This is a genomic window from Thermus brevis (assembly GCF_026427635.1).
GTDB lineage: Bacteria > Deinococcota > Deinococci > Deinococcales > Thermaceae > Thermus > Thermus antranikianii.
The window spans coordinates 2,278,602-2,332,070 of record NZ_CP102606.1 but is presented as its reverse complement, the minus strand read 5'-3'; the positions used below and the strand labels follow the sequence as shown (position 1 = coordinate 2,332,070).

Annotated in this window: 54 protein-coding genes, 6 tRNA genes and 1 pseudogene (1 of these 61 cut by a window edge); 38 read left to right on the top strand and 23 right to left on the bottom strand. The window is 64.6% G+C overall.

Annotated elements, in window-relative coordinates; genetic code table 11:
- The 3 genes in view from KQ693_RS12540 to fba are tightly spaced (at most 9 nt apart) and all read left to right on the top strand, a layout consistent with a single transcriptional unit that may run on beyond the window.
- Positions 1 to 612, top strand: the 3' portion of a protein-coding gene (locus tag KQ693_RS12540) for a phosphoribulokinase (RefSeq protein ID WP_267261507.1). Its footprint begins 336 nt before the window's first position; 612 of the gene's 948 nt are visible here — the last part of the coding sequence; its start codon lies beyond the left edge, outside the window; its stop codon occupies positions 610 to 612.
- Positions 613 to 621: 9 nt separating this feature from the next.
- Positions 622 to 1,290, top strand: coding sequence for a ribulose-phosphate 3-epimerase (rpe, locus tag KQ693_RS12535; protein WP_267261506.1), 669 nt, complete (start codon positions 622 to 624; stop codon positions 1,288 to 1,290).
- Positions 1,271 to 2,194: a class II fructose-1,6-bisphosphate aldolase gene (fba, locus tag KQ693_RS12530; protein ID WP_267261505.1), complete on the top strand. Its 924-nt coding sequence runs from the start codon at positions 1,271 to 1,273 to the stop codon at positions 2,192 to 2,194. Before rpe ends, fba begins: the two co-directional genes overlap by 20 nt.
- 78 nt (positions 2,195 to 2,272) lie before the next feature.
- Here fba and KQ693_RS12525 read toward each other — a convergent pair.
- Positions 2,273 to 2,349, bottom strand: a tRNA-Pro gene (locus KQ693_RS12525).
- Positions 2,350 to 2,405: 56 nt separating this feature from the next.
- On the opposite strand from KQ693_RS12525, the gene KQ693_RS12520 reads away from it, so the two are divergent.
- The 5 genes from KQ693_RS12520 to KQ693_RS12500 are packed head-to-tail and all read left to right on the top strand — an operon-like array spanning position 2,406 to position 7,869.
- Positions 2,406 to 2,723, top strand: a complete 318-nt coding sequence (locus tag KQ693_RS12520; protein WP_219759058.1) for a cupin domain-containing protein — start codon at positions 2,406 to 2,408, stop codon at positions 2,721 to 2,723.
- 42 nt (positions 2,724 to 2,765) lie between these two features.
- Complete coding sequence (locus KQ693_RS12515) at positions 2,766 to 4,937, top strand: ATP-binding protein (protein WP_267261504.1); 2,172 nt, start codon at positions 2,766 to 2,768, stop codon at positions 4,935 to 4,937.
- Positions 4,938 to 4,980: 43 nt separating this feature from the next.
- Positions 4,981 to 5,343, top strand: coding sequence for a response regulator transcription factor (locus KQ693_RS12510; RefSeq protein WP_038032472.1), 363 nt, complete (start codon positions 4,981 to 4,983; stop codon positions 5,341 to 5,343).
- Positions 5,327 to 6,466: a HEAT repeat domain-containing protein gene (locus KQ693_RS12505; protein WP_267261503.1), complete on the top strand. Its 1,140-nt coding sequence runs from the start codon at positions 5,327 to 5,329 to the stop codon at positions 6,464 to 6,466. The genes KQ693_RS12510 and KQ693_RS12505 overlap by 17 nt, the downstream gene beginning before the upstream one ends.
- Complete coding sequence (locus KQ693_RS12500) at positions 6,463 to 7,869, top strand: glycosyltransferase family 2 protein (RefSeq protein ID WP_267261502.1); 1,407 nt, start codon at positions 6,463 to 6,465, stop codon at positions 7,867 to 7,869. Before KQ693_RS12505 ends, KQ693_RS12500 begins: the two co-directional genes overlap by 4 nt.
- Here the strand turns inward: KQ693_RS12500 and KQ693_RS12495 are convergent.
- Positions 7,855 to 9,027, bottom strand: coding sequence for an MFS transporter (locus KQ693_RS12495; protein WP_219759055.1), 1,173 nt, complete (start codon positions 9,025 to 9,027; stop codon positions 7,855 to 7,857). The genes KQ693_RS12500 and KQ693_RS12495 overlap by 15 nt on opposite strands.
- A gap of 36 nt (positions 9,028 to 9,063) precedes the next feature.
- Between KQ693_RS12495 and KQ693_RS12490 the strand changes: the two genes are divergently transcribed.
- The 4 genes from KQ693_RS12490 to KQ693_RS12475 are packed head-to-tail and all read left to right on the top strand — an operon-like array spanning position 9,064 to position 12,833.
- Positions 9,064 to 9,918, top strand: coding sequence for an NAD(P)H-dependent flavin oxidoreductase (locus tag KQ693_RS12490; RefSeq protein WP_219759054.1), 855 nt, complete (start codon positions 9,064 to 9,066; stop codon positions 9,916 to 9,918).
- A 25-nt stretch (positions 9,919 to 9,943) separates the two neighbouring features.
- Complete coding sequence (locus KQ693_RS12485) at positions 9,944 to 11,665, top strand: FAD-dependent oxidoreductase (RefSeq protein ID WP_267261501.1); 1,722 nt, start codon at positions 9,944 to 9,946, stop codon at positions 11,663 to 11,665.
- A 9-nt stretch (positions 11,666 to 11,674) separates the two neighbouring features.
- A complete protein-coding gene (locus KQ693_RS12480; RefSeq protein WP_267261500.1) occupies positions 11,675 to 12,169 on the top strand; it encodes a hypothetical protein in 495 nt (164 codons plus the stop codon).
- Between the two features lie 25 nt (positions 12,170 to 12,194).
- Positions 12,195 to 12,833 carry a TetR/AcrR family transcriptional regulator gene (locus KQ693_RS12475; protein WP_267261499.1) on the top strand — a complete coding sequence of 213 codons (639 nt, stop codon included), beginning with the start codon at positions 12,195 to 12,197 and terminating at the stop codon, positions 12,831 to 12,833.
- Here the strand turns inward: KQ693_RS12475 and uvrA are convergent.
- Entirely contained in the window at positions 12,830 to 15,688 is a 2,859-nt protein-coding gene (gene uvrA, locus KQ693_RS12470) for an excinuclease ABC subunit UvrA (RefSeq protein WP_219759052.1), read from the bottom strand. The genes KQ693_RS12475 and uvrA overlap by 4 nt on opposite strands.
- A gap of 75 nt (positions 15,689 to 15,763) precedes the next feature.
- Between uvrA and KQ693_RS12465 the strand changes: the two genes are divergently transcribed.
- Entirely contained in the window at positions 15,764 to 16,795 is a 1,032-nt protein-coding gene (locus KQ693_RS12465) for an SIS domain-containing protein (RefSeq protein WP_267261498.1), read from the top strand.
- Here the strand turns inward: KQ693_RS12465 and KQ693_RS12460 are convergent.
- Positions 16,792 to 17,121: a tRNA-binding protein gene (locus KQ693_RS12460; RefSeq protein WP_267261497.1), complete on the bottom strand. Its 330-nt coding sequence runs from the start codon at positions 17,119 to 17,121 to the stop codon at positions 16,792 to 16,794. The genes KQ693_RS12465 and KQ693_RS12460 overlap by 4 nt on opposite strands.
- An 82-nt stretch (positions 17,122 to 17,203) precedes the next feature.
- Positions 17,204 to 17,280, bottom strand: a tRNA-Ile gene (locus KQ693_RS12455).
- A gap of 84 nt (positions 17,281 to 17,364) precedes the next feature.
- On the opposite strand from KQ693_RS12455, the gene KQ693_RS12450 reads away from it, so the two are divergent.
- Together KQ693_RS12450 and KQ693_RS12445 are read left to right on the top strand one after the other, a co-directional pair.
- Positions 17,365 to 17,556, top strand: a complete 192-nt coding sequence (locus tag KQ693_RS12450; protein ID WP_015717852.1) for a YgaP family membrane protein — start codon at positions 17,365 to 17,367, stop codon at positions 17,554 to 17,556.
- A 72-nt stretch (positions 17,557 to 17,628) separates the two neighbouring features.
- On the top strand, positions 17,629 to 18,153 hold the full coding sequence (locus tag KQ693_RS12445; RefSeq protein ID WP_267261496.1) for a ribonuclease FAU-1 family protein: 525 nt from the start codon (positions 17,629 to 17,631) through the stop codon (positions 18,151 to 18,153).
- On the opposite strand, the gene KQ693_RS12440 is transcribed toward KQ693_RS12445, so the two are convergent.
- The 4 genes from KQ693_RS12440 to KQ693_RS12425 all read right to left on the bottom strand — a co-directional run bounded on the left by KQ693_RS12440 (position 18,150) and on the right by KQ693_RS12425 (position 21,980).
- A complete protein-coding gene (locus tag KQ693_RS12440; protein WP_267261495.1) occupies positions 18,150 to 19,169 on the bottom strand; it encodes a hypothetical protein in 1,020 nt (339 codons plus the stop codon). The two genes, KQ693_RS12445 and KQ693_RS12440, sit on opposite strands and share 4 nt — an antisense overlap.
- A gap of 3 nt (positions 19,170 to 19,172) precedes the next feature.
- Complete coding sequence (locus tag KQ693_RS12435) at positions 19,173 to 19,721, bottom strand: LabA-like NYN domain-containing protein (protein ID WP_028494538.1); 549 nt, start codon at positions 19,719 to 19,721, stop codon at positions 19,173 to 19,175.
- Between the two features lie 68 nt (positions 19,722 to 19,789).
- Positions 19,790 to 20,797: an NAD(P)/FAD-dependent oxidoreductase gene (locus KQ693_RS12430; RefSeq protein ID WP_267261494.1), complete on the bottom strand. Its 1,008-nt coding sequence runs from the start codon at positions 20,795 to 20,797 to the stop codon at positions 19,790 to 19,792.
- Between the two features lie 151 nt (positions 20,798 to 20,948).
- Entirely contained in the window at positions 20,949 to 21,980 is a 1,032-nt protein-coding gene (locus tag KQ693_RS12425) for a zinc-binding dehydrogenase (RefSeq protein WP_267261493.1), read from the bottom strand.
- A 131-nt stretch (positions 21,981 to 22,111) separates the two neighbouring features.
- Between KQ693_RS12425 and KQ693_RS12420 the strand changes: the two genes are divergently transcribed.
- From KQ693_RS12420 to ttuA, 9 genes are all read left to right on the top strand, one after another.
- Complete coding sequence (locus tag KQ693_RS12420) at positions 22,112 to 23,863, top strand: ABC transporter substrate-binding protein (protein ID WP_267261492.1); 1,752 nt, start codon at positions 22,112 to 22,114, stop codon at positions 23,861 to 23,863.
- Between the two features lie 55 nt (positions 23,864 to 23,918).
- The gene (locus KQ693_RS12415) at positions 23,919 to 24,902 is read left to right on the top strand and encodes an ABC transporter permease (RefSeq protein WP_105317957.1); all 984 of its coding nucleotides are present in this window, start codon (positions 23,919 to 23,921) and stop codon (positions 24,900 to 24,902) included.
- A gap of 9 nt (positions 24,903 to 24,911) precedes the next feature.
- Entirely contained in the window at positions 24,912 to 26,270 is a 1,359-nt protein-coding gene (locus KQ693_RS12410) for an ABC transporter permease (RefSeq protein ID WP_267261491.1), read from the top strand.
- A 72-nt stretch (positions 26,271 to 26,342) separates the two neighbouring features.
- Positions 26,343 to 27,362, top strand: coding sequence for an ABC transporter ATP-binding protein (locus KQ693_RS12405; RefSeq protein ID WP_267261490.1), 1,020 nt, complete (start codon positions 26,343 to 26,345; stop codon positions 27,360 to 27,362).
- The gene (locus KQ693_RS12400) at positions 27,359 to 28,342 is read left to right on the top strand and encodes an ABC transporter ATP-binding protein (protein WP_267261489.1); all 984 of its coding nucleotides are present in this window, start codon (positions 27,359 to 27,361) and stop codon (positions 28,340 to 28,342) included. The genes KQ693_RS12405 and KQ693_RS12400 overlap by 4 nt, the downstream gene beginning before the upstream one ends.
- A gap of 48 nt (positions 28,343 to 28,390) precedes the next feature.
- A complete protein-coding gene (locus KQ693_RS12395) occupies positions 28,391 to 29,017 on the top strand; it encodes a CBS and ACT domain-containing protein (RefSeq protein ID WP_105317953.1) in 627 nt (208 codons plus the stop codon).
- Entirely contained in the window at positions 29,011 to 30,138 is a 1,128-nt protein-coding gene (locus KQ693_RS12390; RefSeq protein ID WP_267261488.1) for an acetoin utilization protein AcuC, read from the top strand. The genes KQ693_RS12395 and KQ693_RS12390 overlap by 7 nt, the downstream gene beginning before the upstream one ends.
- Before the next feature lie 4 nt (positions 30,139 to 30,142).
- Positions 30,143 to 30,364, top strand: coding sequence for a sulfur carrier protein ThiS (locus tag KQ693_RS12385; protein WP_267261487.1), 222 nt, complete (start codon positions 30,143 to 30,145; stop codon positions 30,362 to 30,364).
- Complete coding sequence (ttuA, locus tag KQ693_RS12380; protein WP_267261486.1) at positions 30,354 to 31,319, top strand: tRNA-5-methyluridine(54) 2-sulfurtransferase; 966 nt, start codon at positions 30,354 to 30,356, stop codon at positions 31,317 to 31,319. The genes KQ693_RS12385 and ttuA overlap by 11 nt, the downstream gene beginning before the upstream one ends.
- A gap of 32 nt (positions 31,320 to 31,351) precedes the next feature.
- On the opposite strand, the gene KQ693_RS12375 is transcribed toward ttuA, so the two are convergent.
- Positions 31,352 to 31,428, bottom strand: a tRNA-Val gene (locus tag KQ693_RS12375).
- A gap of 6 nt (positions 31,429 to 31,434) precedes the next feature.
- Positions 31,435 to 31,509: transfer RNA gene (locus KQ693_RS12370), tRNA-Cys, on the bottom strand.
- Between the two features lie 83 nt (positions 31,510 to 31,592).
- On the opposite strand from KQ693_RS12370, the gene KQ693_RS12365 reads away from it, so the two are divergent.
- Positions 31,593 to 33,026: an ATP cone domain-containing protein gene (locus KQ693_RS12365; protein WP_267261485.1), complete on the top strand. Its 1,434-nt coding sequence runs from the start codon at positions 31,593 to 31,595 to the stop codon at positions 33,024 to 33,026.
- Positions 33,019 to 33,357 carry a hypothetical protein gene (locus KQ693_RS12360; protein WP_267261484.1) on the top strand — a complete coding sequence of 113 codons (339 nt, stop codon included), beginning with the start codon at positions 33,019 to 33,021 and terminating at the stop codon, positions 33,355 to 33,357. Before KQ693_RS12365 ends, KQ693_RS12360 begins: the two co-directional genes overlap by 8 nt.
- On the opposite strand, the gene KQ693_RS12355 is transcribed toward KQ693_RS12360, so the two are convergent.
- From KQ693_RS12355 to KQ693_RS12340, 4 genes are all read right to left on the bottom strand, one after another.
- Entirely contained in the window at positions 33,330 to 33,626 is a 297-nt protein-coding gene (locus KQ693_RS12355; RefSeq protein WP_267261483.1) for a hypothetical protein, read from the bottom strand. The two genes, KQ693_RS12360 and KQ693_RS12355, sit on opposite strands and share 28 nt — an antisense overlap.
- Positions 33,626 to 33,940 carry a hypothetical protein gene (locus tag KQ693_RS12350; RefSeq protein WP_267261482.1) on the bottom strand — a complete coding sequence of 105 codons (315 nt, stop codon included), beginning with the start codon at positions 33,938 to 33,940 and terminating at the stop codon, positions 33,626 to 33,628. The genes KQ693_RS12355 and KQ693_RS12350 overlap by 1 nt, the downstream gene beginning before the upstream one ends.
- 12 nt (positions 33,941 to 33,952) lie before the next feature.
- Positions 33,953 to 35,008 (bottom strand): threonine synthase, encoded by a 1,056-nt coding sequence (gene thrC, locus KQ693_RS12345; protein ID WP_267261481.1) that lies wholly within the window; start codon positions 35,006 to 35,008, stop codon positions 33,953 to 33,955.
- Between the two features lie 90 nt (positions 35,009 to 35,098).
- A complete protein-coding gene (locus tag KQ693_RS12340; RefSeq protein WP_267261480.1) occupies positions 35,099 to 36,097 on the bottom strand; it encodes a homoserine dehydrogenase in 999 nt (332 codons plus the stop codon).
- Between the two features lie 49 nt (positions 36,098 to 36,146).
- Here KQ693_RS12340 and queG point away from each other — a divergent pair, with 49 nt between their 5' ends.
- A complete protein-coding gene (gene queG, locus KQ693_RS12335) occupies positions 36,147 to 37,295 on the top strand; it encodes a tRNA epoxyqueuosine(34) reductase QueG (protein ID WP_267261479.1) in 1,149 nt (382 codons plus the stop codon).
- Here the strand turns inward: queG and KQ693_RS12330 are convergent.
- The gene (locus tag KQ693_RS12330; RefSeq protein ID WP_267261478.1) at positions 37,203 to 37,907 is read right to left on the bottom strand and encodes a metallophosphoesterase family protein; all 705 of its coding nucleotides are present in this window, start codon (positions 37,905 to 37,907) and stop codon (positions 37,203 to 37,205) included. The genes queG and KQ693_RS12330 overlap by 93 nt on opposite strands.
- Positions 37,908 to 37,967: 60 nt before the next feature.
- On the opposite strand from KQ693_RS12330, the gene lnt reads away from it, so the two are divergent.
- Together lnt and KQ693_RS12320 are read left to right on the top strand one after the other, a co-directional pair.
- Positions 37,968 to 39,299 (top strand): apolipoprotein N-acyltransferase, encoded by a 1,332-nt coding sequence (gene lnt, locus KQ693_RS12325; RefSeq protein ID WP_267261477.1) that lies wholly within the window; start codon positions 37,968 to 37,970, stop codon positions 39,297 to 39,299.
- Positions 39,278 to 39,364, top strand: a tRNA-Leu gene (locus KQ693_RS12320). The genes lnt and KQ693_RS12320 overlap by 22 nt, the downstream gene beginning before the upstream one ends.
- 50 nt (positions 39,365 to 39,414) lie before the next feature.
- On the opposite strand, the gene KQ693_RS12315 is transcribed toward KQ693_RS12320, so the two are convergent.
- The 4 genes from KQ693_RS12315 to KQ693_RS12300 are packed head-to-tail and all read right to left on the bottom strand — an operon-like array spanning position 39,415 to position 43,070.
- Positions 39,415 to 39,996 carry a DJ-1/PfpI family protein gene (locus KQ693_RS12315; protein ID WP_267261476.1) on the bottom strand — a complete coding sequence of 194 codons (582 nt, stop codon included), beginning with the start codon at positions 39,994 to 39,996 and terminating at the stop codon, positions 39,415 to 39,417.
- 57 nt (positions 39,997 to 40,053) lie between these two features.
- Positions 40,054 to 40,842 carry a class I SAM-dependent methyltransferase gene (locus KQ693_RS12310; RefSeq protein WP_267261475.1) on the bottom strand — a complete coding sequence of 263 codons (789 nt, stop codon included), beginning with the start codon at positions 40,840 to 40,842 and terminating at the stop codon, positions 40,054 to 40,056.
- Positions 40,833 to 41,477: a class I SAM-dependent methyltransferase gene (locus tag KQ693_RS12305; protein ID WP_267261474.1), complete on the bottom strand. Its 645-nt coding sequence runs from the start codon at positions 41,475 to 41,477 to the stop codon at positions 40,833 to 40,835. The genes KQ693_RS12310 and KQ693_RS12305 overlap by 10 nt, the downstream gene beginning before the upstream one ends.
- Before the next feature lie 6 nt (positions 41,478 to 41,483).
- Positions 41,484 to 43,070, bottom strand: coding sequence for an alpha-amylase family glycosyl hydrolase (locus KQ693_RS12300; RefSeq protein ID WP_267261473.1), 1,587 nt, complete (start codon positions 43,068 to 43,070; stop codon positions 41,484 to 41,486).
- Positions 43,071 to 43,182: 112 nt separating this feature from the next.
- On the opposite strand from KQ693_RS12300, the gene KQ693_RS12295 reads away from it, so the two are divergent.
- From KQ693_RS12295 to KQ693_RS12275, 5 genes and pseudogenes are all read left to right on the top strand, one after another.
- Positions 43,183 to 44,532 (top strand): alpha,alpha-trehalose-phosphate synthase (UDP-forming), encoded by a 1,350-nt coding sequence (locus KQ693_RS12295; RefSeq protein ID WP_267261472.1) that lies wholly within the window; start codon positions 43,183 to 43,185, stop codon positions 44,530 to 44,532.
- Positions 44,529 to 45,218 carry a trehalose-phosphatase gene (gene otsB / locus KQ693_RS12290; RefSeq protein WP_267261471.1) on the top strand — a complete coding sequence of 230 codons (690 nt, stop codon included), beginning with the start codon at positions 44,529 to 44,531 and terminating at the stop codon, positions 45,216 to 45,218. The genes KQ693_RS12295 and otsB overlap by 4 nt, the downstream gene beginning before the upstream one ends.
- A gap of 19 nt (positions 45,219 to 45,237) precedes the next feature.
- On the top strand, positions 45,238 to 48,153 hold the full coding sequence (gene treS / locus KQ693_RS12285; RefSeq protein ID WP_267261470.1) for a maltose alpha-D-glucosyltransferase: 2,916 nt from the start codon (positions 45,238 to 45,240) through the stop codon (positions 48,151 to 48,153).
- 74 nt (positions 48,154 to 48,227) lie between these two features.
- Positions 48,228 to 49,399, top strand: a pseudogene (locus KQ693_RS12280) (DDE-type integrase/transposase/recombinase); the annotation flags it as partial.
- A 33-nt stretch (positions 49,400 to 49,432) separates the two neighbouring features.
- Positions 49,433 to 49,822 carry a glycosyltransferase gene (locus KQ693_RS12275; protein ID WP_323808524.1) on the top strand — a complete coding sequence of 130 codons (390 nt, stop codon included), beginning with the start codon at positions 49,433 to 49,435 and terminating at the stop codon, positions 49,820 to 49,822.
- 16 nt (positions 49,823 to 49,838) lie between these two features.
- On the opposite strand, the gene KQ693_RS12270 is transcribed toward KQ693_RS12275, so the two are convergent.
- Entirely contained in the window at positions 49,839 to 50,051 is a 213-nt protein-coding gene (locus KQ693_RS12270; RefSeq protein WP_267261469.1) for a CDGSH iron-sulfur domain-containing protein, read from the bottom strand.
- 31 nt (positions 50,052 to 50,082) lie between these two features.
- Between KQ693_RS12270 and KQ693_RS12265 the strand changes: the two genes are divergently transcribed.
- The 3 genes from KQ693_RS12265 (at position 50,083) to KQ693_RS12255 (ending at position 52,082) form a co-directional block, all read left to right on the top strand.
- Entirely contained in the window at positions 50,083 to 50,475 is a 393-nt protein-coding gene (locus KQ693_RS12265) for a putative iron-sulfur cluster-binding metallochaperone (RefSeq protein WP_038030994.1), read from the top strand.
- The gene (tilS, locus tag KQ693_RS12260) at positions 50,468 to 52,012 is read left to right on the top strand and encodes a tRNA lysidine(34) synthetase TilS (RefSeq protein WP_416376362.1); all 1,545 of its coding nucleotides are present in this window, start codon (positions 50,468 to 50,470) and stop codon (positions 52,010 to 52,012) included. Before KQ693_RS12265 ends, tilS begins: the two co-directional genes overlap by 8 nt.
- Positions 51,991 to 52,082: transfer RNA gene (locus KQ693_RS12255), tRNA-Ser, on the top strand. Before tilS ends, KQ693_RS12255 begins: the two co-directional genes overlap by 22 nt.
- Positions 52,083 to 52,103: 21 nt before the next feature.
- Here KQ693_RS12255 and KQ693_RS12250 read toward each other — a convergent pair.
- The gene (locus KQ693_RS12250) at positions 52,104 to 52,712 is read right to left on the bottom strand and encodes a YkgJ family cysteine cluster protein (RefSeq protein WP_267261468.1); all 609 of its coding nucleotides are present in this window, start codon (positions 52,710 to 52,712) and stop codon (positions 52,104 to 52,106) included.
- Positions 52,709 to 52,921 (bottom strand): hypothetical protein, encoded by a 213-nt coding sequence (locus tag KQ693_RS12245; protein ID WP_267261467.1) that lies wholly within the window; start codon positions 52,919 to 52,921, stop codon positions 52,709 to 52,711. The genes KQ693_RS12250 and KQ693_RS12245 overlap by 4 nt, the downstream gene beginning before the upstream one ends.
- 23 nt (positions 52,922 to 52,944) lie before the next feature.
- Between KQ693_RS12245 and KQ693_RS12240 the strand changes: the two genes are divergently transcribed.
- Positions 52,945 to 53,442 (top strand): DinB family protein, encoded by a 498-nt coding sequence (locus KQ693_RS12240; protein ID WP_267261466.1) that lies wholly within the window; start codon positions 52,945 to 52,947, stop codon positions 53,440 to 53,442.
- Positions 53,443 to 53,469 lie beyond the last annotated feature (27 nt).

Below are 53,469 nucleotides of genomic sequence, written 5' to 3'. Positions count from 1 at the left end.
GAAGGGCTCCTTACCCTTTTTTCCCCGGCCTTGAGGAGCCGCTACCACCTCACCGTCTACCTGGACCCCGAGGAGGAACTCAGGCGGGAGTGGAAGGTGAAGCGGGATGTGGCCAAGCGGGGCTACACCCCGGAGGAGGTCATCGCCGACATCGAAAGGCGGATGCCCGACTCCCGGGCCTTTATCTGGCCGCAGAAGGAGCATGCGGACATCATCGTGCGCTTCTACCGGCCAGCGGGCTACGATCCGGAAAACCCCAGCACCCTGAACGTGAGGATCACCCTCAAGCACACCCTGCCCCGCCTGGATCTTTCCGAGGTCCTCCACTCCGCCTACGAGGACGAGGCCCTGATCCGCCTGGAAACCCGGAAGGAGGCGGACATCCTGGACATCACCGGCAACGTGACCCCCGAGCAGGCCCAGGCCTTTGAGCGCATCATCTGGGATCATCTGGGCCACCATGCCGAGCACTTCGACCCCAGCCTGGTGGGTACCTTCTGGGATAAGGCGGGGCAGAGCTATCCCCTGGCCCTGACCCAGCTCATCATCGCCTACTATCTGGTTAAGATGCGGGAGCTGGCCATCGAGCGGGGGCACCTGCGGGTGGCCTAGGGGGAAAGGATGCTCAAATTTGCGCCCTCCATCCTCACGGCGGACCTGGCGAGGCTGAAGGACCAGATCGAGGAAGCCCAGGCGGCAGGGGTGGACTGGATCCACCTAGACGTGATGGATGGGGTGTTCGTCCCCAACCTCACCTTCGGGCCCCTTCTGGTGGAGGCGGTGCGGCGGGTGACCTCCCTGCCCCTGGACGTGCACCTGATGATCGTGCAGCCGGAGAGGTACCTGGAGGACTTTGCCCGCGCCGGGGCAGATGTGATCACCGTGCACTTCGAGGCCACCCCGCACGCCCACCGGGCGGTGCAGAAGGTGAAGGAGCTGGGCAAGAAGGCTGGGCTTGCCATCAACCCCGCCACGCCCCTCGAGGCCTTTGAGCCCCTGTTGCCCGAGCTGGACCTGGCCCTCCTCATGAGCGTGAACCCGGGGTTTGGAGGGCAGAAATACATCCCCACCTCCACGGGAAGGCTTCGCCGGCTCAAGGAGATGCGGGATAGGCTGAATCCCTCCTGCCTCATTGAGGTGGATGGGGGCGTGAACCGGGATACCGTGGCCGAGGTGTACCGGGCGGGTGCGGACGTGGCCGTGGCGGGAAGCGCCCTTTTCAACAAACGGCCCGTGGCTGATAACCTTAAGGAGCTAAAGGAGGTGCTTTATGCCCTTGGCGATAGGTAAGGAGGTTTTGGACAAGGCGCGGCGCGAAGGCTATGCGGTTCCCAGCTTCAACACCAACAACCTGGAGATTACCCAGGCCATCCTCGAGGTGGCCGACGAGCTAAGGGCCCCGGTCTTCATCCAGGTTTCCGACGGGGCCAGGAAGTACGCTGGGATGGAGAACCTGGCCAACCTGGTGAAGGACATGGCCAGCCGCACCAAGGTGCCCGTGGTCCTCCACCTGGACCACGGGGCCGACTTCAAGATGGTGATGCAGGCCCTGAGGGCGGGCTTCACCAGCGTGATGATCGATGCCAGCCACCATCCCTTTGAGGAGAACGTGGCCGAGACCAAGAAGGTGGTGGAGGCGGCCCATGCGGTGGGGGTGAGCGTGGAGGCGGAGCTAGGCCGGCTTCAGGGCATCGAGGACAACATCCAGGTGTCGGAGGCGGAGGCCTTCCTCACCGACCCCGAGGAGGCGGAGCGCTTCGTGGCGGAAACGGGGATCGACTACCTGGCCATCGCCATCGGGACCAGCCACGGGGCCTACAAGGGGAAGGGCCGGCCCTACATCGACCACAAGCGCCTCGAGGAGATCAGCAAACGGGTTTCCATCCCCCTGGTGCTCCACGGGGCGAGCGGGGTTCCCACCTGGCTTAAGGAGAAGCTCTTGGCCACGGGGGCCGAGCTCAAGGAGGCCACGGGCATCCACGACGAGGACATCAAAAAGGCCATTCCCAACGGCATCGCCAAGATCAACATCGACACCGACCTGCGCCTGGCCATGACCCTGGGAATCCGCGAGGTGGTGGTGGGGAACCCCAAGGAGTTTGACCCCCGCAAGATCATCGGCAGGGGCCGGGACTACCTCAAGCAGGTGATCCGGGAGAAGTTTGAGCTGATGGGGACCGTGGGCCGGGCATAAGCCACCCACCCTGGCACGGCCAGGGCAGACCCCAAGGGACCCTCAACAACAAAACCCCGCCCGTGTGGGCGGGGGTTTTGGTCGGGGAGGCCGGATTTGAACCGACGACCACACGCACCCCAAGCGTGTGCGCTACCAGGCTGCGCTACTCCCCGGCGCGCAAAGGTTAGTCTAGTGCGCCGCCTCGTTCCCGTCAAGTAGACTTGAGGGCATGGAGATCAAGGACCTGAAGAGTCTGGTTCAGTACAACCCGGAAAAGATGGCGAAAATCCCCGTCTTTTTCTCGGACAAGATGTTTTTTGACCTCTACGCCCTTCTTCCGGGCCAGGCCCAGAAGGTGCACGCCCACGAGGGCTCCGATAAGGTGTACTACGTTCTGGAGGGCGAGGTGGTGGTGCGCATCGGGGATGAGGAGGCCCTTTTGGTCCCGGGGATGGCGGCTCTGGCCCGTTCAGGGGAGGCCCACGGGGTGCGGAACGAGTCGGCCAACCCCGCCCTTCTCCTGGTGGTGATGGCCCCAAGGCCCTAACCTTTCACAGGGTTTTCAAGGCCCTGGAGTAGGCTTATCCAGATGCTCCAAGCCCTGCCCACGGACCTGGGGTTTTTGGCGGAGGTCCTCCGCCGCTACCCGGTGCGGGTTCTTTTCCGGGGGGAGGTCCTTCCCGAAGGGCCCTTGAGGGGGGAGAAGCTTTGGGAGGAGGGCGAGATTGCCCTCTACTGGGAGGGACCACCCCCCTCCCAAGAGGTAAGGGAGGCGCTTAGGCTTCTCCTTAAGGTCTTCCGGGAGGTTTTGGAGCTTAGGGAGAGGGAACTGGCCCTCCTGAAGAGCCAAGAGGAAACCTCGAGGCTCCTTGGCCTTCTCCTCCACGAGATCAAAAACCCCCTCATGAGCGTTCTCGGGGCCCTCGAGCTCACCCTGGAGGTGGAGGGCCTGCCGGAGGAAGCCAAGGAGCTTCTTTCCATTGCCGAGAAGAGCGCCCGGCGCATCCAGGACCTCCTCAACAAGGCCCGGGAGTACCTGCGCCTGGGCCAGGGGGTTCGGCTGAAAAGCGAGCGGGTGGACCTGAAGGCCCTCCTTCTGCAGGTGGCGGAGGAGATGCGCCCCCTGGCCCGAAGGAAGGGCATCGCCCTGCGCCTGATCCTGCCCAAGCGGGAGGCCTGGGTCTACGGGGACCGGGAGTGGCTGTACCAGGCGGTGCTCAACGTGGTCAACAACGCCATCAAGTACACCCCGGAAGGGGGGCGGGTGGCGGTGCGCCTTCTGGTGGGCCCGGAGCAGTACGGCATTGCGGTTTCCGACACGGGCCCTGGCATCCCCAAGGAGGAGCAGGAAAGGGTCTTTGAACCCTTCTACCGGGCCTCCACCCGGGGGGAGGTGGAGGGGACGGGGCTTGGGCTTGCCCTGGTGAAGCGGGTCCTCGAGGCCCACGGGGGCGAGGTGCGCCTGAGAAGCCGTCTCGGCCAGGGAAGCACCTTCCTTCTCCTCTTGCCCAGGCCCCGCCCGGGCCAGAGGGCCCCGGTGGGAAGGCTTCTTCTCCTCATGGTGGCCCTGATCGCCTTGGCCCGCCTGCCCATCTTCCCTGCTCCCTTGGGTTCCAAGGCCTTCGGGGAGGTGCCGGCGGGGGAGGTGGTGCGGCTTCCCGGGCTGGAGCTGGCCTTTAGCCCCGAGGCTAAAGGGGAAGCCCGGCGCTGGCGGAGCCTTTGGGGTGGGGGGAATAGGGTGCAGGTGAGCCTGGAAGGAGGAGGGGTGGAGGCCGTGCGGGACAAACCCCTGCCCCTGGTCCTTTCCACTCCGGAGGGCCAGGTGCGGCCCACCGGGACCCACCTCCGTCTTTCCCGGGAAGGCGGGGCCCGGCTTTCCCTGTACCGGGGGAAGGTGGCCTTGGGGCAGGAGACGCTTCCTGCCGGGGAAGGGGCGGTCTTGGGCAAGGGGGTGAGGCGGAAGCTTCTTGCTGCTCCCGTGGTGCGCCCGGTGCCGGGTCCTGAGGGGGAGGTGGTCTTCCGCCTCCTGGGCCCTGAGGGGACCCGGGCCTTCCGGGTGGAGGTGCGGAGCGGGGAGGCGGTGGTCCTTTCTGCCAAGGTGGAGGGCAACCTGTTCCGCTACCTGCCCCAAGCGGACCGCCTGAGCCAGGTGCGGGCCATGGCCTTGGATGAAGTGGGCCTCGAGGGCTACCCCTCGGACCCCGTGCCCTTCCGGGAGCGGAGAAGCTTCTACGAGGGCAGGAAGAGGCTTCCCCCGGACCCAGCCGGAGCGGAAGCCTTCTTGCGCCGGGCGGTGTCCGCTTTCCCGGACGATGCGGAGGCCTTGGGCGAGCTGGCCTTCGCCCTTTACCTGCAGGGCCGCCACGGCGAGGCCAAGCCCCTTTACGAGAAGGCCCTGGCCCTCCTGGACAGCCCCGACATCCGGGTCCGCTACGCCAGGCTTCTTTACCACATGAAGCGCTACGGGGAGGCGGAGGCCAGCTACCGCCTGGTGCTGGCCGGGGACCCGGGGAACCTGGATGCCCGCTGGGGGCTTGCCGAGGTGGTCCTGGCCCTGGGGCGGGCCAAAGAGGCGGAGCTCCTTGCCCGGCAGGTCCTGGCGATGGAGCCTTCTTACCCCCTGGCGCGGTTTACCTTGGCCAAGGCCTTGTTGGAGCAGGGCAGAAGGGAGGAGGCCAAGGTTCTTTTGCGGGAGGAGCTCCGTCTCCGTCCCCATCCCGAGGTAGCCGAACTCCTAAACCGCGTCCTGGGTACCCCGTAGTTTTTCACTGGGCCTTCACACCCTTCGGTTAGCTTAATGCGGGATGAGGCCCGTGCTGGTGGTTGAGGACGACGTTACCGTGGCCAAGCTGTTGAAAGTCGCCTTAACCCGGGCAGGGTACGAGGTTTTTATCGCTGGGGACTATGCTTCTGCCAGGGAGGCCCTGGGTAAGGATTGGGCTGCGGTGGTCCTGGATATCAACCTGCCTGGCGGCTCGGGCCTGGATCTTTTGCGCTACCTGCGAAGGGAGTTGAAGAGGAATACCCCCGTTTTGGTCCTTTCCGGCCTGAAGCAGGAGCGGAGCGTGGCCGAGGCCCAGGCCCTGGGGGCCCAGGAGTACCTCACCAAGCCCTTCAGCCCCGGGGAGCTCGTGAAGCGCTTGGAGCGCTATGTGGCGGCGCGGTGAGCGGCTTTATGCCCTCCTGGTGGTTCTGGTGGTGCTCCTGGAGGCCCTGGCCCTTGGGGGCCTGGTGGTGGCCTTCTCGGGGCGGATTTTTAACCTCCTCGGCTCGCCGGTGGCCTACCGGGCCCTGTTCCAGGCCCAGGTCCTTACGGGGCTGGCCCTCACTTCCCTTTCCGCTTACATCCTGCTCTACCACGCCTACACCGCCAGCAAGGAGCGTTTGGACCGCAAGGCTTACGAGGACTGGCTGGCCCGGTTCACCGAGGCCCTCTTCAACGAGGAGCCGCCCCCGCCTCCTCCCTGGCCCCGCCCGGCCCTCGAGGCCCTTTTGAACCTCCGGGAGATGCTCAAGGGGGAGTTCTCCGAACGGATAGCCGACTGGCTCCGCCAGGTTTATCCCCACTGGATCCGCCTTCTGAAAAGCCGGTGGGCCTCCCGGCCTGCCCGGCTGGAGGCTTTGGATGCCCTGGCCCAGGCCCGTTTGCCGGAAACCCTGGAGGCCATCCTCCCCTATCTTTCCCATCGGGATCCCGTGCTGCGCCTGGGGGCGGCCCGGGCGGGGGCCCGGGTGGCCCGGGGGGAGGGGCTTGGACGGCTGGCGGCGGCTCTCCTGGAGGCGGGCCTACCCCGCGGGGCCCTCCTGGAGGTGCTCCTCCTGCTGGAGGAACGGGCGACACCTGTGGTGGAGGCCTTCCTCTCCCGGGGTGGAAGGGAAGAGGTGTGGGCAGCTTTAGAGGCCATCGGCAGGCTTAAGCTTGTGGCGTTGGCGGAGAGGGTGCTTCCCTTCTTGGATCATCCGGATCCGGAGCTTAAGGCTGCCGCCATGCGGGCTCTTTACCGCATGCGCTACCCACCCAAGGGGTACGAGGGGTTTTTGCTGGCGGCCTTGAAGGACGAGCAGGAGTTCTTGCGGGCCCACGCCGCCCGGCTCATGGCCCTTCTCGGGAACGAGCTGGCCCAGCGGGCTTTGTGGAAGGCGCTTTCCGACCCTTCCTTTTACGTGCGCCGGGCGGCGGCGGAAGGGCTTTTGCTGATGAATAGGGGATTCCTGGCCCGGGCGGCGGAGGGCCACCCCGACCCCTTTGGCCGGGCCATGGCCCAGCAGGTGTTGCGGGAGGCGGCGTGAACCTTCTCCTGGACTTTTTGTTCCTGTACCAGGTGGTGATCCTGTGGTATTTCGCCCTCCTGAACCTCTTTTATGCCCTCTTCGCCTTCTTCGGCCTAGGGATGGTGGCCCGCTACGCCCGGGAGCTTTCCGAGCTCTCCCTGAAGGACCTTTTGGAACGGGAGGCTTACCTGCCCGTGTCCATCCTGGTGCCCACCTACAACGAGGAGAAGACCATCGCCCACTCGGTGCGCTCCTTTTTGAGCCTGCACTACCCGGAGTTTGAGGTGATCGTGGTGGCGGATGGGCCCAAGGACCGGACCCTCGAGGTGCTCAAGGAGGCCTTCCGCCTGGTGGAGGTGGAATGGGTCTACCGCCGGGCGCTTCCCACCAAGCCCGTGCGGGCGGTCTACCGCTCCCTGGTCTACCCCAACCTCATCGTGGTGGACAAGGAGAATGGGGGCAAGGCCGACGCCCTAAATGCCGGGCTCAACCTGGCCCGCTACCCCCTCTTCTGCGCCGTGGATGCGGATAGCCTGCTGGATGCCCAGGCCCTCCTTCGGGCGAGCCGGCTTTTCCTGGAGGAGGACCGCGTCCTGGCCGTGGGGGGGACCATACGGCCCCTAAACGGGGCGGTGGTGCGGGAAGGCGTGGTGGAGGCCCTGCACCTTCCCCGGGGCTTTCTGGAGAAGATGCAAATCGTGGAGTACGCCCGGGCCTTTTTCATGGGCCGGGCGGGCTGGAGCGCCATGGGAGCCCTGCTCATCATCTCGGGAGCCTTTGGCCTTTTCCGCCGGGAGGAGGCCCTGAGGGTTGGGGGGTACCGCACGGACACCGTGGGGGAGGACATGGAGCTGGTGGTGCGCCTCCACCGCCGGGCCCGGGAGGAGGGGCGGGAGTACCGCATCGTGTACACCCCGGATCCCATCTGCTACACCGAGGTGCCCGCGGACTGGGCCACCCTTAGGAAGCAACGGAACCGCTGGCACCGGGGGCTATGGGAGGTGCTCTGGAACCACCGAGTGATGCTCTTCAACCCCCGCTATGGCCGGCTCGGCCTTTTGGCCATGCCGTATTTCGTCCTCTTCGAGGCCCTGGCCCCGGTGGTGGAGGTTTTGGGGTATGTGCTTTCCCCGGTTTTCTACCTCCTCGGCCTTTTCAATGCGGAGTTTGCCTTCCTCTTCTTTCTCCTGGCCGTGGCCTACGGGGTGCTTCTTTCCCAGCTGGCGGTGGGTATGGAGACCTTGCTCCTCAAGCGCTATCCCCGGCTAAGGGACCGTCTGGCGCTCCTTCTCTTGGCGATCCTCGAGGGCCTTGGCTACCGCCAGATCCTGGCCTGGGAGCGTTTTCTCGCCACCTTCCAGGTCTGGCGGAAACGGGGGGTCTGGGGGGAGATGCGGCGCAAGGGGTTAGAGTCTGCGTAAGCGGAGGGCCACCCCGAGGCGCAAGGCTAGGGAAAGGAGGATGGGGAAGTGGTAAGGGCTTGGCCCCAGGCCCAGGCTGGCGGCGCTTCCCGCCAGCAGGCTTCCCAAAAGCCCTCCCAGGCCCAGGGCCAGCCAGAAGAGGACCAGGTAGCCGTTTCGGGCTTCCCTGGGGGCGTGGGCCAAGGCCGCATTGGCCAAGGCGGTTCCGAGACCGCTCCAGGCCAGGGCATCGGCAAGGGCGGAAAGCCATATGGGCCAGGGAAAGGCCCTGGACCCCGAAAGCCAGAGGAGGGGCATCAAGGCTGCCACCATTGCCGTGCGGAAGAGGACGGCCTTGTGACCTTCCCGGTCCGCCATCCGGCCCCACATGGGTCCGAAGAGGAGGCCGCTTGAGGCGGAGATCACCGTCCAAAGACCCACCTCGGTCATGGAGAGGCCACCCACCTGTACGAAGTAGGGGATGACGTAGGGTCCTCCCACCATGACCGCCCCGTACCAGAGAAAAACCAGGCCCAGGTAGCGCCGGTAGGCCAGGTCCTGCCAGGCGATCCCGAGAGCCTTTCGGGCGGGAGGGGCGGGGGATTCCGAAGGCTCGCTTTGGAGGCGGAGAAGAAAGACGGAAAGAAGCCCGGCCCCCACCCCCAGAAGGAGAACAACCTGGTAGCCCAGGGGTGAAGGAAGGCGATCGGCCACCATACCCCCCATGAGGTTCCCCAGGGTGCCCACCAGGCCCAAGAGGGCGTTTCTGAAGCCGAAGTAGCGTCCCCGCCTTTCCTCGGCCACCAGGTCCGCCATCCAGGAGAGCCAGAGGACCCCCACCGGGGCAGCCAGAAGCTGGGAGAGGCCGGCAAAAAGAAGAAGGGTCGGCACCCTCAAGCCTTCTGGCAAAAAGGCAGCCAGGGCAGCGGGCAGGAAAAGCATCCGGGCCAAAAAGTTGAGCCGCACCGCCAGGGCCTTGCGGCTTCCCCTCAGGGAAAGGGCCAGGGGGGTTAGGAGCTGGGCCAGGAAGGGAAGGGCTCCCAGAAGGGCCAGGGCTTGGGGGGAAGCGCCCAGGGCCAGGGCATACCCGGTGACGATCACCCCTGTGCTCCAGTTGAGGAAGAGGATGGCCAAGACGCCTTCCCATATGGAGAGCTTTAGGGAGCGCTCCGGTTCCACCCCATGATTATCCTTGAACCCGGTAAAATCTCCCCCATGGAGACCGCCATCACCCGCATGCTGGGTATCCGTTATCCCATCGTGGCTGCCCCCATGTTCCTGGTTTCCGGGGCCAGGCTCCTTCAGGCGGTGGCCGAGGCGGGGGCCATCGGGGTCATCCCCAGCCTCAACTTCCGCACCCACGCTGGCTTTCGGGAGTTTTTGGAGACCTTTCCCCCAGGGCTTCCCTTCGGGGTGAACCTCATCCTGAAGGATAACCCCCGCCTCGAGGAGGACCTGGAGGCGGTGGCCGAGCGAGGGGTGCCTTTGGTGGTCACCTCCTTGGGGGACCCCACCCGGGTGGTGGAGCGGGTCAAGGCCTATGGCGGCGTGGTCTGGTGCGATGTGGTGGGTTTAAGGCACGGGAGAAAGGCGGTGGAGGCCGGGGCCGACGCCCTGGTGGCGGTGGCCGCTGGGGCTGGGGGGCATGCCGGGATGGTGAGCCCCTTTGTCCTCGGGCCCTGGCTTCGGGAGGAACTCGGGGTGCCCGTGCTCATCGCCGGGGGCATCGCCACGGGAAGGCAGCTTCTCGCCGCCTTGGCCCTGGGGGATGGTGCCTATATCGGCACCCGCTTCATCGCCACCCTGGAGTCCGAGGCTCCCCTGGAGTATAAGGAAGCTCTTTTGAGGGCCACTCCTGAGGACATCCAGTACACCCCGGAGGTCACCGGGGTGCCCGCCAACTTCCTCCGGGAATCCCTGGAGCGCTTCCGCCAGGGTGGGGGCAAGGCCTGGAAGGAAGTTTATTCCGCCGGGCATGGGGTGGCCTTCATCCGGGATCTCCCTTCCGCCAAGGAGGTGGTGGCCCGGCTGGTGGCCGAGTACCAGGAGGCCAAGCAAAGCCTGCCCTGATCCTATATCGGGGGTTTTCGCCAAGATGCTTACCGCCTTGCGCATCTTCTTTCCCTTTATCCTCTCCCTGGGCTTGGCCTACGCCCAGTACGACCTGGTGGTCTACGGGGCCACCCCCCAAGGGGTGACGGCAGCGGTGGCCGCAGCCCAGGAGGGCCTTAGGGTCCTCCTCCTGGAACCCGGGCGGGGGGTAGGAGGGGTTCTCACCCAAGGGTGGCTGGCCACCCTGGACCTGGCCAAGGACCGGGAGGGCCTTCTCCAGGGAGGGCTTTTTCGTGACTTCTACCGCCGTATCGGGCAGGAGGCTTCCTTTGATGTGAAGCGGGCGGAGGAAGCCCTGTGGGCCATGCTCCGGGAGGCGGGGGTGGAGGTCCGGTTGCAGGTGCCCCTGGACCGGGTGGAGGTGGAGGCAAGCCGCCTGACCCTGGTGGCGATCCCCGAGGGCCCCGTTCAGGCTCCCTACTTCGTGGATGCCACCGATACCGCGGAACTCGCCTTTCGCGCCGGGGCCAGCTTCACCCAGGGGAGGGAGGACACGGGTCTGGACCAGAGGAGCATGGCGGCCACCTTGGTCTTCCGGTTGGAGGGGGTTCCCTGGGGTGCCGTCTTTCTGGCCCTCAACTACGAGGGCCAGGTGCAGCGTACGGGGGCAGGGGCCTGGGGGAGGAGCGGCTGGGGTTTTGGAAGTCTGGTGCGGGGTTACCTACCCTCCGATCCCAGCCGCTATGCCCTCCGGGGCTTGAACCTGGCCCGCCAGGACGATGGGAGCCTGCTGGTCAATGCCCTTCTCCTCTTCGGGGTGGAGGGGGCGGATCCTTTGAGCCTGGAGCGCATGCGCCTGGAAGCGGCCTTCGAGGCCGAGCGAGTGGTGGCCTACCTGCGGGAGAAGGATCCCCTCCTCTTTGGCACCGCTCGCCTGGCCGGGGTGGCCCCTAGCCTCTACATCCGGGAAAGCCGCCACCTGAAGGCCCTTTACCGCCTTAAGGCTGATGAGGTCCTCCTGGGCCGGACCTTTCCCGACGCCGTGGCCCTGGGGGGGTACCCCCTGGACGGCCAGGCCTACTTCCCGGGGGAAACCCCTTACCTTTTGGGTACCCCGGCACCCTACGGGGTGCCCTTCCGGAGCCTGGTGCCCCAGGAGTTGAGAAACCTCCTGGTGGTTTCCCAGGCGGCGGGGTTTGACAGCGTGGCCGCCTTTTCCGCCCGGGTGGTTCCCTTGCAGATGGCCTTGGGGGAGGCGGCAGGGGTGGCGGTGGCCCTCCTGCGGAAGGCCCCGCAAGCAGGGCTTATGAAGGTGCCCCTGGCGGATTTTCACGAGCTGGCCGCAAGCGGGCAGGCCCTCGAGGCCCTGCGCAAGCGGCTTGCCCAAAGGGGGGCCAGGCTTTCCTCCCCCGAGGGAGGCCGGGTGGAGGCGGAAAGGCCAGGGTACCGGGAGGCGGTGGCCCTCCTGAGGCGGGGGCTCTTCGCCGGACCCTACTACCTGAAAGGCTCCTTGGGCCTTTCTGAACCCATTCTCCTGGGGGACTTTTTGGCCAACCTGGAGCACTACTACCGGGCAGAAGGGCCTGAGGAGCGCCTCAGGGTGGTACTGAAGGCCAGGGAGCTTTTCCGGGAGGAACTGCAAAAGCCCTTGAAGCGGTTCACCCTGAACCAGCTCCTGCAGGCGCTGGGGGAGGGCAAGCTTTCGGGTGCCGATCCCGTGACCCGGGGGGAGGCGGCGCTTCTCCTCTACCGGCTTCTGCCATAATGGTCTAAAGTGCTAGCCATCTTGCTCCTCCCTGAGTTCTCCGAGCTGGAGGCGGCCCTAGCCCTCGAGGCGGCCAAGCGCCTGGGGCTTCCCGCCTATACCGTGGCCAAGGGCCGCAAGGGAACCCCGGCCCTGGCGGGCTCGATCTGGACCCCCACCTACGCCTTCCCCGCGGCCCCGCCCCCGGAAGCCCTCCTCATCCCCGGGGCCAAAAGGCCAGGCCGGATGGCCCGGGATCCCTCCTATGTGGCCTTCGTGGAGGAGGTATGGGAGGGGTTGGAGGCAGTGTTTCTGGGCTTCAACGCCCATCTCTTCCTGGCCGAGGTGGGCAGGCTTCCTTCCCGGGTGGCGGCCCCAGGGGAGGTGGCCCAGGCCTTGGCCAAGCAGGGCTACCAGGTGGCGGATGGTTCCTTCCACCGGGAGGCCAAGGTCTATACCACCCTGGGGGGGTTATCCCTGCTTAAGGCTTTAGAGGATTGGGCGCAAAAAGCGATTGAACTTTAAGTTTATACAGTAGTACACTACCCCCATGACCGTGAGGGAGTATCAGAAAAAGCGGCGCCGGGAGCGCATCTTCCAGGCAGCCATGGCCCTTTTCCGTCAGCAGGGTTTCCGGGAAACCACCGCCACCGATATCGCCAAGGCCGCCCACGTGTCCCGGGGTACCTTCTTCAACTACTACCCCTATAAGGAAGCCGTGCTCCTGGAGTACGGGAGCCTGCTTCTGGCGGACCTCAGAGAGGAGGTAAGGCGGCGCCTGGCCCAGGAAGAGGATCCCATGGCCCTCCTCCGCTTCCTCTTCCAGAGGCTTGCCGCCTTTACCCAGGCGGAGAAGGACCTTCTTTTGCCCCTTCTCTACGAGCTTCTAAACCCCGATCCGGTCCGGGCCAAGGCCGCCTTCCTGGCCCTGCCTTTGGGGGACTTGATCGCCGAGGTCCTGAAGCCCTTGCGGGAAAAGGGGGTGGTGCGGCAGGACCTTTCCCTGGAGCGCATGGGCCGCACCTTGGCCGACCTTTACTTCCTCGCCGCCTTGCGCTGGGCGGCCTATACCCCTAACCGGGATTTCGGGGAGGAGGTGGAGAAATCCCTGTCCTTGGCCCTGGAAGGGATTCTGGCCCGGAGCCAGCCCGCCCAGGTTTCCAGGAAATCCGCCAAAGCCAAGGCTTAGTCCGCGGCCACCTTCAGCCGCTCGGCGATCTCGGGGATTCTGGCCAAAAAGACCCCTGTGGGGCTACCCGTGAGGGCCACCTCCTCCGGGGTACCCTCGGCCACGATCTCCCCGCCCCGGTCGCCCCCCTCGGGGCCCAGGTCAATCACCCAGTCTGCGGTCTTCACCACGTCCAGGTTGTGCTCGATGACCACCACGGTGTTGCCGGCGTCCACCAGGCGATGGAGCACGTTGAGAAGCTTGGCCACGTCGTCAAAGTGAAGGCCGGTGGTGGGCTCGTCCAGGATGTAGAGGGTGCGGCCCGTGGCCTTGCGGCCCAGCTCCGTGGCCAGCTTGATCCTCTGGGCCTCGCCTCCGGAAAGGGTGGGGGAGGGCTGGCCCAGGCGCATGTAGCCCAGGCCCACGTCCACCATGAGCTGGAGCTTGCGGGCGATGGTGGGAACGTTCTGGAAAAACTCCAGGGCTTCCTCGGCGGTCATGTCCAGGACGTCGGCGATGCTCTTGCCCCTTAGCTTCACCTCGAGGGTCTCCTTGTTGTAGCGCTTGCCTTTGCACACCTCGCAGGGCACGTAGAGGTCGGGCAAAAAGAGCATCTCGATCTTCACCGTGCCGTCGCCCCCGCAGGCCTCGCACCGCCCCCCCTTCACGTTGAAGGAGAAGCGGCCTGGACCATACCCCCTCTTCCTGGCCTCCGGGGTCTTGGCAAAGAGGTCGCGGATCTCGTCAAAGATCCCGGTGTAGGTGGCGGGGTTGGAGCGAGGGGTGCGGCCGATGGGGGACTGGTCGATCTCGATCACCTTGTCCAGGTGCTCCACCCCCTCCAGGAATTCGTAGGCTCCAGGGGTGGTCTTAGCCCGCATGAGCTTTTGGGCCAAGGCGGCGTAGAGGACATCGTGGATCAGGGTGCTCTTTCCCGAACCGGAGGGCCCGGTCACCGCCACGAAGCGGCCCAGGGGGATTTTCAAGGTGATGTTTTTCAGGTTGTGCTCCCGGGCTCCCTTAAGCACCAGCCACTTGCCGTTCCCCTTCCTGCGCTCCCTGGGCACGGGGATTCGCTTTTCCCCCCTTAAGTAGGCCCCGGTAAGGCTTTCCTTGCTTTTAAGGATCTCCTCCAGGGGTCCTTGGGCCACCACCTCTCCCCCGTGGATGCCGGCCCCCGGTCCCATGTCCACGATCCAGTCCGCGGCCCGCATGGTTTCCTCGTCGTGCTCCACCACGATCAAGGTGTTCCCAAGCCCCTGGAGGCGCTTCAGGGTTTGGATGAGGCGCTGGTTGTCCTTGGGGTGGAGGCCGATGCTGGGTTCGTCCAGCACGTAAAGCACCCCGGTGAGGCCGCTTCCCACCTGGGTGGCCAGGCGGATCCGCTGGGCCTCCCCTCCGGAGAGGGTGTTGGCGGCTCGGTCCAGGGTGAGGTAGTCCAGCCCCACCCCCACCAGGAAGCCCAGCCTCTCCACGATCTCCCGCAGGATGGGGCGGGCAATCTGAGCCTGGAAGGGGGAGAGATGGGCCTCGAGGTTCCGGAAAAACTCCAGGGCCTCGCGAACGGGCAGGGCCGAAACCTCGGCGATGTTCTTGTCCGCTACCCTTACGGAGAGCACTTCCTTCTTGTAGCGGGTGCCGCCGCACACCGGGCAGGGCTTCTGCGACATGAAGCCTTCCAGGACCTCCTTGACCCCTTCGGACTCCGCCTCCTGGTACCGCTTCTGCAGCCAGGGAATGACCCCCTCGTAGTGGACCTCCACCCGGAAGGTTTCCTTGCCTCCCCGGCGGAAGACCACCTCAAAGGGCTCGGGAAGCCCGTAGAGCACGGCCTGCTGGGCCTCCTCCGGCAGGTCCTTGAAGGGGGTTTTGAGGTCGAAGCCCATGTGTTCCGCCAAGGCCCGGAGCCGGTCCCAGAGGTAGCTTCGCCCCGTGTCCCGCCCCCGGGCCCAGGGCAGGATGGCCCCCTCGGCCAGGGAGAGTTCGGGGTTCACGATGAGCTCAGGGTCAAACTCCTGCTTGTAACCCAGACCCGAGCAGGCAGGGCAGGCCCCATAGGGGGCGTTGAAGGAGAAGATGCGGGGCTCGAGCTCCTCCAGGACGCTTCCGTGCTCGGGACAGGCGAACTTCTCGGAGAAAAGCTCCTCCTGGCCGGAATCCGGGTAAAGGACCCGCATGAGTCCCTCGCCCCTAAGGAGGGCGAGCTCCACCGCCTCGGCGATGCGGGGGCGTTCCTCCTCCTTAAGGACCACCCGGTCGATCACCAGGTCAATGTCGTGCTTCTCGTACTTTTCCAGGTTTAGGTTCTGGGCCTCCTCCAGGAGGTAGATGACCCCATCCACCCGCACCCGGGCGTAGCCTTCCTTCATGAGTTGCTGGAAAAGCTTGCGGTACTCCCCCTTCCTCCCCCGCACCAACGGAGCCATGAGGATGGCCCGGGTGCCCGGGGGGTTCTTCAGGAGACGGTCGGTGATCTCGCTGGCGGACTGCTTCTCAATGGGGCGGCCGCACTCCGGGCAGTAGGCGGTGCCGATGCGGGCATAGAGGAGGCGGAGGTAGTCGTGGATCTCCGTCACCGTGCCCACGGTGGAGCGGGGGTTGTGGCTGGTGGTTTTCTGGTCGATGGAGATGGCGGGGGAGAGGCCCTCGATGCTCTCCACCTCGGGCTTGTCCATGACCCCCAGGAACTGGCGGGCGTAGCTGGAGAGGCTTTCCACGTAGCGCCGCTGCCCCTCTGCGTAGATGGTGTCAAAGGCCAGGGTGCTCTTGCCCGAGCCGGAAACCCCGGTGATGACGATGAACTTGCCCCGCGGGAGCTCCAGGCTGATGTTCTTGAGGTTGTGCTCCCGTGCCCCCCGGATGACGATGCGGTCCATCCGTGGAAGTATACCACTACCTTCTGGGAAGGACCAGGTGGCAGGAGGGGGCTTTCCGTGCCCTATAGTGAACCTATGGCCTCTTGGATGCGTACCGAAGCGGAGGAAGCTCCCAAGGTCATAGAGCGCCTCCTTAGGGAGAACGAGGGCGAGGTGAGGAGCCTGGTCCGCTTCCTGAGGAAGCGCCCCCCGGCCCTCACCCTTACCGTGGCCCGGGGGAGTTCCGACCATGCGGCCCTTTTTGCCAAGTACCTCCTCGAGGCCCGATTGGAGTGGCCGGTTCTCTCCTTGGCCCCTTCCGTCCTCACCCTTTACCGGGCCAGGCCCCGGGTGCCTTTTCCCTCCCTTCTTCTCGCCTTTAGCCAAAGCGGGGAAAGCCCTGACCTTTTGGAGGCGGTAAGCGCCTACCGCTCCCAGGGAGCCCTCACCGTGGCCCTGGTGAACCGGGAGGAGAGCCCCCTGGCCCGGATGGCGGAGGTGGTCCTTCCCCTCCATGCCGGGGAGGAGAAGGCGGTGGCCGCCACCAAGAGCTTCCTGGCCATGCTGGCCGCCACCCTCCACCTCCTGGCCCAGCTGGTGGAGGAATCCCGCCTGCGCCAGGTCCTTCCCGGCTTACCCGAGGCCCTGCACCGGGCCTTGGAGGCCTCGGGGGAGCTGGATTACCTGGAGGATGCGGAAAACCTTTTCGTCCTGGGGCGGGGGTTCACGTACCCCGTGGCCCTCGAGGCGGCCTTGAAGCTGAAGGAGGTGGCGGGGCTTCATGCGGAGGGGTTTTCGGCGGCGGAGTTCCTCCACGGTCCCCAGGCCCTTTTGGAGGCTGGCTTTCCAGTGCTGGCCTTGGTGCAAAAGGATGAGGCCTTGGAGGCCCTTCTTTCCACCTTGGAGGGGTTAAAGGCGAAAGGGGCTCATCTTCTCGTTCTCTCCCCGGAACCCGATGCCCTGGCCCTGGCGGATTCTCCCCTGGCGCTTCCCGTGGCCTCCGAGCCCGAGATCACCCCTCTTTTCCTGGCCCAGGCCTTTTATCCCAAGGCGGAGGCCCTGTCCCGGGCCCGGGGCCTGGATCCAGACCGGCCCCGGCACCTCACCAAGGTGACCCGGACCCGCTAGAAGACCCTTTCCCCCAGGGGTACCTCCCGCTCCGCGGTGAGGAGGACCACCCGGCCCTCGGCATCCTTAGCCCCCAGGACCAGCACCTCGGAGGGGAAGCCTGCGATGGAGCGGGTTCCCAGGTTCACCGCGCACACCACCAGGCGGCCCACCAGGTCCTCGGGGCGGTAAAGCTCGGTGATCTGGGCGGAACTCGGTTTGACCCCTAAGGGCCCGAGGTCGATCCAAAGCTTGTAGCTGGGTTTGCGGGCTTTCTCGTGGGGTTCGGCCTTCAAGATGCGGCCGATGCGCAGATCCAGGATTTGAAAGGCTTGCAGGGCCTCCATGGCTAGATTCTGCCAGAGGAAGGGGCTGGTACAAACACGTTTCCCGCCTCTTGAGGAGGCGGGACTTTTACAGATAGGGGGCTGGTGGGCCGTGCAGGACTTGAACCTGCAACCAACCGGTTATGAGCCGGCCGCTCTGACCGATTGAGCTAACGGCCCATGCCAAGGGCTTATTTTAGCACAAGGGAGAACTAAGGCCAAACGTCCCGCCCGCTATGTATACACTAAGGGAGGAGGTGAGCCATGACGGTAAACGAGAGCACCACCGATAGGGTGATTCGCTTTATTCTGGCCCTGGTCCTCTTCTACTTCGCTTTCCAGTCGGCATCCCCCTGGAACTGGATCCTGGGGATCGTGGGGGTGGTCCTCCTCTTCACGGCGGTCACCGGCTTCTGCGCCCTCTACAAGGTCCTGGGCATCAGCACCAAGAAGTAAAGCCGGCTTTGCCCAGCCCTGGACCCCAGGTGAGCTGGGGCGTTGTCTGGCTGAAAGCCGGGCTGGTGGGATATGGATTGGCCGCTTGCCCCTAGGGATCGCGTTCGGGTGGAGTTTTGGAAGTTTCCCGGGGATGTGCTCCACTACTTCTGGGAAGCCCGGGTGGTGGAGGTGAGACCTGAAGGCGTCCTGACCCTTTTGCCGCAGGGCGGGACCTTTCACCACGTGGCCAAGGGGAAGGCGGTGGTGCTGGACCACGATGCCTATGTGGCCTTTTTCCCTGGGGCCTGGTACTCCGGGGGGCCGGATGTGAGGGAGGGCCGGGTGCTGGAGTATTACTGGAACGTGCAGACCCCGGCGGAGTGGACGGGAAGGGGTTTTCGCCAGTACGACCTCGAGCTGGACGTGCGCTGCCAGGCCGACCATACCTGCCAGGTCTTCGACCGGGAGGAGTTTTTGGCCAAGCGCTCCCTTTACCCCAGGCTTTGGGTGGAGGAGGCGGAAAAGGCGGTGGAGGCCATCCTGCACCACATGCGGCAGAGAAGGTGGCCGGTGCTGCCTCCCGGGGAGCCCCTTCCCTGGATGGAACGGATCTAGGGCGTGAGGGTGGGGAGGGAAGAGGGAGCGGGATCCTGTGCTCCAGACCCCCAGGCTTTAAGGGGAATAAGGATGCGCCCCTCGAGGTGCCAGCGTCCTTCCAGGACCACCTGGTAGAGGAGGCCCTTGAAAAAGCCGTGGAAGCTATCCTCCCAGGTTTCCAGGTTCTGTGCCCGCAAGGGGTAGTTGTGCCAGGCGGGGCCCAGGTAGTAGAGCCAGGGGTCATCCAGAAGGCGGGTATCCCCTGGGGGGAGACCGAGAAGGGCGTTGAAGTAGCCTCTAAGCCGGCTTGCGGTGAAGAGGAGGTTGAGGTAGGGATCCTCGAGGGCCTTCCTAGCCTCGGTCTCGGTCTTGGGGAAGGGTCTTGCTGGATCCCAAGCCCCGAAGAGGCGCAGGCGGTCTTGTTGCTTGAGGGCATCCTCCCAGCTCATCTGGGCCAGGCCCAGGGTGCGGCTCAAGGGGGCGTGGCCCTGGACTTCGGCCAGACCTTGGGCTAAGCCATCCGCTGCTTCCCGCACCCCCCTGGAAAGCCCCAAGGCCTTGTCCCCTCCGTACTGCTCGTTATCCACAATGGCGGCCAGCACCCCATAAGGAATGCCGAGGGCAGAGGCGGCGGCGCGGATCTCCCGGGCGTAGGGAAGTACGTGGTGGGGGGCGGTGGGCAGGCCCTCGAGGTCCACCTTCTGGCCCCGCTTGGCCTGGCCGATGGCCTCCACCCAGCGCCTGGCCGCCAGGAGGGCGCTTTTGGCTTCTGGGTATGCAGCGCGCTTACCGGAGCGCTGGTTTTTGAGCTCGAGGCGGAGCAGGCGGTCGTAGGCTCGGGCCGCTTTCTCCCCTAAAAGCAGGTGTAGGCTGGCCTTCAAGCTCAGGTGGAGGCTCACCCAAGCCTCCCGCTCTTCCTTTGGGTAGGGGAGAAGGTCCCTGAGGCTTGGGGAGGGGGGTAGGGTAGGGGGGATGGGAAGGGCCAGGTAGAAAAGGCCCGCTGCCAGCAGCACCAGCCAGGGGCCCGGGGGCATAGGTCAGGACTGGGCGTCTTCCACCGGGGCGGGAGGCACCTCCACCGTGGCCTCCACGGGGTAGCCCGCGTAGGTGCGGCGGCCCCCCAGGGTTCTCTCCAGCACCTCCCGCCACTCGGGGAGGTTTAGGAAGCGGTCCGCCTGGTTGCGGAGCTCGAGGTCCGCCAGCTCGTGCACGCCGAGGAGGTGGATCTCCTTCCCCAGGGCCCTCAGGGCGCTGAAGGTGTGGGCCAGTTCTCCCGAACCGCTGGCCACGATGGCCCGGTCCCAGCGGGGGGCGGTGGTGAGGAGGTCCGTGGCCATCATGGCCTCAAACCGGGCTTCCCCCCGGACCAAGCGGCTTCGCACCGTGTAGCCCATGAAGACCAAGGCGTCGATGAAGCGCTGCTGACGCTCGTCCTCGGGATCGGTGATGGGCACGTAGTAGAAGGCGTTGTAAAGCTGCTCCGGGGTGGCGAACTGGGTCAGGACCCGGCGGTGGTCCACGTTCCAACCGAGGCGCTTGGTGGCCAGGTACATGTAGGATCCGTCAATGAAAAGGGCAACCCGCATATGCCCCCATCTTAGGACAAAGCCAGGCCCCGGGCTACCCCGGGGCCTGTGAGAAGCGGGGAGGAATCTCAGGCCGGTGCTTTCTCCTCGGCCTTTTCCGAGGAGTGGCCAGGGTTCACCTTGAGGGCAGGGTTGGCGTAGGCGGCGGCGTGGTTGGCGGCGATGGCGGCTTCGCCAAAACCCAGCACGATCAGGGGAAGCTTCCCCGGGTAGGTGACGATGTCGCCGCAGGCGTAGACCCCGGGGACGCTGGTGGCCATGGTGGTGTCCACCTTGATCCTGTTCCTTTCCAGCTCCAGCCCCCAGTTGGCCAAGGGCCCCAGCTTGGTGAGGTAGCCCGCCAGGATCAGCACGGCGTCCACCTCTAGTTCCTTTTCCTCCTGGGTCCCGTTGTGGAAGATCACCGCCCTGCGCACCTGGGTATCCCCTTCAATCCGCCGTACCTCGTAGGGGGTGAGCACGGTAAGGCGCCCTTCCTCATGGGCTTTGAAGAGCTCCTTCACGCTAGCCTCGTGGGCCCGGAACTGGGGCCTCCTGTGGATCAGGGTGATCTCCTTAGCGGTGCCCAGAAGGTTCAGGGCCCAGTCTACGGCGCTATCCCCACCTCCCACAATGAGGACCCGCTTGCCCTGGAACTCGGCCTTGGTCTTCACCGCATAGTAGACGCCCTTGCCCTCCAGCTCCTTTTCCCCCGGGGCACCCAGGCGCCTGGGTTCAAAGGCACCCACCCCGGCGGCGACGATCACCGCCTTTGCGGTGTAGGTGTTCCCGGAGGAGGTGGTCACCTTGAAGTGGTCCCCTTCCTTTTCTAGGGTTTCCGCCCGCTCCCCCAGGCTGTAGATGGGGTTGAAGGGAGCCACCTGCTCCACCAACCCCTTCACCAGGTCTTTGGCGTACACCTTGGGAAAGCCCGCCACATCGTAGATGTATTTCTCCGGATACAAAGCGGAAAGTTGCCCCCCAGGCTCGGGCAAGGGGTCGATGAAGCGGAAGGAAAGCCCCCGCATGCCCACGTAGAAGCCCGCAAAAAGCCCAGCGGGGCCCGCGCCAATGATGATCACGTCGGTGTGCTCCATGGCCTCACCTCGCCCTGCATTCTACCCTTAAGGAAACCCTATGGGCGGCGGCTTCCGGTTAGGGACAAAGGTCTTGACCCCATCCTTAATCTTCGCCCTATGGTCCGCCAGCTCGCTATTGAGGTGGGGTCTTGCTCTCGCCTGGAGAGGACTAGTCCACCCGTAGCACTACTTTGCCGAAGATGCGCCGCTCCTCCAGGAGGCGGTGTCCCTCCGCAGCCTCCTCCAAGGAAAGGACCTGCCCCACCACGGGCTTTAGCCTTCCCTGTTCCACGAAGCGCAGGATGGGGAAAAGGCGGCTTTTGGAGCCCATGGTGGAGCCCAGGATGGAAAGTTGCCGGAAGAACACGTGGGCGAAGGGAAGGGTGCCTTCGTATCCCGAGGAAGCCCCTGCGATGGCAATCCTGCCTCCATTGGCGGTGGCCCGGATCACCCCTTCAAAGTAAAGGGCCCCCGTGTGGTCAACCACCTTGTCGGCGCCTTTCCCGCCGGTTAGGCGGCGCACCTCCTTGGGCCAGTCGGGGTGGGTGTAGTTCACGGTTTCATCGGCTCCCAGCTCCTTGGCCTTCCTGAGCTTTTCCTCCGAGCCTGCGGTGGCGATGACCCGAGCCCCGAAGAGCTTGGCGATCTGAATGGCGGCCACACTCACTCCACTACCCGCCGCCATGACCAGAACATCCTCGCCAGGCCGCACCTGGAGTTTGTCCACCACCATCTGCCAGGCGGTGAGGAAGGTCAGGGGGATGGCAGCGGCCTCTTCAAAGGAAAGGTTTGGTGGCTTCTTGAGGAGGTTCACCTCGGGTACCACCAGGTACTCGGCGTAAGCTCCAAAGCGGTGTTCGCCCAGTATCTCGTATTTGGGGCAGAGGTTATCCTCTCCCGCCAGGCACCGCTCGCAGTGGCCACAGGAAAGGCCGGGGTTGACCACCACCTCGTCCCCGGGGACAAAGCCCGTTACCCCAGGCCCAACTGCGTCCACCACCCCCGAGGCATCGGCTCCCAGGATGTGGGGTAAGGGAAGCTTGGGGCTGGCCACTCCCTTGCGAACCCAGATGTCCAGGTGGTTGAGGGCTGCGGCTTCGACGCGGATCCTTACTTCCTTGGGACCGGGTTCAGGGGTGGGCACTTCGGCTACCTTTAAGACCTCTGGACCCCCTCGAGCCTCCATGACCACTGCTTTCATCACCACCTCCTTATGGAGGGGATTTTTCCACGTGCTGGCAACGGGGTCAAGCTAAAGGGGTAGCACCCTTGACAGAGTCCAGAATAACCGGGTACCCTGTCCAGCGTAAGGCAGCAGAGGAGGCAGACGATATGAGAAGAGCCTTGGCAGTTTTGGTGGGCCTTATAGCCCTGGCAGGAGTGGCCAGCGCCCAGACTTTTGTCTGGCCGCAGAAGTGGACGGTGGCCAAGCCCTCCGAGGTCAAGAGGGGCGGTACCCTGCGGGCGGCGGTTATTTCCGACTACCGCACCTTTAACCCCTTTATCACCGCAGAGGCAGGGAACGTTCCGGAGATCATCTCCGGGGCCAGGGGTTTGGTGACCCGGGATCCCACCACCGGGGATTGGATTCCTTACATGGCTGAGTCCTGGACTGTCAGCCCCAACAAGCTGGAGATCACCTTCAAGATCCGCAGGGGCATGAAGTGGTCCGATGGCAAGCCCATCACCGCCGATGACTGGATCATGACCTGGCGCATCCACACGGATAAGGCGGTAGGGTCCAACAGCTACGACTCCTTCTTCATCGACGGCAAGCCCATCACCCTTAAGAAGATTGACGACTACACCATCCGCTTCATCTACCCCAAGACGGATGCGGAAGCCTTTGCCGTGGCCAGCTTTGAGCCCTGGCCAGCCCACATCTTTGGGCCTGTCTACCAGAAGGACGGGGCCGAGGGCATCAAGAAGATGTGGACCTTGAACGAGAAGCCGGAAAACATCGTTTCCGGCGGGCCCTGGCTCATCGAAAGCTACCGCCCGGGTGAGCGCCTGGTCCTGAAGCGCAACCCGGCCTTTGGGGAGTGGAACAAGGACGAGGCGGGGAATCCCTTGCCCTACTTGGACCGGTACGAGATCAAGATCGTTAAGGATACCAACGCCCAGCTGGCGGAGTTCCTGGCGGGGAACATCGACCTCATGGCCCCTGCCACCGTGGACCACATCTCCCAGATCCGCCAGGCCATCCAGCAGGGTCGCCTGGACGCCACCATCAAGGTAAACGCTTCCCCGGTGGCCAGCAGCCAGTTCATGGTCTTCAACTGGAACAAGGCCTCGGATCCCTTCAAGCAAAACCTCTTCCGCTCCGACAAGTTCCGTCGGGCCATGAGCCACATCGTGAACCGCCAGGCGGTGATCGACATCGTCTACGGCGGCCTGGGCACCCCCATGTACAGCAGCGTCTACCCGGTGCTCACCCAGTGGGTGAACCCCAAGGTGCCCAAGTACGAGTACAACCTGCAGCAGGCGGCCAAACTCCTGGCGGAGCTGGGCTTCACCAAGAAGGATAAGGACGGTTACCTGGTAGACTCCAAGGGCCGGAGGCTTGAGTTCAACCTTTCTACCAATGCCGGGAACGCCCAGCGGGAGCAGATCGCCAAGCTCATCGTGGACGAGGCCAAAAAGGTGGGGGTGAAGGTGAACTTCACCGCCATTGACTTCAACACTCTGGTGGGCCAGCTCCTGTCCTCTGGCCCTGACCGGCCCTTTGACGCCATCATCATCGGCCTCACCGGCGGCGGTCTGGACTGGCCCTTTGGTTCCAACGTGGTGCCCTGCAAGGGCAACCTGCACATGTGGAACAAGTCGGGCCAGTGCTTGGATCCCAGGGAAACCCAGCTGGATGCCCTTTACTCCCGTGGCCGCACCGAGCTTGACTTCAAGAAGCGGGTGGAGATCGGCTACCGTATGCAAGAGATTGAGGCTCAGCTCCTTCCGGTCATCTACATCGCCGGGCCCAACTACCACCCCGCCTGGAACAACCGCCTGGGTGGGGAGCACCCCGATGCCATCATCAGCAGCATCTGGGGCCAGCGGGAGCTGGAGCTGACCTTCATCAAGAAATGAGCTAGCCGTAGGGTATCCCCGGGGTCTATCGGCCCCGGGGATACTTTGGGAAGCCATGACCGCATACATCCTTCGCCGTATCCTGTACCTGATCCCCACCTTCTTCGGGGCTACCTTCCTGGCCTTCCTCATCATCCAGCTGGCCCCGGGGGATTACCTGACCCAGCTGGAACTGGATCCCAAGATAACCCCGGAGACCATCGCCCGCCTTAGGGCCCAGTTCGGCCTGGATCGCCCCATCTACGAGCAGTACCTTCTTTGGATGGATAACCTGTTGCACCTGAACCTGGGATATTCCTTTGCCTATCAGGCACCGGTGCTGGAGGTGATCTGGCCTCGAGTGGTGAACTCCATGGTGATCGTCATCCCTTCCACCCTTCTACTGTACTTGGTAGCCATTCCCATCGGGGTCTACGGGGCGGTGCGCCAGTACTCCTTGGGGGACAGGATCCTTTCCTTTCTGGCGTATATCGGGCTTTCCGTGCCCAGCTTTTTCCTGGCGCTCATCGCCATCTACGTGCTTCTCCAGATCAAGTTCCGCACGGGTACCCTTATCTTTCCGGTTTCCGGCATGACCAGCAGCGGCTTTGAGCAGATGCCGCCCTTGCGCCAGATCCTGGACATCGCCTGGCATGCGGTGGTGCCCGTGCTGGTGGCCACCGCCAACGATATCGCCGGGCTTTCCCGCCTTATGCGGGGACAGATGCTGGAGGTCCTATCCCAGGACTATATCCGCACGGCCCGGGCAAAGGGCTTGGCTGAGCGGGTGGTCCTTTACAAGCATGCCTTTCGCAACGCGGTGATTCCCTTTGTGGCCACCTTGGGTGGGCTTCTTCCCAGCTTGATCTCGGGAGCGGGGTTCGTGGAGGTGGTTATGGCCTGGCCGGGTATTACCCCCTTTTTCCTGGACGCTATCGCCAACCAGGACCTTTACGTGATCGCCGGTTTTCTCACGGTGAGCCTGGTCCTCTTGATGATCGGCAACCTCATCTCCGATCTCCTCCTGGCCTGGGTGGACCCCAGGATCCGCTACGAATAGGGGTGATTTGTGGAACGCCTTTCGTCTTCTCCCACCCGAACCCAGCTGGTGTTGCGCCAGTTTCGCAAGCACCGCCTGGCGGTCTGGGGCGGGCGCATTCTTATGGTGCTTTACCTGATGGCCGCCTTCGCCGGGTTTTTCAGCCCCTACGATCCCAACTACTATGAGCTCTATCCCCCCAAGGGGAACCACCCGCCCACGCGGGTCCACTTTGTGGACCCCGAGACGGGAAGGCTCAGTCGGCCTTTTGTCTACGCCACCAAACGCAGCATTGATCCGGTAACCCTCCAGCCCCGTTACGAGGAGGATCCATCGCAGGGCAAGTTCTACCTGCGCTTTTTCGTGCGAACCCCCGACCAGCCCTACACCGTCTTCAAGGTGTTCCGCTCCGACCTCAGGCTCTTTGGGGTGGATCCCCCGGGGCGCATCTTCCTGATGGGTACGGATAACTTTGGCCGGGACCTCTTCAGCCGGATCGTCTACGGGGGGCAGGTATCCCTTACCATCGGTATCCTTTCCGCCTTGGTTTCTTTCGCCCTGGGGCTCTTGCTGGGGGGCATCGCCGGCTACTTTTCGGGGCGGCCCTTTGCCCTTTCCCTCCCCCCTCGAGCCTGGCGCGGGTGGAGCGGGGCGCTTGGGCTTGTGGGCCTTCTTCTCTGGCTGGCTGTGGCCGCTGGCGTTCTTTTCTTAGCCTGGTCCTTTGTGCGGCTCAGCCCCGGCAAGGGTGTCCTTTCCCTTGTGGTGGATGGGTTCGTCCTGGTCCTGGGTTTGGGGGGGGCCCTTCTTATCCTGTGGAAGGTTTTCCGGGAGCCCTTAAGGCTCGATCCTGACGACCTCATCATGCGCACCGTGGAGATCATCGCCGCCATCCCCAGCCTTTTCCTCCTCATCTCCTTGAGGGCGGTGTTTCCCACCAACATCGATCCCCTCTTCACCTTTTACCTGGTGGTGGGGCTTTTGGGTTTCATCGGCTGGGGGGGGTTGGCCCGGGTGGTGCGGGGGATCGTCCTCTCCGTGCGGGAGATGGACTACGTGCAGGCGGCCAGGGCCTTGGGGGCTTCGGATGGGCGCATCATCGCCCGCCATATCCTGCCTGCCACCGCCAGCTACGTGATCGTGAGCCTTTCCCTGACCATTCCCGGCTTCATCCTGGGGGAAAGTGGGCTTTCCTTCCTGGGGCTTGGGGTCACGGAGCCCTACACCAGCTGGGGCCTTCTCCTGCAGGCGGCCCAGCAGGGGGGGTTTGCCTCCTTCACCGATCGCCCCTGGGTGCTATGGCCCGGGTTCTTCATCTTCCTTTCCGTGCTGTCCTGGAACTTCCTGGGCGATGGCCTGCGGGATGCCTTGGATCCCAGGCGGAGGCAGTAGGCTCTTCTCTTTTGACCTAGTATGGCGTATAACGGATGAGGTGTTTAGACGGCAGTGCCCAAAGGAGTACGCATGGACGAAAAGCGGTTACTGGAGGTGAGAGACCTTAAAGTCCACTTCTTCACCGATGACGGGGTGGTGAAGGCGGTGGACGGGGTTTCCTTCCATGTGGACAAAGGGGAAACCCTGGCGGTGGTGGGGGAGTCGGGTTCCGGGAAGAGCGTGACGGCCCTCTCCATCATGCGGCTCATTCCCACGCCTCCGGGTAGGATCGTGGCCGGGGAGATCCTTTTCCGCGGCAAGGATGGGGAGCTCCGGGACCTGACCAAGCTATCTGAGGTGGAGATGCGGAGGATCAGGGGCAATGACATCGCCATGATCTTCCAGGAGCCCATGACCTCCTTAAACCCCGTGTACACGGTGGGGGACCAGATCGCCGAGGCCATCATGCTCCACCAGGGGAAAAGCCGCAAAGAGGCCATGGAGCTGGCGGCCCACATGCTGGACCTGGTGGGGATTCCCGAGCCCAAGAAGCGGCTTGCCAACTACCCCCACCAGATGTCCGGAGGGATGCGGCAAAGGGTGATGATCGCCATGGCCCTTTCCTGCAATCCCTCCCTCCTGATCGCTGACGAGCCCACCACGGCTTTGGACGTGACCATCCAGGCCCAGATCCTGGAGCTCATGAAGAAGCTCCAGGAGGAGATCGGTATGAGCATCCTCTTCATCACCCACAATCTGGGGGTGGTGGCGGAGATGGCGGACCGGGTGGTGGTGATGTATGCGGGGCGGGCGGTGGAGGAGGCGGACGTGGTGCCCCTTTTCAAAGAGCCCCTGCACCCCTACACCCGGGGGCTTCTGCACTCTGTGCCCCGGCTGGACCTGGCGGCGGAGCGGAGGGAGCGCCTCGAGGCCATCCCCGGCAATGTGCCCAACCCCTTGTACCTGCCCCCGGGATGCGCCTTCCACCCCCGGTGCAAGCACTACGTGGAGGGCCTTTGCGACCGGGAGGTGCCACCCCTGGAGGACACGGGTGACGGCCGCCAGGTGCGGTGCGTGCGCTGGCGGGAGATCCGGGAGGTGCGGGCATGAGGGAAAATCATGTCCTCCTGGAAATCCGGGACCTTAAGAAGCACTTCCCCATCCGCGGCGGGATCCTTTCCCGGGTGGTGGGGAGCGTGAAGGCGGTGGACGGGGTTTCCTTTGCCATTAAGAAAGGGGAGGTCCTGGGCCTGGTGGGGGAGTCGGGAAGCGGTAAGACCACGGTGGGCCGGACCCTGCTCCGCCTCATCGAGCCCACGGGGGGGCGTATCCTCTTTGATGGACAGGACATCACGGACCTGCCCAAGGACAAACTCCGCCCCTACCGCCGCCGGATGCAGATCATCTTCCAGGATCCCTTCAGCTCCTTGAACCCCCGCATGACCGTGGGGGACATCATCGCCGAGCCCCTCATCATCCACGGGATCGGCAAGACGCCCCAGGAACGCACGGAAAGGGTAGCGGAGCTTCTTAAGCTGGTGGGGCTTTCCCCGGACCACATGCGCCGCTACCCCCATGAGTTCTCGGGTGGCCAGAGGCAAAGGATCGGCATCGCCCGCGCCCTTGCGGTGGCCCCGGACTTCATCGTGGCCGACGAGCCGGTTTCCGCTCTGGATGTGTCCATCCAGGCCCAGGTGGTGAACCTCCTCCAGGACCTTAAGGAGGAGCTGGGCCTGACCCTCCTCTTCATCGCCCACGACCTGGCGGTGGTGGAGTACATCTCCGACCGGGTGGCGGTGATGTACCTGGGCAAGGTGATGGAGGTTGCCTCCTCGAAGGAGCTCTACCGCAATCCCAAGCACCCCTACACCGAGGCCCTGCTCTCGGCGGTACCCATCCCCGACCCCACAGTGAAGCGGGAGAGGATCGTCCTCCAGGGGGATATTCCCTCGCCCATCAATCCACCCTCCGGATGCGTGTTCCGCACCCGCTGCCGCTACGCCCTCCCCGAGTGCGCCCAGGTGGTGCCGGAGCTTAAGGAGGTGGCCCCCGGCCACTATAAGGCCTGCATCCGGGACGACATCTTGTAGGTTTTGGGGACAAGGCCCCGGCGGGATCCGCCGGGGTATACTTTTTTCATGTTGGTCCAAGACGTGATGCGCTTCCCCGTGATCACGGTGGAGCCCGGGGTGACCCTCGAGGAGGCCTACCGCCTCCTTTTGGAGAAGGGCATCCGTCACCTGCCGGTGATGGAGGAGGGAAGGCTGGTGGGGATCATCACCGACCGGGATATCCGCCTGGCCACCAGCCACCTAAACCCCAAGGGGCCTTGCCCTGGGTGCGCCCGCGTGGCGGAGGTGATGACCCAGGAGGTGGTCACCGCCCACCCTCTGGATCCCGTGGAAGAGGCCGCCCGGGTGATGCGGGAAAGGAAGATCGGCTGCCTGCCCGTGCTGGAGGATGGCGCTTTGGTGGGGATCGTCACGGGGATTGACCTTCTGGACGCGCTCCTTAAGCTCACCGGGGTCACGGAGCCCTCGGGCCGCCTCGAGGTTCGCCTCCCCGACCGCGTGGGGGAACTGGCCCGGCTCACGGGGTTTTTGGCGGGCCGGGGGATCAACATCCACTCCCTCCTCTCGTATCCAGAGGATGGGGATAGGGTGCGGGCGGTGGTGCGGGTGAATACCTTGGAAACCCACCTTCTTGCGGAGGGGCTACGCCAGGAGGGGTTTGAGGTGCTCTGGCCCCCCAAGAAGCCATGGTGATCTACCGGGACGAGTACCGCCTGTACAACTTCGGTCCCAGCCACCCCTTCAGCCCGGTGCGCCTGGAGATGCTCACCTCTCTTCTTCAAGCCCTGGGGGTGTGGCGTGAACCCCTGGTTCCAGGAGAGGCCACCCGGGAGGACGTGCTTTCCGTGCATTCCGAGCGCTTGGTGAAGCGGGTGGAGGCGGCAAGCCGGGGGGAGAGCGTGCCCGATTTGGAGCATTACGGCTTGGGCACGGGGGACACCCCGGTCTTTCCCGGCATGGACCGGGCAGCCAGGATCCTGGTGGGGGGCACCCTGGAGGGTGCCCGGCGGATCCTGGCCGGGGAGAAGCGGGTGCTCCAGCTGGGCGGGGGTCTACATCACGCCCAGTATGACCGCTCCAGCGGCTTTTGCGTGTACAACGACCTATCCGTGGCCATCCGCCACCTGACCCGCGCTGGGCTTCGCGTGGCCTACTTGGATATAGACGTCCACCATGGGGATGGGGTGCAGTGGATCCACTACGAGGAAAAGGAGGTCCTGACCCTGAGCCTCCACGAGTCGGGGCGGTACCTTTTCCCCGGAACGGGCCACGTGCACGAGATCGGGCGGGGAGAGGGGGTGGGGAGGAAGCTCAACTTGCCCCTGGAGCCCTTCACCGAGGACGAAAGCTACCTGGAGGTCTTTGAGGCCCTGGTGCCCTGGGCTCTTGGGGCCTTCCGCCCGGATGTGCTGGTGGTGCAGGCAGGGGCCGATGCCCACTTCTTGGACCCCCTGGCCGACCTTCTCCTCACCACGCGGGCCTATGCCCGCATCTTTCCCCTCATCCTGGAGTACGCCGAGGCCTATGCAGGGGGGAGGGTGCTTATCACCCTGGGGGGTGGGTACAGCCTGGACGCCACCGTGCGGGTCTGGGCCCTCCTCTACCACGTCTTCCATGGCCTTCCCCTTCCCGAGCGCCTGCCGGAGGAGTGGCTTCGGGAGTGGGAGGCGAGGCTCGGCAAACCCCTTACCCCCACCCTGCACGATCCCGAAGCGCCTTACCCGGAGATTCCCAGGAGGCAGGAGATAGAGAAGCGGAACCGCCTTACCCTGGAAAGGCTCACGGAGTTGGTGCACCCCCACCTGGTACACTAGCGGGATGAAGCTGGTGTTGCGCCTTCCCGAGCGCAAGGAGGTGGAGGTAAAAGGGGATAGGCCCCTAAAGGAGATCCTCCTGGAGCTGGGCTTGAACCCGGAAACGGTGGTGGTGATCCGGGGGGAGGAGCTCCTCACCCTGGACGAGAGGGTGGGGGAAGGGGAAACCCTCGAGGTCCTTTCCGCCGTTTCCGGGGGGTGGGGTGAAAGCGGCCATGGTGTGTAAGGTTTGCGGCGAGAAGGCCCAGGTGGAGCTCCGGAGCAGGGGCTTTTCCCTGTGCAAGGAGCACTACCTGGAGTGGTTTGTCAAGGAAACCGAGCGGGCCATCCGCCGCCACAGGATGCTCCAACCGGGCGAGCGGGTTTTGGTGGCGGTTTCCGGGGGTAAGGATTCCCTGGCCCTTTGGGATGTGCTTTGGCGCTTAGGTTACCAGGCGGTGGGGCTTCACCTGCAGCTCGGAATCGGGGCTTACTCGGAAAGGAGCCTTGAGGTTACGCAAAGCTTTGCCCAGGACCGGGGCCTCGAGCTTTGGGTGGTGGACCTGCGCCAGGCCTATGGCTTTGGTGTTCCGGAGCTGGCGGAGCTTTCGGGGCGCGTGGCCTGTTCCGCCTGCGGCCTTTCCAAGCGGTACATCATCAACCAGGTGGCGGTGGAGGGGAGCTTTAGGGTGGTGGCCACCGGCCACAACCTGGATGACGAGGCGGCGGTCCTCTTCGGCAACCTCCTGAACCCCCAGGAGGACGCCCTGGTCCGCCAGGGGCCGGTGCTTCCCGAAAAGCCGGGCCTGGCCGCCCGGGTCAAGCCTTTCTTCCGCTTCAGCGAGCGGGAGGTCCTCTCCTACACCCTCCTGAGGGGGATCCGTTACCTGCACGAGGAGTGCCCCAACGCCAAGGGGGCCAAGAGCCTCCTTTACAAGGAGGCCCTGAATTTGGTGGAGCGGGAGATGCCCGGGGCCAAGCTGCGCTTCCTGGAGGGTTTTCTGGAGAGGATCCAGCCTCGTCTGCAGGCGGCCGAGGAGGTGCAGCTGCGGGAGTGCGAGCGCTGCGGCTACCCCACCACGGGGGCGGTGTGTTCCTTCTGCCGCATGTGGGATGCGGTGTACCGCCGGGCCAAGAAGCGGCGCCTTCTCCCGGAGGAGGCCGAGTTCCACCCCCTGGCGCCGGTGGCGCGCCCGGGGTGAGAAAATCCCCCGGGGCTGGCCCCGGGGGTTCTTGGTGGGCGCGAGTGGACTTGAACCACCGACCCCTACCGTGTCAAGGTAGTGCTCTGGCCACCTGAGCTACGCGCCCATGCTTTGGAGGCGCCGGCCGGATTCGAACCGGCGAATGGAGGTTTTGCAGACCTCTGCCTTACCACTTGGCTACGGCGCCAAGCCGTAAGTCAGGATAGCACGCTGGGAAAAAGGCTGTCAAGAAAGCCCCTTCCTGAAGGGAAGATGCTATGATGCCAGAGAGTGGCTGAGGTCTTTGTGCGCTTAAGGCGAGGCCGGTGGCCCCTTTCTAAAGGGCTTTTGGTGGAGGCCCTTCTGCCCTTGGGGGTGCCCCTCGAGGCCGCCCAGGCCGTGGCCCACACCGTGGAGGAGCGGCTGAAGGCGGAAGGGCAGCTGGCCGTGCCCCCTAGGGTCCTGCGCAAGGTCTTCCTGGAGGAGGTGGCCCGGGCCCTGGGGGAGGAGGTGGCGGATAGGCTTTCCAGGCAGACCCTTCCCTTTGAGGAGATCCTGGTACTCCAGGGGAGGAAGCGCCGTCCCTTTTCCAAAGGGCTTCTGGCGAGGAGCCTCGAGGAGGCGGGTTTTTCCTTGAAGGAAGCCCACGACCTGGCCAAGGAAGTGGAAGGGCACCTCAGGCAGGAAGGGGTCAGGCAGATCTCCGCCCGCCGCCTGGAGGAGGTGGTGGCCCAGGTGGTGGGCCGGGCCCTGGGTAAGGGGGCTCGCAGGCGCTACCTCCAGCGCCAGGCCTTCGCCGGGGAGCTTTTCGTGGAGGAGGAAAGCGGCGAACCCCGGATGCCTTTCTCCAAAGGCATCCTGGCCCAGTCCCTGATGGGCATTGGGTTCTCCCCTGAGCGGGCGTACCGGCTGGCCCGGGAGATGGAAAAGGTCCTGCGCCAGGAGGGGCGGAGGGTGATCCGGCGGAATGAGCTTCGGGAAAGGGTGTACCAGGCCCTTCTAAAGGAGGCGGGGGAGGAGGTGGCCAGGCGGTACCTGCTCCTTAGAAGCCTGAGGCGAAGCGCCCGCCCGGTGCACATCCTCATCGGTGGGGTAACCGGGGTGGGGAAGAGCGTGCTGGCCTCGGCCCTGGCCTACCGCTTGGGCATCACCCACATTGTTCCCTCCGATGCCGTGCGGGAGGTCTTCCGGGCCTCCCTTTCCCAGGACCTCCTTCCCACCCTGCACCTTTCCACCTTTGAGGCCTGGAAAGCCCTTCTGCCGGACCTGAGCGGGGAGGAAAGCCATGAGGTGCGGGTGATGCGGGGCTTTTTGGACCAGGTGGCCCGGGTGGCGGTGGGCTTGCGGGCCATCCAGGAACGAAGCGCCCTCGAGGGTACCTCCATCGTTCTGGAAGGGGTTCACGTGGTCCCCCGTTACCTGGAGCATCCCTACCGGGAGCGGGTCCTCACCGTGCCCATGCTGGTGGTGCTTCAGGACGAGAAGCTTCACCGGGACCGCTTTCTCCTTAGGGACCGGGAGACGGCCCACGCCCGGCCGCAGGAGAAATACCTCACCCACTTCGCCGAGATCCGTCTCATCCAGGAGCACCTCCTCCGCTGGGCCCAGGAGGAAGGAATCCCTGTCATCCCGGGTGAGGATCTGGACGAGGCGGTGGAGAAGGCCTTGGAGGTCCTGGTGGCCTACCTGGAGGCCCATGGCTCCCGGGAGGTGGCCCGTGCTTGAGGTGCTGGGGTTTTCGCTCCTCCTCTTCCTGGCCTTCCGCTGGCAGAACCGCCTTCCCCTCTGGGCCTTGGGGGTCTGGGTCAATCTCATCTGGTTTGTGTATCAAAACGAGCTGGGCTCGGGGTGGCTGGCCTACCTAAGGGGCCTGGGTGTAGGAATCTTCCTGGCTGCGGGGTACGGCAGGCCGGGATTGGCCTGGGCCCTCACCCCTTGGCCCCTCCTCCTCTACCTGCGCCTGGATGTCCGGGAACTCCTCCTTTACCTGCCGGCCCTGGGAGAGGGGATGCTCCTTGGAGCCCTCCTCTACCTGGCGGGCTTTCGCAAGCGGTAGACCAGGTAGGGAAGGCCTACCCCCAGGGCACCCCCTGTGAGGAAGGGGATGGGGTGGCCGAAGAGGAGCTGAAGGAGGAAGAGCAGGGCGTAAAGACCCACAAAGAAGGGCACGGGAAAAGGCTTCTCCCCATAGGCGACGCCCATGGTGCCCACGAAGAGGCCCACGGCCAGGGCCATTCCCTCCTGGTTGGGGCGTAGGAAGAGGAAGTAGGCGTAGGCGGCCACACCCAGGAGGGCCAGGCTTTGGGATAGGCGGTTAGGGTTCATCAGGTCCAGTTAAAGCGTTTGACCAGCACCTGGGAAAGAACCAGGGCCACCCCACCCCAGGCCACCTGGGGCTCCTGCCCCAAAAAGCCCATGACCGCGGAGAAGACCCCCGCCAGGAGGAAGAAGGGAACATACCTCGGGTTTACGGTGAGGCCCAGGACGAAGGCCACCAGGAACCCCGCTATCCCGGGGGGAAGGGTGGCTCCCAGGACCATGAAGAAAAGCATGAGGGCGATGGTGATGGCCCCTGCCAGGTAGTAGGCTCCGGGGAAGGGTTCCTTGGGCTTTTTGGGGGTGCTTTTGGCCTCGGACATGGCCCAAGCTTATCACAATAGCCCCGCAGCCTCGGCCACCGCCTCGAGGTTCGCCGGCACCGGGGGTAGAAGCTCGGCTACCTTTTCCGCCGTGGCCGGGTCCTTGAGGCCGTGGCCCGTGAGGGTGAGGACCACGGTGCTTCCCGGATCCAACCGATCCTCCCTGAGGAGCTTCCACACCCCGGCCATGGCGGCGGCGGAGGCGGGCTCGCAGAAGATCCCTTCCTCCTGGGCCAGGTAGCGGTAGGCGAGGAGGATTTCCTCGTCTGTCACTGCCTCTATCGTCCCGCCGGATTCCTCCTTGGCCCGCATGGCCCCTTGCCAGCTGGCCGGGTTGCCGATCCGGATGGCGGTGGCCAGGGTTTCCGGCTTCTCCACGGGCCGCCCCAGGACCAAGGGAGCGGCACCCGCCGCCTGGAAGCCCAGCATGCGGGGGAGGCGGCTCGCCTTGTCCAAGGCGTGGTATTCCTTGTAGCCCATCCAGTGGGCGGTGATGTTGCCGGCGTTGCCCACGGGCAGGGCGTGGTAGTGGGGGGCATCCCCCAGCTCGTCCACCACCTCGAAGGCCAGGGTCTTCTGGCCTTCCAGGCGGTAGGGGTTCAAGGAGTTCACCAAGGCCACGGGATAGGCTTCGGTGAGGGCCTTGGTAAGGGCCAAGGCCTGGTCGAAGTTGCCTTCGATTTGGATAATCCGCGCCCCATGGACCAGGCTCTGGGCCACCTTGCCCAGGGCCACGTAGCCCGCGGGCAGGATGACGATGGCCCTTATCCCCGCACGAGCGGCGTAGGCGGCGGCGCTGGCGGCGGTGTTTCCCGTGCTGGCAGCCGCCACCGCCTTCGCTCCTTCCTCCACCGCCTTGGAAACCGCCAGGGTCATGCCCCGGTCCTTGAAGCTCCCCGTGGGGTTCAGCCCCTCGAACTTGGCATAGAGGCGTATGCCCCGTCTTTGGGCTTCCTCAGGGCCTTTTAAGGGTATCAAGGGGGTGGAGCCCTCCAAAAGGGAGATCACGGGCGTGTTCAGGGACACGGGAAGGTGGGCCCGGTACCGTTCGATGAGGGGAAGCCGCATGGGGATATGTTTCCCCCTAGGGGGCTAAGCCGTCAAGGGTTCCGGAAAGCCTTGCTCACGGGGTGGAGAAGGTCCAGGAAGGGCACGCCCTTATTCTACCCCGGGGAAGGGGGTTCCCTCTTCCGTGGGAGGCTTTGGGGCCGGGGCGGGCAGGTGGCCCAGGTGGCCGGAGAGGAAGCGAAAGAGGTCGGCGAGGAGGCCGCTGGCCGTGGCCCCGCCCCCGGCTCCCGGTCCCGTCACGAAGACCTCGCCCAGGGGCCTTGCCCGCACCCACAGGATGTTGCCCTGGGCCCGGGCCAAGGGGTGGTCCTGCGGCAGGCGCCTGGGGGCCACCGCCGCGCGCCAGCGCCCACCCTTCCCGTAGAGGCTTGCCACCAAGCGTACTTTTTCCCCTTGGGCTTGGGCGGTTTGGAGGATTTCCGGGGTGAGGCGGGTAATGCCCTGGGTTTTCACCTCCGGGAAGGGGAAAGCAGGGTCCACCAGAAGCCTGGCCAAAAGGGTGAGCTTGTGGGCGGCGTCTATGCCCTCCACGTCCAGGGTGGGATCCGCCTCGGCGTAGCCCAGACGCTGGGCCTCGAGGAGGGCTTCCTCATAGGTCCGTCCCTTTTCCATCTCCTGGAGGATGTAGAGGGTGGTGCCGTTCAGGATCCCGTGGAGCTCTACAAGCTGGCTTCCCCTGAGGGTTTCCAAAAAGGATAGGGCCGGGGTGCCGGCCATAACGCTGGCCTCGTGATAGATCAGCCCTTCCTCGGCGAAGGGGCGCAAGGCCTCCCAGGCCTCCGCCAGAAGGGCCTTATTGGCGGTGATGAGGGGGATACCCGCTTCCAGGGCGGGGCGGACCAAGCTGAGGGGGGCCTCCACCCCACCCAGGGCTTCCACCACCACGTCCGCCTGCAGGAGGTCCATGGGTTCGGTGTGCAGGAGTTCGTCAGGGATGGGCCTGGGCTTGGTCCTATCCCGCACCAGTACTCCCAGAAACCGAGGGGAGAAGCCCAGGGCATGGAAGTCCTCGAGGCGCTCCTGGACCAGGGTGTAAAAGGCGCTACCCACGGTGCCTCCGCCCATGAGGGCGATCTTTACCTCTTCCATGTCGGGGATTATACCGGCTTCCCCTCGGCCTTTGCCCTAAAGTGAAGCCGTGGAGGCCCGCCTGCTTCTAGAGGAAGCCCTTCGGGAGCGGGGGCTTCTTTACGCCTGGGCGCCCCTGGCCATACCGGAGGAGGCGGAGGGCCGCTTCCGGCGCTTCCTGACCGAGGGACGGCACGGGGGAATGGCCTATCTGGAGCGGGGCGTGGAGGCTCGTTTCCACCTGGAGCACCGCTTTCCCTGGGCGCGAAGCGCCCTGGTGGTCTTCGCCCCCTACGTCTACCCCGACCCCGGGGTGCCCAAAGGAGGAATCCGGGTGGGCCGGGTGGCCCGTTACGCCTGGGTTCGGGACTACCATCTGGTTCTGGGGGAGGAGGTTAGGGCCCTCGAGGGCCTGGCCCGAAGCCTGGGCGTAGAGGCCAAGGGGTACGTGGACCACGGGCCCATCCCCGAGCGAACCCTGGCCGCCCTTACCGGGATGGGCTGGATTGGGAAAAGCGGCATGTTTCTTTCCCAGGGGTTTGGGGTGCACGCCTTCATTGGAGTTCTTCTCACCTCCTTGGAGGTGGAGGTACCTTTCCCGCATCCAGGCCGCTGCGGCCGCTGCACCCGTTGCCTGCTTTCCTGCCCCACAGGGGCCCTTTTAGGGGATGGCACCCTGGATGCCCGGGTTTGCGTGAGCTACCTTACCGTGGAGCATAAGGGCTTCATTCCCCCAGAGTTCTGGCCGGGAATGGGAGAGTGGCTTTTGGGATGCGACCTCTGCCAGGAGGTCTGTCCCTGGGAGCGGTTTGGCCGGGTGTGGCGGGGCTTTAGGCCGGAGCCGGAGCTGGCCCACCCGGACCTTGCCGGGTTCCTTCGCCTCTCGGGAAGGGCTTTCCAAAGGAGGTACGGGGATACGGCCTTCGCTCGTCCGGGAAGGGCCCGCATGGCCCGGAATGCCCTCATCGTCCTGAGCAACCTGGGCTTGGGGGAGGATCTCCTGCGGGAGGCAGCCTGGGATCCTCATCCCCTGGTGCGCCGCACGGCCCTCCATGCCCTTTACCGGTCTGGCTTGGGGATTGAGGAGTTTCTAAGGGATCCCGATGAAGGGATTCGGGCCGAGGCCTCAGTCCTCCTTGGGGAAGTGCCCGGTGCGGTAGACCCTTTCCAGGACGGGGGGAAGTCCCCAGGCCCTGAGGTCAAAGATGAGGGGGCCTAGGTCGTAGGGCACCTTGAGGAAGCGGACCTCGAGGGTTTCCGTGTCCAGGATCATGGCATCGGCCCCGGGCTCCCCGCTTAGGCTTAGGCCCACGCTCCCTGGATCGGCTACAAGACCCATGCCCACCCGGCGGGAAAGGGGCAGGTGCCGTCCTCCCAGGAGGAGGACCGCGGCACCGTACCGTTCCAGAAGCGGCACAAGCTGGTTGGTCGGGCCCAGGAGGTCCAGGTGGCTTTCGGGGTTACCAGGGGTGCCGTGGAAGGCCACCAGGCGTTTTCCTTCATAAGTTTTGCGGTGGGAAAGACGCAAGAAGCGCAGGTAGTTTAGCTCCTTTTCCGAAAGTTGGGACCGAGTCCATTCCAGGGTGGCCTTGCCCACTCCTTCGGGTAAGGTGCCCGGCAGAGGATAGGCTACCCTTAAGTCCCAGGCCCCGGCGATAGCGGGAAGTCCTTCCTTGAGAAGACGGCGGATGACCTGCTTGGGGTGGGGGCCGTAGCCCACCAGGTCCCCGAGCACCAGGACCTCGTCCACGCCTTCATCCCGCAGGGCCTCGAGGGCGGCCTCGAGGGCCGGCAGGTTGGCGTGGATATCCGAGAGAACTCCAAGGCGCACGGCCCTATTCTCTCATACCCCAGATGCAAACCCTTCTTCTAACTCTTGTATGTTAAAGGGGTGCGGCCTTTTCTCCTGGGCCTTCTCCTGGCTCTTACCCTCCCTCCTTTTCCCTTGGGCTTTTTGGCCCCTGTGGTTCTGGCCTTTCTCCTTCAAGGGGGTTTCCGCACGGGCTTCCTTATGGGCCTTGGATTTTGGGGTTTGCACCTCATCTGGCTTCCCCAAAGCTTCGCCCAGCTTTTCGGCCCCCTTGGGGCTTTGCCCTTCCTTCCCCTGGTACTTTTCAAGGCTCTTTCCTTCGGCCTCCTTTTCGCCCTCACCCCCATGCCCTTGGCCCGGGTGGGAGGATGGGTGGTGCTGGAGTGGCTCACGGAGCAGGGGGATTTGGCCTTCCCCTGGGGTTTCCTAGGCTACAGCCTGGTGGAGGCTCCCGGGCGGGTGCTGGCTGCCTGGGGTGGAGTCTACCTCCTTTCCCTTTTGGTTTTGCTCGTGGCCTGGGGCCTTAGGGAGCGGCGCTACTGGATTCTTCTGCCCTGGGGGGTGTTGTGGCTTTTCCCTTTGCCCCCGGAAGCAGGGCCGGAAAGGGCCCTTCTGGTTCAGGGGAACGTTAACCCCCTGGCCAAGGTGCAAGGGCAGTTGGATCAGGAGGTCTACCTTCGCCTTACCAAGGAAGCTTTGGCCCAGTACCCGGAGGCGGGACTGGTGGTCTGGCCGGAGACGGCGGTGTGGCAGATCCCCGAGGAAGTCAATCGCCTGCTTCAAGACCGGCTCCTCCTCACCGGCCTGAACCTTTACGGGCCTAACCGGGCGGTTCTATACCAGGGGGGGCAGGTCCTGGGCCATTACGACAAGGTGCGCCTGGTGCCTTTCGGGGAGCGTTTTCCCTTCCGGGAGACCCTGGGAGGGGTGTACGGGTTTTTCTTCCAGGCCTTTGGCCTAGGGGAGCTGGCGGACCGTACGCCAGGGGACCGGCTGGCTCCCCTCGGCCCTTATGGGACCATGATCTGCTACGAATCCGCCTTTCCCTCCGTGGCCCGCACCTTGGTTCGGGAGGGGGCGGGGGTGCTGGTCCTTCTCACCAACGATGCCTGGTATGGTCCTTCCTTCGGCGGCAAGCAGCACTTCGCCCTGGGGCGGCTTAGGGCGGTGGAAACGGGGCGCTGGCTCTTACGGGCGGGAAACGACGGCATCACCGCCAGCATAGACCCCTATGGCCGGGTGGTGGCGCAGATTCCCCCACACCAGGAGGGGTACCTCCTGGTTCCCTACAGCTTGAAGGAGGGCCGTACCCTTTACGTCCGCTACGGGGACTGGGCGGTGGGGATGGCGTTGACGCTTTTCCTCTGGGGCCTTATCCTTAGGATGCGCGCGCCGGGGTGGCGGAACCGGTAGACGCGGCAGACTCAAAATCTGCTGTCCGCAAGGACGTGCGGGTTCGAGTCCCGCCCCCGGCACCAAAAGGCCAGGCCCCAGGGGCCTGGCCGAAGTCTTGTAGTCTTGGAGGAACCTATACCCCCTCTACCCGAACCCCTAGGACCTCCAGGAACTGAGCCAACCACGTGGGATGGGCGGGCCAGGCGGGCGCGGTAACCAGATTGCCGTCGACTACCGCTTGGTCCACCGGCACCTCCTCATACTGGGCCCCGGCCAGGGTCAGCTCCGGCCCCACCGCAGGATAGGCGGTGGCCCTGCGCCCTTTCATCACCCCGGCTGCGGTGAGCACCTGAAGCCCGTGGCAGATGGCGGCCACGGGTTTTCCCATTTCAAAGAAGTGACGGACGATCTCCAGCACCCTGGGCTCGCGGCGGATATACTCGGGAGCTCGCCCTCCCGGAACCACCAGGGCGTGATACTGGGTGGGGTCCACCTCGTCAAAGGAGTAGTTGAGGGTGAAGTTGTGACCAGGTTTTTCCGAGTAGGTTTGGTCACCCTCGAAGTCATGCACAGCGGTACGGATCCGCTGGCCGGTGCGCTTCCCCGGGCATACAGCGTGCACCTCAAACCCCAGCATCTTCAGGGCCTGGAAGGGCACCATGACCTCATAATCCTCCACGAAGTCCCCCACCAGAAAGAGAATCTTGCGGGCCATGCCTTACCTCCTTCACCCTTGAGGGCCCTTCCATTCTAGCCCTGGTACCGGGACAGTTCAAGGTTGATCCAAAATAGCCAGGGTGTAGATGGCCTCGGTCCATAGCCTAGGAGGGAGGCCTATGGCTTCCTGGAAGAGGATCTTAAGCTGTTCAGGAGAAAGCCTGCGCTCCAGGGGTGGGCCCTCCTCTTGCTCACGCAAATCTGTTTGCCCTTCGGGCAAAGCAACTTCTTGGCGGAAGGGCCACTCCAAGACCACCACCCGCCTGGCCACCCGGGCAGCTTCCCTCAAAGCGGGGATAGGGTCCAGGTGGTGAAGGCTCAGGCCGAAGAAGGCCAGGTCAAAGCTTTGGTCCGGGAAGGGGAGGCTTTCCCCGCGGGCTTCCAGGAAATGGGCTTTCTTGACCTTGGCCCGGGCCACCTCGAGGCGGTCGGACCTGGGGTCCACCCCCACGGTGAAAAGGCCCAGGGAGGCGAAGGCCTCGGCGAAGACCCCGGTGCCCGTGCCGATGTCCAGGACGCTTTGGGCCTTAAGGCCTTCCAGGGCCTTTTGGGCGATTTCCAAGGGGGGAAAGCGCTTGAGGCGCTCGGGCCTGCGGAAGGGGTCTTTGGCCTCGCAGGCATTGGTGAAAAGGGCCCACATCACCGTGGCTCCCTCCGCCGCGGCAGCTTGAAAGGCCGCCTCGAGGGCCCGGAAGACCGCCACCTCTTCCCCGGAAAGCTCCGTGTGGGTGGGGTAGACGCGGTGCTCCACCCCGCTGGCCTCCAGGGTGGAAAGAGCCTGTTCCACCGCCCGGTAGTCCCCCTGCAGAAGGGGATAGAGGGCGAAGAGGACCTTCACCGCCATCTTCCCAAGTATAGGGCCCCGCGGTTTCCTGCCCGCAGGCCTGCCTGATCCGCCTCGGGGAAGGGGGGCTTGGCCTCGGGGGCTAGGAAGACCGCTTCCCCTTCCGCCTCCGGCGGGCCCAGGAGGTCTTTCAGGTCCTCGCGGGTGAGGAAACGGGCCTGGGCCCAGGGGAGAACCCCCTTTTCCCCGAGCCTCCGGTACAGGGCTGCCCAGGGGGAGAGGGCCTCGAGGATCCCCACCAAAAGGCTTCCCCCGGGTTTCAGGACCCTTCTGGCCTCAACGAGGGCTTTCTCCACGTCCTCCACGAACTCCAGCACGGTGAAGAGGAGGACCACGTCAAAGTTTTGCCCGGGGAAGGGGAGGGCCTCCGCCCGCCCTTCTACCCACGTGGCTTCCGGTACCCTCCTTCGCCCCACCTGGAGCATGGCCAAGGAGGGTTCCAGCCCCACCTTTCGGGCATAGGGAAGGCGCTTAAGCCAGTAGCCGGTTCCCGCTCCCACCTCGAGTAGGCTTTCCCCTGGGGGAAGGAGGGCTCTTAGGGCCTTTTCCTCCTCGGCGATGACGAAGGCCCCCAGGGGGGTCTCGTACCAGGCCTCGTAGGCCTCGGCCAAGGGGGCAAAGGGATCCTCCCGCATCCTTATCTAGCCTAGCCGGACCATCACCCCCTCGTCCGGGCGCAGGTATAGGGTATCCTCCACGGCCTCCTCCCGGTCCAGGTGGGTGGAGAGGACCACCCTGCCCTCCTGGGGTAGGTCCAGGGCCTTTTCCCGGTCCGTGAAGTTTAGGGCGATGAGGAGGCCTTTCCCTCGCAGGTAGGCGTAGAGGCCGTTTCTCGCCCAATAGGTGCGGTAGGGGCCGAAGAGGAGCTCGGGGTCTTGGCGAAGGCGGATGAGGCGTTTCACCAGATGGAGCATGGATTTCGGATCCTTCTCCTGGGCGGCCACGTTTCGCACCGGCCAGTCGGGGTTTAGGGGAAGCCAGGGCTCCACGGTGGAGAAACCCGCGTAAGGAGAGGTATCCCAGGGCATGGGGGTGCGCTCGGGGTCCCGGCCCAGGGTGTGGTAGCCCGCGGGGGTGCGGTCCTTCTGCCTTAAGGCGGCGGGGTCTCGCACCCTCTCCGGGGGGATTTCCCCGTTGGGCAGGGCCAGTTCGTCCCCATAGTACCAGGTGGGGGTGCCCCGCAAGGTGAAGAGGAGCATGGCGGCCACCCGGGCCTGGGATTCTCCTAGCCTCGAGGCCAACCGGGGTTGGTCGTGGTTGCCCAAAACCCAGTTGGGCCAGTCCCAGGGGGTGAGGAGGCTCTCGTACTCCTCCACAATGCGGGCGATGTTCTCGGGCTGCCAGTTAGGGAGGCCCTCGGTGATCAGGCTGAAGTTGAAGGGCAGATGGCACCCCGCCCGGTAGTAGCGCACCAGGCGGTGGAGGGGAAGGTAGATCTCCCCCACCATGACCCGTTCCCGCCCAGGTTCGCTGAACTCGTCCAGGACAAAACGCATCTCCCGCACATAGGCGAAGGTTTCCGGTTGATCCTCGGTGAAGGTGTGCTCGTGGCGCAGGCGATCGGGAAGACCAGGCCGCCAGAAGGGGCTACCCGGTTCGTCCCGGAAGAGGGGGTCTTTGGCCAAGAGCCAAAGGACATCTACCCGAAAACCATCCACCCCCCGCCGTAGCCAGAAGCGCATGGCCTCATAGAGGGCTTCCCGCACCTCGGGATTTTGCCAGTTGAGGTCGGGTTGCTCAGGTAGGAAGAGGTGGAGGTAGTACTGGCCGGTGCCTTCATCCAGGGTCCAGGCGGGGCCTCCGAAGAAGCTTTGCCAGTTGTTGGGGGGGCCGCCATCCGGGCCTGGGTCTTTCCAGATGTACCAATTCCGCTTGGGATTGTTCCGGGAGCTTTTGGATTCCAAGAACCAAGGGTGCTGGTCCGAGGTGTGGTTGGGAACCAGGTCGATGAGGACCTTGAGCCCCAGGGCATGGGCCTCCTTTAGGAGGTGGTCAAAGTCCTCGAGGGTGCCGAAGACGGGATCCACGTCGCAGTAGTCGGCCACGTCATAGCCGAAGTCCTTCATGGGGCTTTTGTAGAAGGGGGAGAGCCAGATGGTCCCCACTCCCAGGTCCTTCAGGTAGGGTAGCCTTCTCCGGATGCCCTCGAGGTCGCCAACGCCGTCCCCATTGGAATCCCGGAAGCTCCGGGGGTAGATCTGGTAGACCACGGTTGTCTTCCACCACATGTCCGGAGTTTACACCCCGATGACCTGGGTGTGGAAGGGTTTCCAGGAGGGTCCCTCTGGTTCGTGCATGGAATCCAAGAGCAATTCCGGACCCCGGTTTATACTGACGTTCGTGAGCCTGATCATCGTGGCCAACCGTGCCCCCTTCCGTTTAACCGCTGAGGGTCTGGTTCCCGCGGTGGGGGGGCTGGCCACTGCCCTCTTGCCGGTCCTCGAGGCCCAGGGCGGAACCTGGGTGGCCGCAGCCGAGTGGGGTGAAAAGGGCCGGACGGCGCATCCGAGACAAAGTGCCATCCGCTTGGAGAGGGTTTTCCTCAGCGAGAGGGAGTGGCAGGGCTATTACGGGGGTTTTTCTAACCGGGTTCTTTGGCCCCTTTGCCACTACTTCCTGGAGAAAATAGAGCTGAGGCGGGAGTATTTCCAGGATTATCTGCGGGTGAACCGCCGCTTCGCTGAGGCGGTGGCCCGCATTCACCGGCAGGGTGATACCGTTTTTGTGCAGGACTATCATCTCCTTCTCCTTCCTGGGCTTCTCCGGGAGAATATCCAGGGTCCTCTAGGCTTTTTCTTCCACATACCTTGGCCCTCCAGCGGGGTTTTCCGCATTCTTCCCTGGGGCCGGGCCCTGGTGGCGGGGGTCTTGGGGGCGGATCTGGTGGGCTTCCACACTTGGGAGTATGCGGAGAACTTTCTGCGCACCGCCGCCTATTACGGCTTTCCCGTGGAGGGGAACAAGGTGCGGGTGGGAGAGCGTACCGTGCGGGTGGAGGCCCATCCCCTGGGCATAGACACCCACCGGTTTCACGAGCTCTCGCAAAGCCCAGAGCTGGGGGCCCACGCCAGGAGTCTGCGGCGTCTGGCCGGGGTGGACCGTCTGATCCTGGGGGTGGACCGGCTGGACTACACCAAGGGGATCCGGGAAAGGCTTCTCGCCTACGAACGTTTCCTCCAGGCCTATCCTCATTGGCGGGGCCGGGTGGCTTTTTTCCAGATCGCCACCCCGAGCCGCACCCAGGTGGCTGCCTACCGGGAGCTAAAGCGCCAGGTAGACGAGGTGGTGGGGCGGATCCTGGGGAGTTTCTTGCGGGAGGACTGGGTGCCCCTCCGGTACTTCTATCAGACCTACACCCAGGAGGAGCTTTCCGCCTTCTATCGGGCTGCCGATGTGGCCCTCATCACCCCCTTGCGGGATGGGATGAACCTGGTGGCCCTGGAGTACGCCTACACCTCTTCGGAAGGGGTCTTGGTGCTCTCCAACCTGGCGGGGGCGGCGGAGCACCTCAAGGAGGCCCTTTTGGTCAACCCCTACGACCTGGACGGTATGGCGGCGGCTCTGGACAGGGCCCTGCGCATGCCCTACGGGGAGCGGCAGGAGAGGCTTCTGGCCCTGAAGGCGAGGATCCAGGCCCTGGATGCCCAAAGCTGGGCGGATCGCTTCCTTTCCTCCTTGGAGGCGGGATGAGGGTGGAGCAGCCCCTTTTCCTTCTGGACTACGACGGCACCTTGGCTCCCATCGCCCCAAGGCCCGAGGAGGCCCTCCCTCACCCGGGAGCCCTCGAGGTCCTTAGGGCCCTGATGGCCCGCTATCCCCTTTACGTGATCACGGGGAGGCGGGTGGAGGATCTGGCTAGGCTCCTTCCCCTCCCGGGCCTAAGGGTGGTGGGGGGGCATGGCTTGGAGGAGGGCGAGATAGGCGGGGAAAGCCATCCCCTTTTCCCTGCGGACCTCGGCCCCTTGCGGCGGGTGCTTCCCTCCTGCCCGGGGGTTTGGGTGGAGGATAAGGGGTTTGCCCTGGCCTTCCACTACCGGGGGGTGGAGGACGAGGAGAGGGCCCGTGCTTGCCTAGAGGTTTGGCTTGCCGCCCACGAGGATCTTTTGCGGGGCCTGGGCCTTGAGGTCCTCCCCGGTAAGAAGGTCCTGGAGGTGAAGCCAAAGGGCGCGAGCAAGGGACAGGCGGCGTTGCGCCTTTGGGCAAGGTACCCTGGCCACACCCCCATCTATATCGGGGATGACGCCACCGACGAGACCGCTTTCCAGGTCCTTAAGGGGAAGGGGCTTACCTTTAAGGTGGGCCCAGGGCCTACCCTGGCGGAAGGACGGCTTGAGGACGTGGAGGCGGTCTTGACCTACTTGAAGTCTTACCTCTAGCGGCGCATACTTGGGGATCGTGGATCCCCTTTGGTACAAGGACGCGGTCATTTACCAGCTTCACGTGCGCTCCTTCTTTGATGCCAACGACGACGGCTACGGGGACTTCGAGGGCTTAAGACAGAAGCTGCCCTATCTTGAGGCCCTAGGGGTTAACACCCTTTGGCTCATGCCCTTCTTCCAATCTCCCCTGCGGGACGACGGGTACGACATCTCCGACTATTACCAGATCCTGCCCGTCCACGGAACCCTCGAGGACTTCCGGCGCTTTCTGGACGAAGCCCACGCAAGGGGGATGCGGGTCATCATCGAGCTAGTTCTCAACCACACCTCCATCGACCACCCTTGGTTCCAAGAGGCCAGGAAGCCAGGAAGCCCCATGCGGGACTTTTACGTGTGGAGCGACACCCCGGACAGATACAAGGGGGTAAGGGTCATCTTCCAGGACTTTGAGCCTGGCAACTGGACCTTTGACCCCGTGGCCGGGGCCTACTATTGGCATCGCTTTTACCACCACCAGCCCGACCTCAACTGGGATAACCCCGAGGTGGAGAAGGCCATGCATCAGGTGATGTTCTTCTGGGCCGACATGGGGGTGGATGGCTTCCGCTTGGACGCCATTCCCTATCTCTACGAGCGGGAAGGGACCAACTGCGAAAACCTTCCCGAAACCATCGAGGCGGTGAAGCGCCTGCGCAAGGCCCTGGAGGAGCGCTACGGCCCCGGGAAAGTCCTTTTGGCCGAGGCCAACATGTGGCCCGAGGAAACCCTGCCCTACTTTGGAGAAGGAGATGGGGTGCACATGGCCTACAACTTTCCCCTGATGCCCCGCCTTTTTCTGGCCTTACGCCGGGAGGACCGGGGGCCCATTGAAGCCATGCTCCAGGAGACGGAGGGCATACCGGAGTCCGCCCAGTGGGCCCTTTTCCTGCGCAACCACGACGAGCTAACCCTGGAGAAGGTCACGGAGGAGGAGCGAGAGTTCCTCTGGGAGGTCTATGCTCCCGATCCCAGGTACCGGATCAACCTGGGGATTCGCCGTAGGCTCATGCCCCTGTTGGGGGGGGATAGGCGACGCTTTGAGCTTTTGCACGCCCTTCTCTTTACCCTGAGGGGAAGCCCCATCCTCTATTACGGAGACGAGATCGGCATGGGGGATAACCCCTTTCTGGGCGACCGCAACGGGGTGCGGACCCCCATGCAGTGGTCAGCGGACCGGAATGCAGGCTTTTCCCGGGCTCCCTATCACCGCCTCTTCCTGCCCCCGGTGAGCGAGGGGCCCTACAGCTATCACTTTGTCAATGTGGAGGCCCAGCAGGAGAATCCCCACTCCCTTCTGAACTTCGTGCGGCGCCTCCTGGGCATCCGGAACCGGTACGCCAGGGTTTTGGGTCGAGGAAGCCTGCGCCTGCTTCCCGTGGAAAACCGGCGCATCCTGGCCTACGAACGGGAGTACCAGGGGGAAAAGATCCTGGTGGTGGCCAACCTCTCTCGGTATTCCCAGGCCTTTGACCTGCCCTTGGAGGGGTACGAGGGCCTGGTTCCGGTAGAACTCTTCTCCCAAAACCCCTTTCCCCTGGTGGAGGGCCGTTACCGCCTGGCCCTGGGTCCCCATGGCTTTACCCTCTTCTCCCTAAGGCCCAAGGAGGAGATGGAGCGCCTCCACCTTCCCGACTGGGTAGCGCCCGGGGAGGAGGTGGCGGAGGCCCTCGAGGACCTGCCCTCCGTGCCCCTTTCTGGCGGTGTGGAGAGCCTCTTCATCGATACCTTGGTGGACGAAAGGGCCCGGGCCTCCTTCCTAAGCGCCTTGGGTAAGGTGCTTGGGGAGCGGAGTTGGCTGGCCTTGAGGCCCAAGCGGGTGGAGCTCAAGGACGCTCTTCGCTTCCAGAAGGAAGCCCCTTTGTACCTCACCCTCCTGCGCCTCGAGGGGGAGGAGGGCTCCCTTGAGGCTTTTTTGCCCATAGCCCTGCGCCGGGAAGGGGAAGGCCCGGGGCTTTTCGCCCGGGTGCGGGGGGGAGGGGGATATCTCTTCGAACTGTCCCAGGACCCCGGGTTTTACGCCCTCCTCTTAAGGCGGCTTGCCCAGGGGTTTGAGGGCCGGAGCCTTAGGGCTCATTACCGGGGCCGTCATCCGGGTCCCGTTCCCGAGGCCCTGGAGCTTATCCGTCCCGGCCTGGCGGCGGGGGAAGGGGTTTGGCTCCAGGTGGGGTTGGTCCAGGATGGGGGGCTGGACCGCACGGAGAGGCTTTTGCCCCTCCTTTCCCTGCCCTGGGCCTTGAAGCCCGCAGGGGGGCTTTCCTGGGAGCGAGGCCGGGAGCGCCGGGCCTTGGCACTCACCGGTACCCTTCCCTCTGGCCGGCCCCAGGAGGCCTTTGCCTACGCCTTAAGGCTGGCGGAGGAGGGCCTGGCCCGGCTTCAGGACCACCCGGTTGGGGAAGGGGCCTTGGGCCTGATGGCGGATGCCCTTAGGGAGCTGGAGGCCCTGGTCCGGCTCCTGGGGGTACGGCTTGCCCTTCTGCACCGAGCCTTGCAGGAGGTGGAGGGCGAAGGGGATGGGGTACCCCTCCTGAACCGTGGCCTGGGGGCCTTTGTAGAGGCGGAAGGAGAGGTTTTCCTTCTGGCCTTGGGCAGGGAAGGTAGGGGTCTTCCCCTTCGGGACCTGGCCCGGCTGGCCTACGACCTGGAGCGGGCCCTTTACCTGGCTGCGGAGGGGAGGGAAGGGGTCGGGGCTTGGGTGGACCTCGCTGCGGACTTTCTGGAGGAGGCCCTTTTTCAGGCCTATCAGGAAGCAACCCAGGGAGCCTTGGAGGCTCTTGAGGGGTTTCCCCAGCTTATGTTGGCCCTGGCGCAAGAACAGGCTTTGCGGGAGGAAAAGCCAAGCCGGCAAGAGGTGGTTAAGCGCTGGCAAAGGAGAACTGGGGAAGGGGGAGGCTGAACCTGGGCAGACACATATGAGACGCTGAATGGGATAAAAAGAGGGGAACCGACCCCAGAAAGGAGGTTCCCCGGATGCAGCTTACCCCAATTGGCCGAGCGATATGGCAAGGGGCTAGGTCAGCTGAACGGCTATCTTGCCAAGCGGAGAGACTGGCCGAGGCGGGGGCAGGGTACCTGGAGGTCAGGGAACGCCCGTGCAAGCTCAAGGCTGGTCAAGGCCCTGAGGGAAGGAAAGCGGAGCTGGGGTGAGGTCTAGGAGCTGGTTGGTATCAGCCGGGCCACCTACTACCGTTGGGAGAGGGCCTGGAGGGATAGGGGTCTAGCAGGACTGAAGTCCAAGTCCCGCCGCCCCCGGCGTTGGCGGGGGAAGGTGCATTGGGAACCCGAGCTTCTTCTCCAGGTGGAAGCACTCAGGAAAGAGAATCCCACCTGGGGGCGATGGCCTATCTGGCTGGCTTTGCGCAAGGAGGGCCTCCCCATGGGAGAACGGACGGTGGGCCGTATCCTGGCCTATCTGGAGAGGGAGGGACGGGTGGAGGGGGTGGCCCGTTTTCTGGCCAGGAGCGGGGGCGGCAGGGCAAGGCTAAGGGCGAGGAGACCCTATGCCCGAAGGAAACCCCGGGGATACGTGGTTCATTTGGGGTAGGGGCTCCAAAGCGGTCCAGGCCCCTGGGGACCTGGTACAGGTGGACACCCTCACGGTGACCCTGGTACCTGGGGAGGTGGTGAGGCACTTCTCGGCGGTGGACCTATGCACCCGCTATGCCCTGGCTGAGGTGCACAGCCGGGCCACGGCTAACCTGGCGGGGGAATTCCTGTCCCGGCTGGTGGCCCAAGCTCCTTTCCCTATTTCGAGCGGTCCAGGTGGATGGGGGGAGCGAGTTTATGGCTGAGTTTGAAGAGATGTGTCAACGTCTGGGGATTGCCCTTTTCGTGCTGCCCCCCAGGAGCCCCAAGCTCAAGGGGCAGGCCAAGGCTGCAGTGGACCTTAAGGGCGGTTCAAGGGGAGTTCTATACCCGAGCTTGGCCCACAAAGGTCACCGAGCTGCAGACGGAGCTTGACGGCTACCTTGACTACTCCAACCGAAGGCTGCTTTGCCCTATGGACAAACACGTCTTTAGGCCCCACATGGCCTTGGGTGGCCTTGCTCCCTTGGGTTAGCCCGAAGGGCTATCTTGGGTTCCTGGCTGAGATGCGGGAAGGGTCGGTTCCCCAAGGTGTCTCAGATGCGGTGACCGATTACACCATCGATTGGCCGGAGCCCTTTGGCTTGGTCATGGCTGAGGCCATGGCCTGCGGCACCCCGGTGATAGCCTTCCGCAGGGGCTCCGTAGATGAGGTGGTGGTGAACGGGGTTACGGGGATCGTCTGCCGTTCACGTACGGGGGAGGAAATGGTCCAGGCGGTAAGGCAGGTGGAGAAGCTGGAACGCGCCGCCTGCCGGCGCCACGTGGAGGAGAACTTCTCCAGTGCGGTGATGGCTGAACGCTACGAGGCGGTTTACCGTCGGGTAGTGGCGGGGGCTCGTGGCGAGGCTGTGGGTGTGCCCTTTGAGGAGGGGTTCAGGTTGCGCATGCCTCCTCCTTCCCGGCCCCGCCAAGGAGGAGGCTTGGGGAAGGGAAAGGCAGAACCTACCGCCTGGGGGGGTGAAGGCCGGGCGCAGTAGACCAAGGTGAGGACGTTTACGGCTTTTCCATTTCCAGTTCCCCCTTCTCTGCCTGGAACCCCACCTCCTTGTGGCTACCGTCGCAGAAGGGCTTGTTCCGGGAATGGCCGCAGCGGCAAAGGGCCAGCTTGGCCCTTTCCAGGCGCCTTTCTTCCCCGTTGAGCCGGAAGGGGGTTCCTTCAGGCAAGTCCAACACGTAGGGCCCATCCTGGCGGAGGCGAAGCTTCATGGTTTCAGGATACCGGGGATAAAGTGGAGGTATGCTCTGCCCGCAGAATGGAAAGGTGGGCCTCGAGGTGCCCTTGAAGACGGTGAAGAACTTCCTCACGGGGAAAGCCCTGGCGCGAATTGATCCTGCTAGCCCCCACTACCTTTGCCAGGATCCCGCTTGCCCGGTGGTCTACTACGGCCAGGAGGGGGTATTTCTCCGGGAAGAGGTGCGCTTCCCCATCTACGATAAGGGAGCCTCCCTCGTCTGCTACTGCTTCGACTGGACCCGGGAGAGGTTGGCAGAGGCCTTGCGCCAAGGACAGGACCCGGTGGCCCAGGTGGAAGAAGGGGTCAGGACCAAGCGATGCGCCTGCGACCAGCGCAACCCCAGGGGGCGTTGCTGCCTTACTACCTTGAAGGCGGAGGTGGCCAGGCTTGCCTGAGGGCTTCCCGCAGGAATTGGAGGAGGCTTTCCAGAAGCGCCTGGCCCGGCTTGCGCCCCAGGGCCCTTTGGTGCTGGCGGTTTCGGGAGGCGGGGATTCCGTGGCCCTAGCCCACCTGGTGAAGCGGGCTGGGCGGGAGGCGGTGGTGGCCCATTTGGACCACGCCCTGCGCCTGGAAAGCGGGGAGGATCTCCTCTTTGTGAAGGCCCTGGCGGAAAGGCTTGGCTACCCCTTCTACGCCGAGCGGGTGGAGGTGGCCAGGGTGGCCACGGAACGGGGGGAGAACCTCGAGGCGGTAGCCCGGGAGATCCGCTACGCCTTCCTGCACCGGGTGGCCAGGGAGGTGAAGGCCAAGGCCATCCTCACCGCCCATACCCTGGACGACCAGGCGGAAACCGTGCTCCTCAAACTCCTCCAGGGCACGGCCCGGGGTCTGGGTATCCGGGAAAAGGAGGGGCTTGTGGTGCGGCCCCTTCTGGCCTTTCGCCGCGAGGAGTTAAGGGCGTACCTAAAGGCCCTGGGGGAAGCGTGGCGGGAGGACCCCTCCAACCAGGACCTTTCCCGGGATCGCAACTACCTGAGGCTTAAGGTGCTTCCCCTTGTGGAGGAGCGGTTCCCCGGGGCCAAGGAGGCGCTTTCCCGCTTTGCCCAGGTGCGGATGGAGGAGGAGGCCCACCTGGAGAGGGAGGCTAGGGCTCGTCTCCTGCCCGATCCCCGCTTCTTCGTGCCCGCCTACCGGGCAGCACCCCTTTTGGAGGCCCCCGGGGCCCTTAGACGGAGGGCTTTGCGCTGGATGCTGGAGGCCTTGGACCTCCGGCCTGAGGCCCGGCTTATCGCCCTTTTGGAGGAGGCTTTAGGGGGCAAGGTGGCCACCCTGCCCGGCGGCTACACGGCCAGGCGCAAAGGAGGTACCCTTTTTCTCCTTCCCCCCGCGCCCCGGCTGCCCCTTCCCCCCGGGTTCCGCCGCCCCTTGCCGGGGGACTACCTGGCCATGCCCTACGGGAGAAAGCGCCTGGTGGACTTTTTGGCGGAAAAAGGGGTGCCTAAGGAGCTCAAGCCCCTTTGGCCGGTGAGGGCGGAGGGTAAGCTGGTGGTGGAGGTGCTGGGCTTCCATCCTCCCTCCGAGGAAGAGCGGTACATGGCCTTGGCCCTCGAGGAGGCCAGGCAGGCCTTCCAGGAGGGGGAGGTGCCGGTGGGGGTGGTCTTGGTGGTGGGGGAAAGGGTGTATAGGGCTCACAATCGGGTGGAGGCTACCCGGGACCCAACGGCCCATGCGGAGATGCTCCTCCTTAGGGAGGTGGGCCGGGGGGCCCGGGGAGGAAGGCTTTATGTGACTCTGGAGCCGTGTCGCATGTGCCATCATGCCCTTCGGGAGGCAGGGGTGGAAGTGGTCTACGGGGTGGAGAACCTGAAGGAAGGGGCCTTGACCCGGTTCGGCCAGGGGGAAGGCCTTAGGGGTGGCGTCCTGGAAGGGGAGTGTGCTAAGCTCCTAAAGGGTTTCTTTGCCCGGCTCAGGGAGGGGTGCCGGAGCGGTTGAACGGGCCGGTCTCGAAAACCGGTAGGCCCCGCAAGGGGTCTCGCGGGTTCGAATCCCGCCCCCTCCGCCAAAGGCGGCCTGCGGGCCGCTTTTATACCACCTGGAACCCCCACCGCCCCCCCAGGATCCCCAGCGCCTCCAGGAGGGTTTCCGCCTCCTTCCTTTCCCCGGGAAACCCGGAAAGAAGCAGGTACATAAGGGTGGCCAGCTCCCCCAGGACCAGGAAGCCGTACCGCCTTTTTTCCTCCTCCCAAACCGCCTCCGTGCGCAGGTGGGCCATGCGCCAGGGAGTGGAAAGGAAATGGCCCTTTTGCAAGTCCGCTTCGGGTTCGCAGAGCCCGGGGTCGCCTTGGGTGAGAAGCCCCCGGCAGGCGAGGGGACGCCAGGGATAGACACCGCAGAGGCCCTCTTCCAGAAAGGGGCAGGGGGTGCGGGTTAGAAAGAACTGGCTTGGGAAGTGGGGGTCGTCCTTGCTTTCCCTGAGAAGGGCAAGCCGCCTGGGGCCTTCCCTAAGGAGCCTGGAGCGCTGGGCCTCGCTGAGGTGGGGAAGAAGGGCTTCCCCTTCCAGGCGGGAAAGGGTCACCAGGCCATGGCAGCAGGCAAAGCATCCCGCGCGGCAGGAGGGGGTAATCCCCTTCTTGGCCAGGTAGTCGGCCAAGTCCGCCTCGAGGGCCAGCCAGTGGGCTTCCACCGGGTTCATCGGCGCAGGCGGTAGACACCCCTTCTGGGGTCGAAGGGACAGGCTCTCACGGCCACCTGGGGGCAGTGACGCCGGTACCGGGCCACCTCCTCCGCCAGGGCCTTGGGCAGGTGGCATCGAGGGCAACGGGCCTGGGGAGAGGCTTGCCGCAACCGGTAGGCGAGTAATAGGGCCAGGCCCGAAAGGAAGAGAAGACCAAAAGCCTCCATAGGGGTTAGTGTAAGCTCTTCCTATGGCCAGTCTTGCGCCTTTCCTGCAAGCCCTGGAACCCGGGGTTTCCCCGGCCGTTTCCGCCTGGATCAAGGGCCTTAAGGAAGTGGAGCTCCACCTGGACCGCTGGGCCTTCGACCTTTCCGAGGAGGGTTTTTGGTGGCGGCCCAAGGAGGGCCTGAACCCCATCGGGGGCCTGGTGCGCCACATCACCGGAAGCTCCTTGCGGCTCCTTTCCTACGCCTTCCCCCAGGAGCTTCCCGACTGGGCCAAGACGGGGCGGGAATGGGAGCTCCAGGGGGAGCCCGAGGCCAAGGAGGTGGTGGAGGCTCGCTTCCGGGAGGCTTGGGCCAGGCTCCTTTCCGCCTTCCAGAGCCTGCGGGAGGAGGAACTTGGCCAGGAGGTTCCGGTGGGCACCCAGGGTCTTAAGGCTCCGAGGGCCCATATCCTTCACCACCTGGTGGAGCATGCCCAGCACCATGCGGGGCAGATCATCTACGCCCGCAAGCTCCTGGGCTGAGGACTCCTGTCCCCGGGGGATGGCTGT

Excerpts from the sequence above, each read along its gene's own strand:
- rpe (WP_267261506.1), top strand. The coding sequence starts at position 622 with ATGCTCAAATTTGCGCCCTCCATCCTCACGGCGGACCTGGCGAGGCTG.
- fba (WP_267261505.1), top strand. The coding sequence starts at position 1,271 with ATGCCCTTGGCGATAGGTAAGGAGGTTTTGGACAAGGCGCGGCGCGAA.
- KQ693_RS12520 (WP_219759058.1), top strand. The coding sequence starts at position 2,406 with ATGGAGATCAAGGACCTGAAGAGTCTGGTTCAGTACAACCCGGAAAAG.
- KQ693_RS12515 (WP_267261504.1), top strand. The coding sequence starts at position 2,766 with ATGCTCCAAGCCCTGCCCACGGACCTGGGGTTTTTGGCGGAGGTCCTC.
- KQ693_RS12510 (WP_038032472.1), top strand. The coding sequence starts at position 4,981 with ATGAGGCCCGTGCTGGTGGTTGAGGACGACGTTACCGTGGCCAAGCTG.
- KQ693_RS12505 (WP_267261503.1), top strand. The coding sequence starts at position 5,327 with ATGTGGCGGCGCGGTGAGCGGCTTTATGCCCTCCTGGTGGTTCTGGTG.
- KQ693_RS12490 (WP_219759054.1), top strand. The coding sequence starts at position 9,064 with ATGGAGACCGCCATCACCCGCATGCTGGGTATCCGTTATCCCATCGTG.
- KQ693_RS12485 (WP_267261501.1), top strand. The coding sequence starts at position 9,944 with ATGCTTACCGCCTTGCGCATCTTCTTTCCCTTTATCCTCTCCCTGGGC.
- KQ693_RS12475 (WP_267261499.1), top strand. The coding sequence starts at position 12,195 with ATGACCGTGAGGGAGTATCAGAAAAAGCGGCGCCGGGAGCGCATCTTC.
- uvrA (WP_219759052.1), bottom strand. The coding sequence starts at position 15,688 with ATGGACCGCATCGTCATCCGGGGGGCACGGGAGCACAACCTCAAGAAC.
- KQ693_RS12465 (WP_267261498.1), top strand. The coding sequence starts at position 15,764 with ATGGCCTCTTGGATGCGTACCGAAGCGGAGGAAGCTCCCAAGGTCATA.
- KQ693_RS12460 (WP_267261497.1), bottom strand. The coding sequence starts at position 17,121 with ATGGAGGCCCTGCAAGCCTTTCAAATCCTGGATCTGCGCATCGGCCGC.
- KQ693_RS12450 (WP_015717852.1), top strand. The coding sequence starts at position 17,365 with ATGACGGTAAACGAGAGCACCACCGATAGGGTGATTCGCTTTATTCTG.
- KQ693_RS12445 (WP_267261496.1), top strand. The coding sequence starts at position 17,629 with ATGGATTGGCCGCTTGCCCCTAGGGATCGCGTTCGGGTGGAGTTTTGG.
- KQ693_RS12440 (WP_267261495.1), bottom strand. The coding sequence starts at position 19,169 with ATGCCCCCGGGCCCCTGGCTGGTGCTGCTGGCAGCGGGCCTTTTCTAC.
- KQ693_RS12435 (WP_028494538.1), bottom strand. The coding sequence starts at position 19,721 with ATGCGGGTTGCCCTTTTCATTGACGGATCCTACATGTACCTGGCCACC.
- KQ693_RS12430 (WP_267261494.1), bottom strand. The coding sequence starts at position 20,797 with ATGGAGCACACCGACGTGATCATCATTGGCGCGGGCCCCGCTGGGCTT.
- KQ693_RS12425 (WP_267261493.1), bottom strand. The coding sequence starts at position 21,980 with ATGAAAGCAGTGGTCATGGAGGCTCGAGGGGGTCCAGAGGTCTTAAAG.
- KQ693_RS12420 (WP_267261492.1), top strand. The coding sequence starts at position 22,112 with ATGAGAAGAGCCTTGGCAGTTTTGGTGGGCCTTATAGCCCTGGCAGGA.
- KQ693_RS12415 (WP_105317957.1), top strand. The coding sequence starts at position 23,919 with ATGACCGCATACATCCTTCGCCGTATCCTGTACCTGATCCCCACCTTC.
- KQ693_RS12405 (WP_267261490.1), top strand. The coding sequence starts at position 26,343 with ATGGACGAAAAGCGGTTACTGGAGGTGAGAGACCTTAAAGTCCACTTC.
- KQ693_RS12400 (WP_267261489.1), top strand. The coding sequence starts at position 27,359 with ATGAGGGAAAATCATGTCCTCCTGGAAATCCGGGACCTTAAGAAGCAC.
- KQ693_RS12395 (WP_105317953.1), top strand. The coding sequence starts at position 28,391 with ATGTTGGTCCAAGACGTGATGCGCTTCCCCGTGATCACGGTGGAGCCC.
- KQ693_RS12390 (WP_267261488.1), top strand. The coding sequence starts at position 29,011 with ATGGTGATCTACCGGGACGAGTACCGCCTGTACAACTTCGGTCCCAGC.
- KQ693_RS12385 (WP_267261487.1), top strand. The coding sequence starts at position 30,143 with ATGAAGCTGGTGTTGCGCCTTCCCGAGCGCAAGGAGGTGGAGGTAAAA.
- ttuA (WP_267261486.1), top strand. The coding sequence starts at position 30,354 with ATGGTGTGTAAGGTTTGCGGCGAGAAGGCCCAGGTGGAGCTCCGGAGC.
- KQ693_RS12355 (WP_267261483.1), bottom strand. The coding sequence starts at position 33,626 with ATGAACCCTAACCGCCTATCCCAAAGCCTGGCCCTCCTGGGTGTGGCC.
- KQ693_RS12350 (WP_267261482.1), bottom strand. The coding sequence starts at position 33,940 with ATGTCCGAGGCCAAAAGCACCCCCAAAAAGCCCAAGGAACCCTTCCCC.
- thrC (WP_267261481.1), bottom strand. The coding sequence starts at position 35,008 with ATGCGGCTTCCCCTCATCGAACGGTACCGGGCCCACCTTCCCGTGTCC.
- KQ693_RS12340 (WP_267261480.1), bottom strand. The coding sequence starts at position 36,097 with ATGGAAGAGGTAAAGATCGCCCTCATGGGCGGAGGCACCGTGGGTAGC.
- KQ693_RS12315 (WP_267261476.1), bottom strand. The coding sequence starts at position 39,996 with ATGGCCCGCAAGATTCTCTTTCTGGTGGGGGACTTCGTGGAGGATTAT.
- KQ693_RS12310 (WP_267261475.1), bottom strand. The coding sequence starts at position 40,842 with ATGGCGGTGAAGGTCCTCTTCGCCCTCTATCCCCTTCTGCAGGGGGAC.
- KQ693_RS12305 (WP_267261474.1), bottom strand. The coding sequence starts at position 41,477 with ATGCGGGAGGATCCCTTTGCCCCCTTGGCCGAGGCCTACGAGGCCTGG.
- KQ693_RS12300 (WP_267261473.1), bottom strand. The coding sequence starts at position 43,070 with ATGTGGTGGAAGACAACCGTGGTCTACCAGATCTACCCCCGGAGCTTC.
- otsB (WP_267261471.1), top strand. The coding sequence starts at position 44,529 with ATGAGGGTGGAGCAGCCCCTTTTCCTTCTGGACTACGACGGCACCTTG.
- KQ693_RS12275 (WP_323808524.1), top strand. The coding sequence starts at position 49,433 with ATGGCTGAGGCCATGGCCTGCGGCACCCCGGTGATAGCCTTCCGCAGG.
- KQ693_RS12270 (WP_267261469.1), bottom strand. The coding sequence starts at position 50,051 with ATGAAGCTTCGCCTCCGCCAGGATGGGCCCTACGTGTTGGACTTGCCT.
- KQ693_RS12265 (WP_038030994.1), top strand. The coding sequence starts at position 50,083 with ATGCTCTGCCCGCAGAATGGAAAGGTGGGCCTCGAGGTGCCCTTGAAG.
- KQ693_RS12250 (WP_267261468.1), bottom strand. The coding sequence starts at position 52,712 with ATGAACCCGGTGGAAGCCCACTGGCTGGCCCTCGAGGCGGACTTGGCC.
- KQ693_RS12245 (WP_267261467.1), bottom strand. The coding sequence starts at position 52,921 with ATGGAGGCTTTTGGTCTTCTCTTCCTTTCGGGCCTGGCCCTATTACTC.
- KQ693_RS12240 (WP_267261466.1), top strand. The coding sequence starts at position 52,945 with ATGGCCAGTCTTGCGCCTTTCCTGCAAGCCCTGGAACCCGGGGTTTCC.